This is a genomic window from Streptomyces sp. NPDC096311 (assembly GCF_044763085.1).
Taxonomy (GTDB): domain Bacteria; phylum Actinomycetota; class Actinomycetes; order Streptomycetales; family Streptomycetaceae; genus Streptomyces.
Genome location: NZ_JBIWFN010000037.1, coordinates 1 through 55717 on the forward strand (window position 1 = coordinate 1; position 55717 = coordinate 55717).

The 55717-nt window shown below is 69.3% G+C and carries 44 protein-coding genes and 2 pseudogenes; 27 read left to right on the forward strand and 19 right to left on the reverse strand.

The genetic code is table 11. The features are described 5' to 3' along the window. Window positions 1–327: 327 nt before the first annotated feature. The 6 genes from ACIRA5_RS50325 to ACIRA5_RS50350 all read left to right on the forward strand — a co-directional run bounded on the left by ACIRA5_RS50325 (window position 328) and on the right by ACIRA5_RS50350 (window position 9009). Window positions 328–1371 (forward strand): LacI family DNA-binding transcriptional regulator, encoded by a 1044-nt coding sequence (locus tag ACIRA5_RS50325; RefSeq protein ID WP_403704490.1) that lies wholly within the window; start codon window positions 328–330, stop codon window positions 1369–1371. A 366-nt stretch (window positions 1372–1737) separates the two neighbouring features. Beyond that, on the forward strand, window positions 1738–3135 hold the full coding sequence (locus ACIRA5_RS50330; protein ID WP_403704493.1) for an ABC transporter substrate-binding protein: 1398 nt from the start codon (window positions 1738–1740) through the stop codon (window positions 3133–3135). A 2-nt stretch (window positions 3136–3137) separates the two neighbouring features. Further along, window positions 3138–4073: a carbohydrate ABC transporter permease gene (locus ACIRA5_RS50335; protein WP_403704496.1), complete on the forward strand. Its 936-nt coding sequence runs from the start codon at window positions 3138–3140 to the stop codon at window positions 4071–4073. Continuing rightward, on the forward strand, window positions 4070–5005 hold the full coding sequence (locus ACIRA5_RS50340; RefSeq protein ID WP_403704499.1) for a carbohydrate ABC transporter permease: 936 nt from the start codon (window positions 4070–4072) through the stop codon (window positions 5003–5005). Before ACIRA5_RS50335 ends, ACIRA5_RS50340 begins: the two co-directional genes overlap by 4 nt. 36 nt (window positions 5006–5041) lie before the next feature. Continuing rightward, complete coding sequence (locus ACIRA5_RS50345) at window positions 5042–7189, forward strand: beta-galactosidase (protein ID WP_403704502.1); 2148 nt, start codon at window positions 5042–5044, stop codon at window positions 7187–7189. 80 nt (window positions 7190–7269) lie between these two features. After that, entirely contained in the window at window positions 7270–9009 is a 1740-nt protein-coding gene (locus ACIRA5_RS50350) for an RICIN domain-containing protein (protein WP_403704621.1), read from the forward strand. Window positions 9010–9198: 189 nt separating this feature from the next. Here ACIRA5_RS50350 and ACIRA5_RS50355 read toward each other — a convergent pair whose 3' ends face one another. The 4 genes from ACIRA5_RS50355 to tnpA all read right to left on the reverse strand — a co-directional run bounded on the left by ACIRA5_RS50355 (window position 9199) and on the right by tnpA (window position 13934). After that, window positions 9199–9918, reverse strand: a complete 720-nt coding sequence (locus ACIRA5_RS50355; protein WP_403704505.1) for an SDR family oxidoreductase — start codon at window positions 9916–9918, stop codon at window positions 9199–9201. A 3-nt stretch (window positions 9919–9921) separates the two neighbouring features. Continuing rightward, window positions 9922–10389, reverse strand: a complete 468-nt coding sequence (locus tag ACIRA5_RS50360; RefSeq protein WP_403704508.1) for a hypothetical protein — start codon at window positions 10387–10389, stop codon at window positions 9922–9924. Between the two features lie 114 nt (window positions 10390–10503). Next, entirely contained in the window at window positions 10504–12981 is a 2478-nt protein-coding gene (locus tag ACIRA5_RS50365; protein ID WP_403704511.1) for a SpoIIE family protein phosphatase, read from the reverse strand. A gap of 524 nt (window positions 12982–13505) precedes the next feature. Next, complete coding sequence (gene tnpA, locus ACIRA5_RS50370) at window positions 13506–13934, reverse strand: IS200/IS605 family transposase (protein WP_403704514.1); 429 nt, start codon at window positions 13932–13934, stop codon at window positions 13506–13508. Between the two features lie 26 nt (window positions 13935–13960). Here tnpA and ACIRA5_RS50375 point away from each other — a divergent pair, with 26 nt between their 5' ends. Continuing rightward, window positions 13961–15118, forward strand: a complete 1158-nt coding sequence (locus ACIRA5_RS50375; RefSeq protein WP_403704516.1) for an RNA-guided endonuclease InsQ/TnpB family protein — start codon at window positions 13961–13963, stop codon at window positions 15116–15118. A 195-nt stretch (window positions 15119–15313) separates the two neighbouring features. Here the strand turns inward: ACIRA5_RS50375 and ACIRA5_RS50380 are convergent, their stop codons facing one another. Both ACIRA5_RS50380 and ACIRA5_RS50385 read right to left on the reverse strand, forming a co-directional pair. Further along, on the reverse strand, window positions 15314–15643 hold the full coding sequence (locus ACIRA5_RS50380) for a hypothetical protein (RefSeq protein ID WP_403704519.1): 330 nt from the start codon (window positions 15641–15643) through the stop codon (window positions 15314–15316). Window positions 15644–15672: 29 nt separating this feature from the next. Next, window positions 15673–16305 (reverse strand): glyoxalase, encoded by a 633-nt coding sequence (locus ACIRA5_RS50385; protein ID WP_403704522.1) that lies wholly within the window; start codon window positions 16303–16305, stop codon window positions 15673–15675. Between the two features lie 525 nt (window positions 16306–16830). Here ACIRA5_RS50385 and ACIRA5_RS50390 point away from each other — a divergent pair. The 3 genes from ACIRA5_RS50390 to ACIRA5_RS50400 all read left to right on the forward strand — a co-directional run bounded on the left by ACIRA5_RS50390 (window position 16831) and on the right by ACIRA5_RS50400 (window position 20018). Continuing rightward, entirely contained in the window at window positions 16831–18333 is a 1503-nt protein-coding gene (locus ACIRA5_RS50390) for a metallophosphoesterase family protein (RefSeq protein WP_403704525.1), read from the forward strand. Window positions 18334–18888: 555 nt separating this feature from the next. After that, window positions 18889–19752: an oxaloacetate decarboxylase gene (locus ACIRA5_RS50395; protein ID WP_403704528.1), complete on the forward strand. Its 864-nt coding sequence runs from the start codon at window positions 18889–18891 to the stop codon at window positions 19750–19752. Then, window positions 19749–20018, forward strand: a complete 270-nt coding sequence (locus ACIRA5_RS50400) for a hypothetical protein (RefSeq protein WP_403704531.1) — start codon at window positions 19749–19751, stop codon at window positions 20016–20018. The genes ACIRA5_RS50395 and ACIRA5_RS50400 overlap by 4 nt, the downstream gene beginning before the upstream one ends. Window positions 20019–20803: 785 nt before the next feature. Here ACIRA5_RS50400 and ACIRA5_RS50405 read toward each other — a convergent pair. Then, window positions 20804–21997: an RNA-guided endonuclease InsQ/TnpB family protein gene (locus ACIRA5_RS50405; RefSeq protein WP_403704534.1), complete on the reverse strand. Its 1194-nt coding sequence runs from the start codon at window positions 21995–21997 to the stop codon at window positions 20804–20806. A 154-nt stretch (window positions 21998–22151) separates the two neighbouring features. Between ACIRA5_RS50405 and ACIRA5_RS50410 the strand changes: the two genes are divergently transcribed. Continuing rightward, the gene (locus ACIRA5_RS50410) at window positions 22152–24035 is read left to right on the forward strand and encodes a LamG-like jellyroll fold domain-containing protein (RefSeq protein WP_403704537.1); all 1884 of its coding nucleotides are present in this window, start codon (window positions 22152–22154) and stop codon (window positions 24033–24035) included. Window positions 24036–24240: 205 nt separating this feature from the next. Here ACIRA5_RS50410 and ACIRA5_RS50415 read toward each other — a convergent pair whose 3' ends face one another. The 3 genes from ACIRA5_RS50415 to ACIRA5_RS50425 form a co-directional block, all read right to left on the reverse strand. After that, window positions 24241–24792, reverse strand: a complete 552-nt coding sequence (locus tag ACIRA5_RS50415; RefSeq protein ID WP_403704539.1) for a transposase — start codon at window positions 24790–24792, stop codon at window positions 24241–24243. 487 nt (window positions 24793–25279) lie between these two features. After that, window positions 25280–26122, reverse strand: a complete 843-nt coding sequence (locus tag ACIRA5_RS50420; protein WP_403704542.1) for an NmrA family NAD(P)-binding protein — start codon at window positions 26120–26122, stop codon at window positions 25280–25282. 22 nt (window positions 26123–26144) lie between these two features. Further along, window positions 26145–26861 carry an SDR family NAD(P)-dependent oxidoreductase gene (locus ACIRA5_RS50425; RefSeq protein ID WP_403704545.1) on the reverse strand — a complete coding sequence of 239 codons (717 nt, stop codon included), beginning with the start codon at window positions 26859–26861 and terminating at the stop codon, window positions 26145–26147. A gap of 88 nt (window positions 26862–26949) precedes the next feature. On the opposite strand from ACIRA5_RS50425, the gene ACIRA5_RS50430 reads away from it, so the two are divergent. After that, on the forward strand, window positions 26950–27579 hold the full coding sequence (locus ACIRA5_RS50430) for a TetR/AcrR family transcriptional regulator (RefSeq protein ID WP_403704548.1): 630 nt from the start codon (window positions 26950–26952) through the stop codon (window positions 27577–27579). 429 nt (window positions 27580–28008) lie between these two features. Next, complete coding sequence (locus tag ACIRA5_RS50435) at window positions 28009–28449, forward strand: MarR family winged helix-turn-helix transcriptional regulator (protein ID WP_403704551.1); 441 nt, start codon at window positions 28009–28011, stop codon at window positions 28447–28449. Between the two features lie 253 nt (window positions 28450–28702). On the opposite strand, the gene ACIRA5_RS50440 is transcribed toward ACIRA5_RS50435, so the two are convergent. The 4 genes and pseudogenes from ACIRA5_RS50440 to ACIRA5_RS50455 form a co-directional block, all read right to left on the reverse strand. Then, entirely contained in the window at window positions 28703–29422 is a 720-nt protein-coding gene (locus ACIRA5_RS50440; RefSeq protein WP_403704554.1) for an alpha/beta fold hydrolase, read from the reverse strand. Window positions 29423–29573: 151 nt separating this feature from the next. Then, window positions 29574–30358 (reverse strand): annotated as a pseudogene (locus tag ACIRA5_RS50445) (NADP-dependent phosphogluconate dehydrogenase); the annotation flags it as partial. A gap of 168 nt (window positions 30359–30526) precedes the next feature. Beyond that, window positions 30527–31177, reverse strand: a complete 651-nt coding sequence (locus ACIRA5_RS50450) for a hemerythrin domain-containing protein (RefSeq protein WP_403704624.1) — start codon at window positions 31175–31177, stop codon at window positions 30527–30529. Window positions 31178–31179: 2 nt separating this feature from the next. Beyond that, window positions 31180–32061 (reverse strand): NAD(P)H-binding protein, encoded by an 882-nt coding sequence (locus tag ACIRA5_RS50455; protein WP_403704556.1) that lies wholly within the window; start codon window positions 32059–32061, stop codon window positions 31180–31182. 472 nt (window positions 32062–32533) lie between these two features. Between ACIRA5_RS50455 and ACIRA5_RS50460 the strand changes: the two genes are divergently transcribed. The 4 genes from ACIRA5_RS50460 (at window position 32534) to ACIRA5_RS50475 (ending at window position 34755) form a co-directional block, all read left to right on the forward strand. Beyond that, complete coding sequence (locus tag ACIRA5_RS50460; RefSeq protein WP_403704559.1) at window positions 32534–32674, forward strand: hypothetical protein; 141 nt, start codon at window positions 32534–32536, stop codon at window positions 32672–32674. 26 nt (window positions 32675–32700) lie between these two features. Beyond that, a complete protein-coding gene (locus ACIRA5_RS50465) occupies window positions 32701–33081 on the forward strand; it encodes a hypothetical protein (RefSeq protein WP_403704562.1) in 381 nt (126 codons plus the stop codon). Next, window positions 33078–33710: an NAD(P)-dependent oxidoreductase gene (locus ACIRA5_RS50470; RefSeq protein WP_403704565.1), complete on the forward strand. Its 633-nt coding sequence runs from the start codon at window positions 33078–33080 to the stop codon at window positions 33708–33710. The genes ACIRA5_RS50465 and ACIRA5_RS50470 overlap by 4 nt, the downstream gene beginning before the upstream one ends. Before the next feature lie 94 nt (window positions 33711–33804). Further along, entirely contained in the window at window positions 33805–34755 is a 951-nt protein-coding gene (locus tag ACIRA5_RS50475; protein ID WP_403704626.1) for an MsnO8 family LLM class oxidoreductase, read from the forward strand. A 194-nt stretch (window positions 34756–34949) separates the two neighbouring features. Here ACIRA5_RS50475 and ACIRA5_RS50480 read toward each other — a convergent pair whose 3' ends face one another. Further along, window positions 34950–35471, reverse strand: coding sequence for a hypothetical protein (locus ACIRA5_RS50480; protein WP_403704568.1), 522 nt, complete (start codon window positions 35469–35471; stop codon window positions 34950–34952). 178 nt (window positions 35472–35649) lie between these two features. Further along, window positions 35650–36132: an Imm21 family immunity protein gene (locus ACIRA5_RS50485; protein ID WP_403704571.1), complete on the reverse strand. Its 483-nt coding sequence runs from the start codon at window positions 36130–36132 to the stop codon at window positions 35650–35652. Between the two features lie 377 nt (window positions 36133–36509). Here ACIRA5_RS50485 and ACIRA5_RS50490 point away from each other — a divergent pair, with 377 nt between their 5' ends. After that, on the forward strand, window positions 36510–37361 hold the full coding sequence (locus ACIRA5_RS50490; protein ID WP_403704574.1) for a class I SAM-dependent methyltransferase: 852 nt from the start codon (window positions 36510–36512) through the stop codon (window positions 37359–37361). Between the two features lie 136 nt (window positions 37362–37497). Here the strand turns inward: ACIRA5_RS50490 and ACIRA5_RS50495 are convergent. Next, a pseudogene (locus ACIRA5_RS50495) lies at window positions 37498–37623 on the reverse strand (transcriptional regulator); the annotation flags it as partial. Window positions 37624–38473: 850 nt separating this feature from the next. Here ACIRA5_RS50495 and ACIRA5_RS50500 point away from each other — a divergent pair. The 5 genes from ACIRA5_RS50500 to ACIRA5_RS50520 all read left to right on the forward strand — a co-directional run bounded on the left by ACIRA5_RS50500 (window position 38474) and on the right by ACIRA5_RS50520 (window position 45627). After that, window positions 38474–39574, forward strand: coding sequence for a zinc ribbon domain-containing protein (locus ACIRA5_RS50500; protein WP_403704576.1), 1101 nt, complete (start codon window positions 38474–38476; stop codon window positions 39572–39574). A 397-nt stretch (window positions 39575–39971) separates the two neighbouring features. Beyond that, window positions 39972–40913, forward strand: a complete 942-nt coding sequence (locus ACIRA5_RS50505) for an ABC transporter ATP-binding protein (protein WP_403704579.1) — start codon at window positions 39972–39974, stop codon at window positions 40911–40913. Then, window positions 40910–42265, forward strand: coding sequence for an ABC transporter permease (locus ACIRA5_RS50510; protein ID WP_403704581.1), 1356 nt, complete (start codon window positions 40910–40912; stop codon window positions 42263–42265). The genes ACIRA5_RS50505 and ACIRA5_RS50510 overlap by 4 nt, the downstream gene beginning before the upstream one ends. Before the next feature lie 4 nt (window positions 42266–42269). Further along, the gene (locus ACIRA5_RS50515) at window positions 42270–45023 is read left to right on the forward strand and encodes a bifunctional YncE family protein/alkaline phosphatase family protein (RefSeq protein ID WP_403704584.1); all 2754 of its coding nucleotides are present in this window, start codon (window positions 42270–42272) and stop codon (window positions 45021–45023) included. A gap of 160 nt (window positions 45024–45183) precedes the next feature. After that, window positions 45184–45627 (forward strand): GtrA family protein, encoded by a 444-nt coding sequence (locus ACIRA5_RS50520; RefSeq protein ID WP_403704587.1) that lies wholly within the window; start codon window positions 45184–45186, stop codon window positions 45625–45627. A 31-nt stretch (window positions 45628–45658) separates the two neighbouring features. Here the strand turns inward: ACIRA5_RS50520 and ACIRA5_RS50525 are convergent, their stop codons facing one another. Then, a complete protein-coding gene (locus tag ACIRA5_RS50525; protein ID WP_403704591.1) occupies window positions 45659–46396 on the reverse strand; it encodes a flavodoxin family protein in 738 nt (245 codons plus the stop codon). Between the two features lie 163 nt (window positions 46397–46559). Here ACIRA5_RS50525 and ACIRA5_RS50530 point away from each other — a divergent pair, with 163 nt between their 5' ends. From ACIRA5_RS50530 to ACIRA5_RS50540, 3 genes are all read left to right on the forward strand, one after another. After that, window positions 46560–48251, forward strand: a complete 1692-nt coding sequence (locus tag ACIRA5_RS50530) for an acetolactate synthase large subunit (protein WP_403704593.1) — start codon at window positions 46560–46562, stop codon at window positions 48249–48251. A gap of 555 nt (window positions 48252–48806) precedes the next feature. Further along, complete coding sequence (locus ACIRA5_RS50535) at window positions 48807–49787, forward strand: ATP-binding cassette domain-containing protein (protein WP_403704596.1); 981 nt, start codon at window positions 48807–48809, stop codon at window positions 49785–49787. Next, entirely contained in the window at window positions 49784–50569 is a 786-nt protein-coding gene (locus ACIRA5_RS50540) for an ABC transporter permease (RefSeq protein ID WP_403704599.1), read from the forward strand. The genes ACIRA5_RS50535 and ACIRA5_RS50540 overlap by 4 nt, the downstream gene beginning before the upstream one ends. On the opposite strand, the gene ACIRA5_RS50545 is transcribed toward ACIRA5_RS50540, so the two are convergent. Continuing rightward, on the reverse strand, window positions 50550–53699 hold the full coding sequence (locus ACIRA5_RS50545; protein WP_403704602.1) for an ATP-binding protein: 3150 nt from the start codon (window positions 53697–53699) through the stop codon (window positions 50550–50552). The genes ACIRA5_RS50540 and ACIRA5_RS50545 overlap by 20 nt on opposite strands. Window positions 53700–54329: 630 nt before the next feature. On the opposite strand from ACIRA5_RS50545, the gene ACIRA5_RS50550 reads away from it, so the two are divergent. Beyond that, complete coding sequence (locus tag ACIRA5_RS50550) at window positions 54330–55568, forward strand: RNA-guided endonuclease InsQ/TnpB family protein (RefSeq protein ID WP_403704605.1); 1239 nt, start codon at window positions 54330–54332, stop codon at window positions 55566–55568. Window positions 55569–55717 lie beyond the last annotated feature (149 nt).

Here is a 55717-nt window from a genome sequence, read left to right on the forward strand (position 1 = left end):
ACTGCGCCCGAGCACGGTTCACTTCATGTGCGTCCACACACTCAGCATGCCGCTGAACACGGCCGACAGAAAGACCTAACGGAGTCCTACTAGGGCCGGGCTGGAGAACGTCGTCCCCGGCGGTGCGGGGCACGCGGTGGGAACCGCGTGCCCCGCACCGCCATGCCCGACACCGGCCGCACCGGCGCCCGGCTCCGGACGGCAGAGATGTTGCGCGAAGTCTTGACGCGCCCCGCCCCGTTGCGTAGATATGACTGCGCAGTCATGACAGCGCAGTCATACAGCGGACCGGGGCTAGGATGCGGCTGCCGAAGATCGGGAGACACCATGACACCAGGGGCAGGACGCGGCGCGGGAGCCGCGCCGCGCAGTGTGGATGTGGCGCGCCTGGCGGGTGTGTCGCAGAAGACGGTGTCCCGGGTCATGAACGACGAGCCGTACGTCTCGGCGGACGTGCGCCGCCGCGTCCTGGCGGCGGCCGAGGAACTCGGTTACCGCTCGAACAACGCGGCCCGCGCCCTGGCCTCCGGACGCACCCGGTCCATCGGTGTGGTGACGCTCGGCACCGCCCTGTACGGTCCGGCCTCGCTGCTCATGGGTGTCGAGCGTGCCGTGCGGGACACCGGCTACGCACTGCGTGTGGTCAACACCATGGAAGGCGAGAGGGCGGGCATCGCCGGGGCCGTGGACTCGCTCCTGGACCAGGGCGTGGACGGCATCGTCATCTCCGAGCCGATCGACGAGGCGGACGGCGCGGACCTGTCCGCACGGGTCGACGTGCCGGTCCTCGTCCTCGGCGCACCCCCGCCCTTCGCCGCCCCCCATGTGGTGACGGCCGGCATCGTCTCCAGCCAGATGGCGCGGGCGGCCACCGAGCACCTGCTGGAGCTGGGCCACACCACCGTCCACCACCTGGCGGGTCCACAGCGCTGGTACTCCGCCCGGGACCGCCTCGACGGATGGCGCGAGGCGCTCGCCGCGCACGGCCGGGCCGAGCCGCCGGTCGCCGAGGGCGACTGGTCGGCCGCCTCCGGCTACGCGGCCGGCCGTGGACTTCTCGCCGGCCCCGGTGTGACCGCGGTGTTCGCCGCCAACGACGACATGGCCATCGGCCTGATCCGCGCGCTGACGGAAGCCGGGCGGCGCGTGCCGGAGGACGTCAGCGTGGTCGGCTTCGACGACATCCCGGTCGCCGCCTACGTGACCCCGCCGCTGACCACGGTGCGTCAGCCGTTCGACGCCATGGCACAGGACGGCCTGAAGCTCCTCGTGCACGCCATCGACAACCCGCAGGCCGACCCGCTGCCGATGACCGACCCACCGGTCGAACTCGTCGTCCGCGCCTCGTCAGCACCCCCGCCGCCCCGCTAGACCCCGGGCCACCGCAGTCCCCCTCACCGACGGAGGTCCGCCCCCACCAGAGCCATCCACCGCCTCCACGCCTTCCACCGCTTCCGGTGTTGCCCCAAGCCGGCCCAGCCATCCCAGCCCAGCTCAGCCCAAGCCGGCTCAGCCCGGCCCGGTTCCTCAGCAGTACCCACCGCCGCTCCCCGGGCCTCGATCAGGCCCCGCACCGGCCGCCGTTTTTGCTTGCGCCCTCCCCGGCGCGACCTCTGACAGGCCCGCCCTCCCGGCCCCGCCCGTCACGCCACACCGCGCCTGACACCACCCGAATCCAGCGTCAGCACGCCGTCGCCCGGTGTGCCGGTCCCCAACACCCTTCAGCGGGAGTTCACCATGTCCGGACCCTTCCCCAGCCCCTCCTCCAGCCCGTCACCCCTCAGCCGCCGGGGCTTCCTCGCCGCCACGGGCGCGCTGTCGCTGGCCGCCACCCTGTCCGCCTGCGGCGGCGACGGCGGCTCCGCCGCCGGTTCCTCCGCCAAGCCGGTCGGCCAGGCCGACATCGACAAGGCCATGAAGACCCCGGCCCAACTGACGTTCTGGACCTGGGTCCCGAACATCGACAAGGAGGTCGCGCTCTTCGAGAAGAAGTACCCGGCCGTCAAGGTCAAGGTCGTCAACGCCGGTCAGGGCACACCCGAGTACACCAAACTGCGCACCGCGCTGAAGGCCGGCAGCGGCGCCCCGGACATGGTGCAGATCGAGTACCAGGCCATCCCGACGTTCACCCTCACCGACAGCCTGCTGGACCTGCGCCCGTACGGCGCCTCCGCGCTCAAGTCCGCCTTCGTCGACTGGACCTGGGGGCAGGTCTCCGGCAGCGGCGGCGAGATCTGGGCGATCCCCCAGGACACCGGCCCGATGGGCATGCTCTACCGCAAGGACATCTTCGACCGGCACGGCATCCAAGTCCCCACCACCTGGGACGAGTTCGCCGCCGCGGCCCGGGGGCTCCACAAGGCCGACCCCGACATCTACCTCACCAACCTCGCCGCCAACCAGGTCGCCGCCTGGCACGGCCTGCTCTGGCAGGCGGGCGCCAAGCCGTACGTGACCTCCGGCAAGAGCGACATCACCATCAGCGTCGACGACACGGTCTCCCGGAAACTCGGCCAGTACTGGGGCGCCCTCGCCAGGGAAGGCGTGATCGGCGTCGAGCCGGACTTCACCGACTCCTGGTACGCCGCCCTCAACAAGGGCAAGTACGCCACCTGGCTCACCGGCGCCTGGGGACCGGCCTTCCTGTCGGGCTCCGCCAAGGCCACCGCGGGCACATGGCGCGCGGCCCCGCTGCCGCAGTGGGACGCCGCCAAGCCCAGCGCGGGCAACTGGGGCGGCTCGACCACCGCGGTCATCCGCTCCACCAAGAACCCCATCCAGGCGGCGGTGTTCGCGCAGTTCCTCAACAGCGACCCCGCCAGCGCCAGGATGTTCGCCACCGAACAGTTCTTCTTCCCGGCGACCAAGACCCTGCTCGCGGACGCGAGTTTCCTCGGGGACACGCCCGCCTTCTACGGCGGCCAGAAGGTCAACCAGGTCTTCGCGGACATCAGCACCCAGGTCAACCCCTCCTTCCAGTGGCCGCCGTTCCTCGACCGGGTCGCCACCGACTGGACCGAGACCGTCGGCAAGTCCCTCGCCGACAAGTCCGACACCGTCCGCGCCCTCGGCTCGTGGCAGTCACGCATCACGACCTTCGCCAAGGGCCAGGGCTTCACGGTCGAGGGAGGCTGACGATGGCCACCACCACAGCGGCCACCACCACAGCGCCCGCCCGCACCAGCCGCACGAAGTCCCCGCCCCGCCCGCGCCACGGCACCGCAGGAGCCCTGTTCATCGCCCCGTTCATGGCGCTGTTCCTGCTCCTCTTCCTCGCCCCGCTCGGCTACGCCGCCTACCTGAGCCTCTTCCAGGAGAAACTCATCGGCGGCTCGACGTTCGTCGGCCTGGACAACTACGTCACCGCCCTCAAAGACCCCCTCCTCCTCAAGGGCATCGGCCGCGTCGCGCTGTTCTTCGCCATCCAGGTCCCCGTGATGCTGCTGCTGGCCCTGTTCTTCGCCCTCGCCCTGGACAGCGGCCTGCTGCGCCTCGCCCGGGTGATCCGCCTCGGCATCTTCGTCCCGTACGCCGTCCCCAGCGTGATCGCCACCCTCATGTGGGGCTACCTCTACGGCCCCGACTTCGGCCCCTTCGCCCAGATCAGCCGCCATCTCCACCTGCCGGCCCCGCACTTCCTCAGCGACAGCTGGATGCTCGGCAGCCTCGCGAACATCGTGACCTGGGAATTCGTCGGCTACAACATGATCATCCTGTACGCCGCCCTGCGCACCATCCCCGCCGAGCTCTACGAGGCGGCCGCCATGGACGGCGCAGGCGCCTGGCGCATCGCCTGGTCCATCAAACTCCCCGCGCTGCGCCCGGCGCTGACCCTCACCCTGCTGTTCTCGGTGATCGGCAGCTTCCAGCTGTTCAACGAACCGAGCCTGCTGATGAAGGTCGCACCGGACGTCATCGACAGCTCCTACACCGCCAACCTCTACGCCTACTCCGTCGCCTTCATCAGCCAGCAGACCAACTACGCGGCCACGGTGTCCTTCATCCTCGGCCTGGTCATCGTGATCGTGTCGTACGCCTTCCTGCTCACCGCGAACCGCAGGAGGACCGCATGACCACCGTGACGCCCACCGCCTCAACCACCGCGGCGGCGAAGCGAGTTCCCGCCGAGACCCGTCCGTCGCGCCGTTCGCCCGTGCACCGCCGCAGCACCCCGCTCACCATCGCCATGCTGGCCGTCCTGGCCTACTTCCTGCTCCCGCTGTTCTGGCTGCTCATCGCCTCCACCAAGAGCACCCAGGACCTGTTCAACAGCTTCGGCCTGTGGTTCTCCCACGCCCCGCAGCTGCTGTCGAACATCAAGGCCACCTTCACCCAGGACGACGGCGTCTTCGGGCGCTGGCTGCTCAACACGGTCCTGTACGCCGGGGCCAGCGCACTGGGCGCCGCGCTGCTCGCGGCGGCGGCCGGATACGGCTTCGCCAAGTACCGCTTCCGCGGCCACGGCGCCGCCTTCAACCTCGTCCTCGGCGCGATCATGATCCCGACCACCGCGCTGGCGATCCCCACCTACCTCCTCTTCGCCAAGGCAGGCCTGGTCAACACCCCCTGGGCCGTCATCCTGCCCTCCCTCATCAGCCCCTTCGGCCTCTACCTCATGCGGATCTACGCCGAGGACGCCGTCCCCGACAGCCTCATCGAGGCCGCCCGCATGGACGGCGCCGGAGAGCTCCGGATCTTCCTCACCATCGCGCTGCGGCTGCTGGCCCCCGGTCTGGTGACCGTCGTCCTCTTCACGCTCGTCGCCACCTGGAACAACTACTTCCTGCCGCTGATCATGCTCAACGACCCGGACCTGTACCCCATCACCGTCGGGCTGTCCCGGTGGGCCGACCAGGCGCAGAACGGCGGCGCCGGAGCCAGCAGCGACATGCTCGCGCTCGTCGTGACCGGCTCCCTCATCTCGATCGTCCCGCTCGTCCTGGCCTTCCTGATGCTCCAGCGGTACTGGCAGAGCGGCCTGGCCACCGGCGGCGTCAAGCAGTAGCACCCCCAACACCCCCTGCTCCCTGGAGGTTTGTCCATGGCGGACCTGCCCGCCCGCGTGCTGTTCGGCGCTGCCTACTACCACGAGTACCACCCCGCCTACGGCCCGGACCCGCGGCCCGACGAACAGCTCAAGACCGACCTCGACCTGATGGCCGACGCGCACTTCACCGTCATCCGGGTCGGCGAGTCGGTCTGGTCGACCTGGGAACCCGAGAACGGCCGTTTCGCACTCGACTGGCTCCAGCCGGTGCTGGACGGCGCCCACGAACGCGGCATCTCCGTCATCCTCGGCACCCCCACGTACGCCGTACCGCCGTGGCTGGCCCGCCAGTACCCGGAGATCACCGGCGAGCGGCGCACCGGCGAACGCATCGGCTGGGGCGCCCGCCAGGAAGCGGACTTCACCCACCCCGCCTTCCGCTTCCACGCCGAGCGGATCATCCGCAAGATCGTCGCCCGGTACGCCGGCCACCCGGCCGTCATCGGCTTCCAGGTCGACAACGAACCGGGCCTGGAGCTCTTCCACAACCACGGCGTCTTCCAGCGCTTCAGCGACCACCTGCGCGCCACGTACGGCGACGTCGAGACCCTCAACCGCGAATGGGGCCTGGTCTACTGGTCCCACCGCCTGTCCACCTGGGCCGACCTGTGGACGCCCGACGGCAACGTGCAGCCCCAGTACGACGTCGCCTGGCGGGAGTTTCAGGCCCGCCAGTGCACCGAGTTCATCGGCTGGCAGGCCGACCTCGTCCGCGAATACGCCCGCCCCGAGCAGTTCGTCACCACCTGCATCTCCTACACCCGCCCCGCCGTGGAGGACGACGAGCTCACCGACCGCCTCGACATCGCCACCGGAAACCCCTACTACGCCATGCAGGACGGCCTGCTCCTGCCCGACCCGACACCGGACGGCCACGAGCAGAAGTGGCAGAGCACCGGCGTCTGGTCGCTGTACCAGACCGCCGACTGGATGTTCTCCTCCCGGCAGGAACCGTTCCTGGTCACCGAGACCAACGCCTCCTCCATCGGCTACGCGTGGGACAACCGCCCCGCCTACGACGGCCAGTGGCGCCAGGCCGCCTGGGCCCTCGTCGGCCGCGGGGCCCGCATGATCGAGTACTGGCAGTGGCAGACCCTGCGCTTCGGCGCGGAAACCTACTGGGGCGGCGTCCTGCCGCACAGCGGCCGGCCGGGCCGCACCTACGCCGAACTGGCCCGGCTGGGGGAGGAGTTCGAGACCGCAGGACCGCTCGTCGCGGGCCTCGAACCCGACGCCGACATCACGATCGTCTACTCCACCCCCAGCAAGTGGCTGATGCAGAAGCACCCGCCCCTCGCGACCCCCGACGGCGCACCGGACCCGGCCGCCTACCACCGCATCCTCGACCCCTTCTACCGCGGCGCCTTCGACGCCGGCCGGCAGGTCCGCATCGTCCACGCCCGCCAGCTGCACGACCCGCGCGGCCGGCGCGACGGCATGGCCCCCGGCGAGGCCGCCCGCCGCCACCCCGTCCTCGTCGTCCCCGCCCTCTACCTCGCCGAGGACACCACCCTCGACTGGCTCGCCGCCTACGCCCACGCCGGCGGCCACCTGGTCCTGGGCCCCCGCACGGGCTACGCCGACCACGAGGCCCGGGCCCGGCACGAGGCGGCCCCCGCCCGCCTCACCGGCGCCGCGGGAGTGACGTACGACGAATTCAGCAACCTGACGTGTGCCATCCCGGTCCGGGCGGTGCCCGGGAGTGCGCTGACCCTGCCGGAGAACGCCACGGCGACCGCCTGGGCCGACGGCCTCACCGTCACCGACGCCGACGTCCTCGCCACCTACGAGCACCCGCACTTCGGCCGCTTTCCCGCCGTCACCACCCGCCGCCACGGCGAAGGCCGCGTCACCTGCGTCGGCACCGTGCCCGGCCGCGACCTCGCCCGGGCACTGGCCGCCTGGATGGCACCGGCCGCCCGCAGCGGCTGGGGCGAGCTGCCGCAGTCCGTCACGACGACCACCGGCACGGCGCCCGACGGCCGCCGCGTGCACATCGTCCACAACTGGAGCTGGCAGCCCGCGAGCGTTCACGCTCCGGTGAACCTCGCCGACGCCCTGAACGGCACGTCGATTCCCGCGGGCACCGTGCTGGACCTCAGCCCGTGGGACGTACGCGTCCTCGTCTCCCCGAAGGAGTAGCCGTGCAAGCTGTGCAGGCAAGACGAGCGGCAAAGGCACTGGGTACGTTCCTCGCGGCAGCCGCGATACTGGCGATCCCCATGACCACCGGTGCGCAGGCGTACAACCCGACGGGCGGGATCCTCTACCAGCTCGGCAGCGAACCGTGCCTGAAGGGGCGCGGCAACTGCGCCGTCTACCCGAAGTCGGCGCAACTGCCGAGCGGACGCCTGGTCGCGTCGTTCGAGAAGTCCACCGTCGTCCCGGCGACGGGCAGCGCCGACGGCCAGACCCTCCCGGTCTACAAGAGCGACGACCACGCAACCACCTGGCAGCCGCTGTCCGAGGTCAAGGCTCCCGCGTACCTCTCCAGCGACCCCCAGTACGCCAAGTACACGAGCAACTGGACGAATCCGTACCTCTACACGCTCCCGCAGGACGTCGGGAACCTGAAGCAGGGCACGCTCCTCCTGGCGAGTGTCGTGTCGGGCGACGACCAGTACTACCGCGAGCACAAAGCGGCCGACCCCCACTGGACGCCCTCCAACGACGGCGACCGCGGCGACCTCGCCATCGCGCTGTACTCCAGCACCGACGAGGGCGCGACGTGGAAGGTCGTCAACGTCATCGCGACCGGCGGCTGGCAGGGCGGCAGCGCGGGCGCGATCGGCCAGAACATCGCCACCGCCAACACACACCGGCAGGTGGACCCCGTCTGGGAGCCGTACCTGATGGTCTACCAGGGCCAACTCGTCTGCTACTACTCCGACGAGAACGACTACACCGGCTTCAACGCGACCACCGGCGTCCCGACCCCGCACCCCGCCGACACCACCGCCACCGACTCGCACGGCCAGATCCTCGCCCACAAGACCTGGGACGGGCGCAGTGCGCAGTGGAGCGCCCCCGTCGTCGACATCGCGGGCCTGACCCAGAGCACGGGAGGCGGCAGGACGGAGATCGGCGGCGGGCGGCCGGGCATGGCGAACGTCGTCCGCACCGCGGACGGCAAGTGGCTGCTCACCTTCGAGTACTGGGGCGGCGGAGCCGACACCAGGTACGTGATCGCCGACAACCCGCTGCAGTTCTACCGCGGTTCGCCGACCGGCGAAGCCGTCACCTCACTGCCGGTCGACACCGGCTCCCGGCCGCTCGCGACGGGCGGCAGCCCGGTCGTCATCAGGCTTCCCGGGGGACGCCTGGTCTACAACGCGGCCGGCAGCGGCAACGTGTGGGTCAACGAGAGCGGACGCAGCGACGGCGTCTGGAAGGAGTACCAGACGACCTCGAAGGCCGGCTACAGCCGCAGCCTGCAGTACGTCGACGGCACGGGCCGTATCGCGATCCTCAATAACCAGGGCACCTCGACGATCGCCTACGCCGAGGCCGACCTCGGTCGATCGGCCGGCGCCTACTACCAGTTGGTGAACCGCAGGACCGGCCAGGTGATCGGCACCGGGAACAAGACCAACGACGCGAACATCGGCAACGCGGACGTCCCCGACGTCGTCCTGGAGGACCCCGGCTCCGCGGCGAACCCGGACACCCAGTACTGGCATGTGATGACCGAGCCGAACGGCGGCGTGAGCCTGCTGAACAAGTCCGGCGGCCGCGCGGCGGCCGTCTGGACCGGCAACGCGACGGCCGGGCAGCGGATCGGCCAGTGGGTCGACAACAGCGCCACCGGCAGCTGGAACCTCGTCAAGACCACCGACGGGTTCTACCGGCTCCAGTCGGTCAGGAACACGGACCTGTACCTGACCGGCCCGTTCGACGGCGCGCCCCTCACCTTGCAGAACGCGCTCACGGACGGCTCGCAGGACTGGGAACTCGTCCGGTAGCCGCCTCACACAGGCCACCGAGAGGCTCCGCCGCCTGCCGGCGGAGCCTCAGAGGGTGTCCCAGGTGCGCAGCCGGCGGGCGATCCGGGCGTTCCGGGCGACGCCGATGGCGGCGGCATCGCGGACCAGGGCCACGGCGTCCTTCGTCCGCGGCAACAGCGCCGATCCGCCCCACCGTGTCAGCCGTTCTCAGGCGCTGTTGCGGCCGATGCTCGCACCGCCGTCGACGCGCAGGATCTGCCCGGTGATGAAACCCGCCTTCTCGGAGAGCAGGAAGGCGATGGCGGCCGCGAGCTCGTCCGGGCGCCCGAACCTGCCCATGGGAACAGCCGCCAGGTAGCCGGCGGCTCCGGCCGACCCGGGCGGGTTGCTCTCCCGGAACAACTCGGTCTCGGTGGGACCCGGGGCGACAGCGTTGACGGTGATCCCGTGTGCGGCAAGCTCTCCGGCCCAGCCTCGCGTCAAGAACTCCACGGCGGCCTTGGCCGCACCGTAGGACGTTCGATCGGGCCACCCCAGGGTGACCAGGCTGGTGACGTTCACCACGCGGCCCCAGGACCGTTCGAGCATGCCGGGCAAGACGGCCTGGACGATCTGGAGTGGGGTGCGCACGTTCATGTCGAGAACCGCGTCGAGGTCGGACAGCGCGACCTCCCCGACGGGCGCGGGCCGCACCATCCCCACATTGTTGACCACGGCGTCGACCGGTCCCGCGCCCGTCACTTCGGCCAGGACCTGATCGGTGGCCGCACGGTCGGCAAGGTCGGCTTCGTGGAACTCGCCGGGAAAGGACTGCGGCGCGCTGCGGGCGATGCCCACGGGGGTATGGCCTTCTTCTGCCAGCTGCTCGGCGAGGGCGCGGCCGATGCCTTTGGACGCGCCCGTGACGAGTACTCGTCTGCGGGTCATGATTCACTCCTTTGCTGCGCTGATCCGCGCGTCGCTCGTGTGGGCGAGCGCCCAGCCGAGGGCGTGATCGGCGATCTCCTGCCAGCCGTCCTGGGCGGGCATCAGGTGGGACCGGCCGGGGAACACCGTGACCTCGGCGGCGGTGCCGTCGGCCTTGTAGTCGAAACCGACGGCGCGGTGGCGGTCGGCCGGGTCCTTCAGCACCGGAACGGTGGACCGGACCTGGGACAGCGGTACGACAGCCACGCCCTCGGCGGGTGTGATCTTCTCCAGGGCGGAGAAGACGGCGGGGACGGTCACGGTCCCGATGGGGGGCGGGTCGGCGTTGAGGGCCTCGACCTCCACCTCGAAGCCGGGGCAGGGCGGGGCGATGACACGCAAGCCCTTGTTCTCGTAGTGGGCGATCCAGTTCTCCCAGGCCCGCGGCGTCACCCAAAAGCCGTGGACGAGGACGATGGTGTCGGGTTGCATCAGTGTGCTCCTCAGCGGGTGGACCGATGGCCGGTCGGACTGGGGACCGATAGAGGTCCGGAGGTGTGCCGGACGCCCCTGCGAAGCCCGCCTCGCGAGGCCCGCGGGTTCGCCTCAGGCAGCCGCGGACCGGGGGCCGGATGTGCGGGGGAGGTCTTGTTCGGCCCAGACGACCTTGCCCCCCGGTACCGGGCGGGAGCCCCATCTGCGGGACAGGTTGGTGACGAGGAAGAGGCCGCGGCCGTTCTCGTCCATGGTGCGTGCGCGGCGCGGACGCGGGGTGCAGGGGCCGGTGTCGGACACTTCGCAGGTCAGGACTTGGTGCCGGATGAGCCGTAGCTCGATCTGTCCGGTGCCGTGGCGGACGGCGTTGGTGACGAGTTCGCTGACGATCAGTTTCGTGGCGTCCTGAAGACCTCGCAGGCCCCATTCCGTCAGTTGTCGTGCCGCCAGGGTGCGGGCGCTGCTGACGGCGGACTGGTCACCGGGCAGCGTCCAGGAGGCAACCTGGGCCGGGCTGAGGCAGCGGGTGCGGACGAGGAGGAGTGTGACGTCGTCGCACGGTGCCTGGTCCGGAAGGGACCGCGTCGCGATGTCGCAGAGGTCTTCCAGAGACCGGCCCGGCTGTGCGAGGACAGTGCCCAGCCGGCGCATTCCCTCTTCGATGTCGTGGTCGCGGGTCTCGATCAGGCCGTCGGTGTACAGGGCGAGGACGCTTCCCTCGGCCAGTTCCAGTTCCACGGATTCGGGGGGGTCCCCCAGCCCGACACCCAGGGGGGCTCCCGGCGGGAGGTCGAGGTATGTGACCCGTCCCCGCGGGTCGATGACCGCGGGCGGGGGATGCCCGGCCCGCGCCATGGTGCACCGGCGGGTGGCCGGGTCGTAGACGGCGTACAGGCAGGTGGCGCCCACAACCGCGGGGGTCTGGTCCGGGGCGTCGGCGTCTTCCTCGCCCAGTCGTAGGACCGTGTCGTCGAGGTGGGCCAGCAGTTCGTCGGGGGGCAGTTCCATGGTGGCGAGGGTGTGGACGGCGGTGCGGAGCCTGCCCATGGTCGCGGCGGCGTGGAGGCCGTGTCCGATCACGTCGCCGACGACGAGCGCCACCCGTGCGCCGGACAGCGGGATCACGTCGAACCAGTCGCCGCCGACACCGTGGTCCAGGTCCGCGGGCAGGTAGCGCGACGCTGCCTCGACCGCTGTGCCGCCTGTCAACCGGCGGGGCAGCAGATGGCGTTGCAGCGTGAGGGCGGCGGTGTGTTTGCGAGCGTACTGACGGGCGTTGTTCAACGACTGCGCGGCGCGGCCGACGAGCTCTTCGGCCAGGAGGAGATCGACCTCCTGGAACGGCACGGGATCCTCTGTGCGGACGAACAGCGCCGCGCCCAGCAGGGAGCGCCGTGCACGGATGGGTACGATCATGATCGAGTGCACGCCGTGCTCGCGGACCCCGTGCGCCAGTTCCGGCACCTCGTCGACCCATGTGCTCGAGGCGGTGTCCAGGACCGGCTCCAGGAGGGACTTCCCGGTACGCAGGACGTCGGCCAAGGGGGAGACCGGCGGCACGAACACCGGCTCGCCGCGCCCCCATCGGGATTCCGGGACCCCCTGGAGGATCGAGGCCAGACCGGCACGTCGCAGACCGGGCAGGTGCTTGCCCGTCGCGCCGATGCGGACCGGGGGCCCCTCCCCGCACGAGATCGACTGCTCCAGGTCCACGGCGACGTGGTCGGCGAGCAACGGCACGGCCAGGTCGGCCAGTTCCTGGCTGGCCTGCGTCACATCCAGGGTGCTGCCCAGATGCGTACTGGCCTGGCTGAGGGCGGCGAGGTGCTCACGCGTCCGCCGGCTCGCGGTGACGTCAGCGCCGATGACGCACACCCCCAGCGCTTGGCCGTCGGCGCCCTGGAGGCACTGGAACGAGGCCGCGAACTGGTGCTCCGGGCCCTGGCTCGTCGGCAGCCACGTCCGGTACTCGTGGATCCTGGGCGCGCCGTTTTGGAGAACCTGCCGCATCACCGCCTCAATTGTTTCGGCATTGGCACCGGGCAGTACCTCGGTGAATCGGCGTCCGAGACGCCGGTCACGGGGAAGGCCGTCGTAGCTCTCAGCAACGTCGTTCACGTAGGTGGACCGCAGTTGCCGGTCACGAATGCCGACACCGATCGGCGCGCGGGCGAGAAGCGGTCCCCGCACCGATCGGTCTATCGCGTCCCCGGACTGCGGGAGGGCGTCGGTCACGGACGCGAGCCATCGCGCTGTCCCGTCCTGACCGTGCAACATCGTGAGCCGTACGCTGGCGTCGAGTGCGCGGCCGTCCCGGTGGCGCACTGCCGTCGCCCCTGACCACCCGTTTTCGGCACGGCACCGCTCGACGAACGCTGCCGTCGTCGTCGCTTCCTTGAAGGACGGCAGCACAAGTGCGGCGGACCGGCCCACGACGTCCCCGGCGCGGAATCCGACGAGCCGTTCGGCGGTGTGTGTCCATGCGGTGACCATCCCCTGCTCGTCGAGCAGCGCGATGGCGGTATCGGATACATCGGACACATTCAACTGCTTGCCGAGTGTCACTGCGTCGAGACTGATCGTGGTCATCGAGTGCTGCCCTCAGGGGTCTGGGAAGTCGGCGCTGCGGGGTTCCAGTGGAATGCCCCTTTTTTCATCGAATGACCGGATAGCGATCGGTTTTGTGACAGCGCTGCGGCCGTGACCGACACAGCCCCCGTCATCCAGGCCGTCGCAGGGCCGCCGGCCAGGCGGAACTCCAAGCCGCCGGCTGACCCGCCCGCCTCCGGCGACCTCTGCGCGCACCTCGAACGATTGCGCCGATCACCCATCGCAACCACTTTGACCTGCGGCGCAGCAGATCGGGTGACGGTGGCGGCACATACTGTGTCCACCGCGCCCCCGCCGGCCTGGTCTTTGAAACCTGTTCCTCAAGGCCGGACCGGACCAGTGGCGACATGCCGCAGCGGGTCGCCGGTCACCCCGGGCAAATCCGATGACACCGGCAGTCTTCAGCATGATCTAGCGCGGAACCCCGGGCGTTCACGCCCGGGAGGAAGCGCTTCTTAACACTGCTCTGACCCGCACGGGCGCACGGGTCTGCACTGTCTGCCTCAGCCGGGACGCTTCTGGTTCTCGATGTACTCCTTGATGATCGCCAGCGGTGCGCCGCCGCAGGACGCGGCGAAGTAGGACGGGGACCAGAAGTGGTCGCCCCACAGGTACTTGCGGATGTGGCCGGGGAACTCCTGGCGGAGCCTGCGGGCGGAGACGCCCTTGAGGGAGCCGACCAGCCGGGAGATGGCGACCTTGGGCGGGTAGTGCACGAGCAGGTGGACGTGATCGGCCTCGCCGTTGAACTCCACCAGCTCGGTTTCGAAGTCGGCGCACACGGCCCGCATGATCTCTTCGCAGCGCGTAAGGATCTCGTCGGTGAACGGGCCGCGCCGGTACTTGGGCGTGAAGACCAAGTGAGCGTGGAGGGTATAGACGACCGTGCGGCCCCTACGAATGTTGGGGTTTGACTCCCAGCGTGGTGACATAGATCAACTGTAGTACGATGCCCGGCATGAAGATCGCGACGCAGGTGAAGCTGATGCCGGAGGCCGACCAGGCCGCCGCTCTGTCGGCGCCCCTGGGCACGGTCAACGACCTGGCGTGCTGGGTCTCCGAGGTGGCGTTCGCCCATGGTGTGCCGCGTGAGTACGAGCTGCGTAAGCACACGTACCCGCGCCTCAAGGCCGAAGGGCTCGGGGCGCAGGCGTCGCAACACGTGATCAAAAAGGTGCGCGATGCGTACACGACGCTGCACGCCAACATCCGCGCCGGAAACCTCGGCAAGCCGAAGTCGAAGCGTCGGATCAAGGCCGGGTCGAAGCCGATCACGTTCCGTCCCGAGGCCGCGCAGCCATATGACGACCGGTGTTTGAGCTGGCAGTACGACGTACAGACCGTGTCCATCTGGACAACTGCCGGGCGCCTCAAGAACGTCCGCTTCGTCTGCTCCGCCGACGCGCTCAAGACGCTCCGCGAGTACCGCAAGGGCGAGGCAGACCTGATCGAGCGTGACGGGGTCTTCTACCTGATCGCCACCTGCGAGGTCCCCGAGGCCGAGACGTACGAACCGGACGGCTTCATCGGCGTGGACCTCGGCATCGTCAACATTGCCACCACGTCCACCGGCTACCAGGCCGCCGGGCGCGGTCTCAACCGCTACCGCAAGCGTCAGCTTGCCCTGCGGGCCAAGCTCCAGAAGAAGCGCACCAAGTCCGCCAAGCGCCGGTTGAAGGAGCGCTCCCGCCGCGAACAGCGGCACGTCAAGAACGCCAACCACATCATCGCCAAGACGATCGTGACCGAGGCTGAACGCACCTCGGCTGGGATCTCCCTGGAAGCACTCAAGGGAATCCGGCAGAGGGTACGGCTTCGCAAGCCCCAACGGGTCGCACTCCACTCCTGGGCCTTTGCCCAGCTCGGAGACTTCATCGTCTACAAGGCCAGGCGGGCAGGCGTGCCCCTGGTCTTCGTTGATCCCGCGTACACGTCGCAGACGTGCGCCGAGTGCGGCCACATCGACAAGCGCAACCGTGTCGACCAGGGGCTTTTCATCTGCCGGGGGTGCGGGGTCGTTGCCCACGCCGACCGGAATGCTTCCCGCAACATCGCCACCCGTGGCGAGACCGCGTGGAATGTGGGGCGTGAGTCACGCGTCCCTGCCACCCCATAGGGGTGTCTGGACGGAGGAGCCAACCCAGCAGCCAGTCGGGCGCTACCTCCAAGCCCGGTCCTTTAGGGCCGGGTCAAGTTGACTTCGCCCAGCACTGATCCCCGCCGATCGAGTGGCCGAGCCCGGCCCTGGCCCGGGCTCCGGACAAGGGTCGTCAAGCCGTGGTCCGCGCTGACCCATTGCTTTGTCCGGCGACTACGAGCCCTGCCCGGGTGAGGTCTTCGCACGTGTCGCCGACGCCGGGGGAGCGGAGGCCCGGACCGTGATCGAGGCCGCGGCGGAGGCCGAGAGCCGCAGCGGTCCGTCCCTGACGGTCAGTGAGTCGATCGTCAGCCGGACGGGAGCTTGGTGCCCACGGACCGTGAGCGATCCCTCCACCGTCCAGACGCCGTCGTCCCGCGGACTGCGGTCCTCCCAGGCGGTGCGCACATCGCGGCCGGGCATTGTGCGCAGGATCGGCCAATGCGCGATCAGTTGTGCGGCGTCGAGGTAGCAGGTGTAGTCCTCGCGTCTGCCGTTGAGCAAGACGATCCGGTAAACGGAGGTGACTCGGCTCAGGCGGTGGCGGTCAGGGGAGCGGTGGCTTCCCAGACGAACCCGTCCGGGTCGCTGAACGGACCGGCGGCGCCGGAGAGCACGAGCCGGTGCGATCCGGTGCCGTCGGCGGGGACACCCGCGTCCTTGGCGAGAGCGCGGCGCTTGTACAGAGCCAGTTTGACGGGGCCCGGCCCGGTGGCGAACTCGACGTACTTGCCGCCGAAGCTCTTACCCACGGTGAGGCCCTGCTCGACGTAGAACTGCTTGCTGGCCTTCACGTCCTCGACGCCCAGCAGGAGCACGAGCTCGTCGAAGTCCCGGGTGACCGGGCCCGTGTCCTTCTTCGTTGACGCCGCGATCTTCCAGATCGTGCCGTCCGGGGCCTGAACGACGCCGCCGTAGCCCCACAGCGACTTCGAGGTGGGCTTGAGGGCGGTGGCGCCGGCGTCGAGGGCCGAGCGGACGAGGGCGTCGACGTTGCCCGGCTGGGACACCACGAGCGACAAGGTGAAACCGCTGAAGCCGGTCGTGGGGGCTTCGCAGGCGCGCAGGCGCACGTGCGACGAGTCCAGTCCGAAGGCGGTGGAGTAGAAGCGTGCGGCGGCCGTGGTGTCGGCCACCTCGAGGGTGACGGAGCCGATGGAGTTCATGTCTTCGACGGTAGGGGCGGCCGGGCCGCCGGCGCTTCTCGAAAACTGCCCAGTCCGGCCACGGCCGGAGCCACGGCCGGAGCCACGGGCCTGAATGGCCCACCGCGCGCCGCCCGCCGCCCCGCCCCCCGGGCCGTGGTCGGCGTCGGGCAGCCGGGTTGGTGCGGCGCGCACCGGCCACGAGGAGGCTGCCCGCAAGGCGGCGCAGCTGGGGGCAGCCTGATCCGGGTAATGCCGGGAGGGCGGGAGCAGTCCCGATTCGCTCCGGGACCGGTGGAGTCCGCGGGCTGTCCCGAGCCGGGCGGACGCCTGGCTGTTTTGAGTCGGGGCGGACATCAGGCGACGACACGACGTCGCTGTCCGGCCGCGACGGGAAGCCGGAAAGGAGCGAGGCCGCCGAGCATGACCACGGCCCGATGCACAGGGACGAACTCGACGTCCACGCCCGCCCGGAGCACGTAGAGACGGCAGTGTCCCGACGCACCCTTCCCCGGCCCGTTCCTGGATCGTTGCTACGGTTCACCGGTGTCTGACTCTTCACGCGATACCGCCGAAGGCGCCGGCTGGGGCACCCCGGAACACGGCGAGTACAAGCACCTGATGCCGCACCAGGTCGACAAGCTCTCATGGCTCAACCCGAAGACCCTGTGGGCCGCACGCAACGGCGTACTGGCTTCCTGGTTCGGGGACCCCACGGGCCGCACCCGCAGCCGCTGGGTGGCACAGCGGACGGCCGCCGGAGCACCCGCCGCCAAGGTGATCCGGCGCGACGACCCGGACCACTTCTCCTTCATGGTCATCGGAGACACCGGCGAGGGCGACGAGCCCCAATACGCCGTCGTCCCCGGCTTCTTGAAGGCCAGTCAGGAAACGAAGTTCGCCGTCATCGCCAGCGACGTGATCTACCCCGTCGGCCGGACGGACGACTACGGCACGAAGTTCTTCCGCCCGTACCAGGACTACCAGGCACCCATATACGCGATACCCGGCAACCACGACTGGTACGAAGACCTCGGCGGCTTCATGCGCGTCTTCTGCGACGACGCCCCGCCACTCGCCCCACAGCCCGCGCCGCGCCCCCTCTCACGGGCCTGGCTGCGGTCGCTGCTGTGGCACCGGCCGCACCCGGCCGACGGACAACACCTCACCGAGGCACGCAAGTTGCGCTCCTCGCCGGCCCAACAGGCCGTTCAGCCGGGCCCGTACTGGGCCATCGACGCCGGTCCGGTGCGGATCATAGGCATCGACACGGGACTGCTGGGAACCATCGACGCCGAGCAGGGCGCATGGCTGCGCGAGGTGTCCAAGGGACCTCTCCCCAAGATCCTCGTCACCGGCTCGCCCCTGTACGTGGACGGCGAACACCACCCTTGCCCCATCGAAGGCGGCGGCACCGTCGACGACCTCGTCCGCGACCCCGCCCACCGCTACCTCGCGGCCATAGGCGGCGACATCCACAACTACCAGCGCTACCCGGTGCAGGTCGACGGCCGCACCATCCAGTACGTGGTGTCGGGCGGCGGCGGAGCCTTCATGCACGCCACCCACACCATCCCCCGCGTCCGCGTCGCGAACGTCACAGAGCAGGAGTTCCGCTGCTACCCGCTGCGCGGCGACTCCCTCGCCTTCTACAGCAGGCTCTACGGGCACCGGCTCCGCCTGCGCCGCCTGTTCACCCTCACCGAGGCCGAGGCGGCAGCCGTCGTCGCCGAGCGCCTCGGTATCCCGCCGACCCGTACCCAGGGCCCGCCCGCCCGCGTCACCCGGCGCACCCGTCTGATCGCGAACCTGCTGGGCGCGGGCGGCCGCCCCGAGCGCACCTCGCGCTTCCGCCTGCCCGTGCGGAAGATCTACACCCAGCTCTTCTCGCCGAGCTCGGCGACCTACAGCCCGCCGTTCTTCAAGTGTTTCCTGCGCCTGGACGTCACCCCGGAGTCGGTCCGGCTGCGCTGCTTCGCAGCCACCGGAAACCGCGCGCAGGAAATCGACCCGCCGGTCGAGGACGAAGTCACCATTCCGCTGGCCTGAACACCCGAGGACCTGGACACCCGAGGACCTGGACACCCGAGTGACCTGAACACCCGGGGAATCGGACGCTGCCCCGCACGACAGCCGGTCCGGTTCCTGCGCCGCCGCGTGATCCGGGACGCCGGGACTGCGCTATCATTGATCTTGAGCGAGCCGCCCGAACTTCCGGCGGTCAGCCGCGCGTTGGTGGTCCAAGGAAAGATGCCCCGCTTCCTGCGGGGAGATGCAGGTGCAAGGCCTGCCCGGCGCTCCGCACAGCCCCGCCTCCGGTATCCCGGAAGCGGGGCTGCTTTTTTGAATGCCCTCGGCCACGCCCCGGCCGCCTGCGCGGACCGGGCTTCCGCGCCCGTCCGCGCGGCGGGATCAACCGGTCGGCCCGGCCGGAGGGCCAGTGACGTTTCTCCGGTGAACCGCTTGCGCCATTGAGGTGAGTAAAGCCCTTCCAAGGGGAGAGTCCGCTGTCGCTATAGGGATCCTCTTGTTCTGGCAAAGGGCGGTCGTGTTGCGACGGCCCTCTCCGCGCGACGTGTTCAACCCCACGAGAGGAACCGGACGTTGACCTACGGGAAGAAGCTGAGGGAACAGATCGCCGGGCCGGAGACCACTCCGCTGATCGGCGTGTATGACATGTACTCGGCGTCGATCGCGGCCGAGCACTATGACGGGATGTTCGTCTCCGGCTTCGGCTTCGCGGCCTCGTACTACGGGCTGCCGGACATCGGCTTCATCGCCTGGCCGGACATGATGGCGTTCGTCCAGCGGCTGCGGGGCGCGTTCCCGCGCCACCATCTGCTGGTGGACATCGATGACGGATACGTCGACCCCGAGGTCGCCTGTCATGTCGTGGAGGGACTGGAGCGGATCGGGGCGTCGGGAGTGATCCTGGAGGACCAGAAGCGCCCGCGCCGGTGCGGGCACGCCGACGGCAAGCAGGTGCTGCCGCTGTCGGAGTACCTCACCAAACTGGAGATGGTACTGGCGACCCGGCAGGACCTGGTGGTGGTGGCCCGCACGGACGCCACCGACGAGAACGACATCCTGCACCGGGCCGAGAAACTGGCCGCGACCGACGCGGACGTGGTCCTGGTCGACGGAGTACGCAGCGTGGAATGGATCCGGCGGATCCGCAAGGTGGTCGGCGACAAACCCCTGCTGTTCAACCAGATCGCGGGCGGCAAGTCCCCCCGGCTCTCACTGACCGAACTGTCCGAACTCGGCGTGGACGTCGCCATCTACAGCACACCGTGTCTGTTCGCCGCCCACCAGGCCATGCACGCTGCGCTCGCCGACCTCAAAACGGCGGACGGCCGGCTCCCCGTGGTGAACGCGGCGGACGGCGTCGGCGTCAAGACCGCCACCCAGCTGCTGGAGCGCAACATCGCCCGGCTGCGGCCCGAACCCCAGGGCGTGAGCGCGTGACACCGGCACGCGTCCCACTACCGCGACTGCGCACGGCCGCCGTGCTGGCGGTAGCCCTGCTGGGCGCCGCGGCAACACCGGCGGCCGCGGGCGACAGCCTGATCACCGTCCTCGACAACTCGCACGCCGACTCGATCCTCGAGGTCGACCGGACCGCGAACATCCAGCAGGGCAGCGGAACGGCCGGCAGCGACCACGAGGGCAGCGCCGTCGACATGATCGAGGCCCTGGTCGCGGCGCACCAGCGCGAGGAGGACCACGACTGACATCCCGCTGACCCGCTGATCGGTCGGCCGACCGGGCCGACGACGGGACGCCGAGGGCCTGCCGCTCGGGGGCAGGCCGCAGGAAAGGTGACGGGGCCTGCCCGGCCCGGGTGAGCGGGGTCGGGCAGGAGGCCCTGTGCGAGCCGGGCAGACGGCCGGGCACAACTGCCGGCTCTGGAGGGGCAGCCCGTGCGAGGGGCAGTCCGTACGAGGGGCGGCCGCTTCACGCTGTACGGCCACGACCCTCTTGCCTACGGCTGCTCCCGCCCCCGGGCCGCGCCCCCGTCGACATGGCGGGCCGGACCGGGGCGGGAGCAGCCGATTCCCCGCAGACGGCAGCGATACGCGTGTTCGCCGGCCTCGCCGAACGGCTCCGGGCATCTCCGGCCGCGGGGTCGGCGCAGAAGGTCCGTTCGGCGTCGTGCGATCGCAGGAGTACGGCGTCGTGCACAGCCCCGTTCGGGCCTGGGACGAGAGGCCTCCGGCCGCCGTCGGCGGCCGGATCGGCCACGCAGGAGCCCAGGGGAGGGAAGGACCCCGGCGAAGGACTCCGGGAGAGGAGGGGCAGCGGGCGAGCGGGCCGGGACGGCGCACGCGAGCTGTTCTTCCCACAGCGCACCCCGCCTCGCACCGCGGCGACGGAAGCCAAACGTGCGGCGAACAGAATTCGGCGTTCAGCTACCTGTCACCACGTGGCCACGGCCGCTCAGGACTGTGCCTTGCGAGCCCAACGTTTCTCATCTGGAGGGCACTTGACTTCTCCCCCTCCTGAAGGAGGGGGATTCTTACGGCTCGCGCCGTGAGGGTTTCTGCTTCGTTGCCGACTGCCTGTCCGGAGTACTCCGTTGAGGTCTTACGCCAGCTCCACAGACTGTCACCGCCAGCCCGGCGGCCAGAAGGTTGTGCGCCGCGTTCACGTCGCGGTCGTGGGTCATGCCGCAGTCGCACGTCCACGTGCGCACGTTCAGCGGCATCGTGTCCTGCACGGTGCCGCAGGCGGAGCACAGCCTGGAGGAGGGCCACCACCGGTCCACCGCGATCACCTCGCGCCCGTACCACTGGGCTTTGTACTCCAGCATGCTCCTGAACTCGCTCCACGCCGCGTCACTGATGGCGCGGGCAAGCCGGCGGTTCTTGACCATGTTGCGCACGGTCAGGTCCTCGATCACGATCGTTTGGTTTTCACGAACGAGCCGAGTGGTCAGCTTGTGCAACGTGTCGCGGCGCCGGTCAGCGATCCGCGCGTGGATCTTCGCGACCTTCAGCCGGGCCTTCCTGCGGTTGGCGCCGTCGCCCCTGGCCTTGCGGGCAAGGTTGCGCTGAGCCTTGGCGAGGCGGGTGCGGTCCCGGCGCTCGTGCCGGGGGTTGGCGATCTTCTCCCCGGTGGAGAGGGTCAGCAGGTGGTCCAGGCCGACATCGACACCGACGGCCTGACCGGTGGCCGGGAGCGGCTTGACGGACGGGTCCTCGCACAGCAGGGACACGAACCAGCGTCCCGCGCTGTCCTGCGAGAGGGTCACGGTGGACGGCTTCGCTCCCTCGGGCAGCGGGCGCGACCACACGAGGGCCAGCGGCTCGGTCATCTTCGCCAGTGTCAGCGCTCCGTCACGGAAGCGGAATGCGCTGGTGGTGTACTCCGCACTCCTGCGCGACTTCTTCCGCGACTTGAAACGCGGGTACTCCGCCCGCTTGCCGAAGAAGTGGGTGAACGCCGTCTGCAAATGCCGCAGACACTGCTGGAGCGGAACCGAGGACACCTCGTTCAGGTAGGCCAGCTCCCCGGTCTTCTTCCACGCCGTCAGCATGGCCGAGGTCTGGTGGTAGTTGACCCGTTCCTGCCGCGTCCATGCCTCGGTCCGGGCGGCGAGCGCCAGGTTGTAGACCTTCCGCACGCACCCGAACGTGCGCGACAGCTCGGCTGCCTGCGCATCCGTCGGATGGAAGCGGTACCGATACGCCCGCTTCACGTGAGTGCCCACAACTCACAATTGTCGCATCAACTTGCGACCACCTGCGGGTAGTTGGTCGCGAACGACGATCCGCCCTGGCGGCGGATCGTCCTTCCCTGCCCTGCTCCGCAGGAGTCCGTTTTCCTCTCCGCCCTGAAGGGCGGAGTATCCATGGAGGGATCAGATGAGCACAGCAGGGCACCACAACCGGCTGGACAGACGCGCACTGCTGCAGGCCGCGGTCGCCATACCCGCGGTCGGCGCGGTGGCGACCGTATTCGAGGCGACCCCGGCACACGCCGACCCGGCAGCCCACAGCGGCGGCCGGTCCCCCTTCGACACCGAGAGCCCCCGCTTCGCGCTGGCCGTCCTGCCCGACACGCAATACCTCTTCGACGCCGACAGCTCCGACCCGGCACCCCTGCGCGCCACGTTCCGCTACCTCGCCGCGGAGCGGGAGGAGGTGAACATCGCCTTCATGACGCACCTCGGTGACGTCACGGAACACGGCACCGAGCAGGAGATCGCACTCGCCGCCGACACCTTCAGGACCATCCACGGCAAGGTGCCCTACAGCGTCCTGGCGGGGAACCACGACATTCGCTCCTCCACGGACGACCAGCGCGGCGACTCTGCCTACCTCGCGGCGTTCGGGCCCCAGCGCTACGCCTCGATGCCGACCTTCCGTGGTGCCTCTCCCGACGGCTACAACAGCTACCACGTACTGCGTGCGGCGGGCCGGGAATGGCTGGTCCTCGCACTCGACTGGCGGGTGTCGGACAACGGACTGCGCTGGGCGCAGGGGGTGCTCGACGCGCACCCCACGCTGCCCGCCGTCCTCACCACGCACGACCTCGCCTGGTCGGACGACGACGGCGCGGCGCAGCTGTCGGACCACGGGAGGCGGCTGTGGGACGGTCTCATCCGTGGCAACGACCAGATCTTCCTCGCGCTGGGAGGCCACTACTGGCCGCCCGGGCGCACTGTGTTGACCAACGACGCCGACAACGATGTCCACGTCCACATCACCAACTACCAGGACCGCTACTACGGCGGCGCCGGGATGATCCGCCTGTACGGCTTCGACCTGGTCCGCAAGGTCATCGACGTCGAGACCTTCTCGCCGTGGTTCCTCGCCCGCGACCCGCACAAGCGGGCGCCGTTGGAGGCGGAGACGATCGAACTGACCGGCCCCACCGACCGGTTCAGCCTGAGTGTCGACTTCGACGAGCGTTTCAAGGGCTTCGCCCCGGCCGCCCCGCCGAAGCCGCGTCCGGCATCCGCCGTGATGCCCCGCGGCACGGTCGCGTACTGGCGCTTCGACGCCTCCGGGACGGCTGCGGCCGGATCGCCGGGCGCCACCGTGGCCGACGGAGCGGTCGTGCGCGACCTCACGGGCAACGGCAACCATCTGACCGTGAGCCGTCTGCACTCCAGCGGACCCGATGCGCTCACCTGGTCGGCGGATCACCACCTGGGCCAGCCGGCGCACGCCAGCCTCCGCTTCGACGGCGGCAAGAGCCCGGACCGCGGTGCCGTGCTGACGACCGCCGCGGGCGCCGCCCTCAACAGTGAGAAGTTCACCGGCGGCTACACCATCGAGACGTACCTCATGCTGCCCGAGCCGTTCGAGGGCGACCACAGCTGGATGGGCATCCTCAGCTGGGAGGGCCGCAACGGAGACGCGGGCAAGACCACGGGCTGGTCCCCGCTGGAGCCCACCTGCAGCCTCAACCTGTCGCCCGAGAGGTTCCTCCAGTTCGTCGTCTATCCCTACAAGCAGGACGCGGACCCCACGTCGTGGAGCCACGCCGTGCCCGTCGGCCGGTGGATGCACATCGCACTCGTCAACGACGGCCGCCGGACGGTGATGTACGTGGACGGCTCGAAGATCGCCCGTAATCCGTCGCAGCCGTCGACCGGCATCACCACGCTCGGCAAGCCCTTCATCATCGGCGCCACACAGTTCGACGAGCAGTTCGGGCAGGGCTTCTACGGATGGATCGGCGACACCCGCATCGTGAACAGGGCCCTGGCCACCCGGGACTTCCTGACCCCCTTCGAGTGAGCGGCGCACTTCCGCACAGGTGACGGCGCGGGGACCTGAACAAGCGGCTTGCGCACCCGGCGCCCGCGGGTCCACCGCGGCGCCGGACGGGCCTGCCGGGATGACTTCCGCCGGATGAGCGCAGATGCCACACATACTGATCGGGGCATGACTGCGGCCTTGGCTGCCGTCGAGCCGGCGGGGAAGAGCTTGCCGTGAACTTTGATCAGCACCCCAGTTGTCCGTGTGCTGGACGTCCGTCCGGTTGTTCCGTGCTCAGCTCCTGCTTGGGGCGCCACAGCCGGGCCATCACCGGCAGGCACACCGGCCGGGCCACGAAGGGCAGGTCGACGACGAGGCCGAGCACCACGAAGCAGGTCCCGCGCCCGACACCCCGGGGTCCGGTGGCCGCGCCGTCGTGCTGCCACGCCGCACCGAACACTTTCTTCCCGCGCCGCTTGAACAGTGTGTCGTCCACCGCCACCGTCAACACCGCGCCTGCGGGCAGGAGTTGACACACGACCAGGTGGGACAGGGAGATGCCCAGCAGGTCAGGGTTCCAGCTCGCGCGGGAGAAGAAGGCGTGGGCACGGTCGTGGGACCAGGTGCGGTTCAACCCCGCGCCAGTGAGCATGCCGGTCACCGTGCACCGGCCGGTCTGCGCGATCAGGCCCGTGACCAGCGCGGCGAAGGTAGTGAAAGTCGGCGTGGTGAAACAGCCCCGCAGGAACGTCAGCACCGCCAGCAGCGAAGCGGGTACGGTCGTGTCCGGAAGCATCGGCGGGTCCCTCACAGCAGGCGACATAAGCACCGCCGATGCTTCTCTGGTGCCCCACCCCGCGCCGCCAGATCAGGCCCCCAGCACCCACCCGAGCGACCCCACGACGATCAACGAAAACTTTGAAAGTCGAGAGAGGCTTGTTGGGAGTCCGCATGTGGGGGACTTGCATGTTCTTTGCGAGCTTGACGCTCGTGCGGATGAACGGGAATGCGCTCGGCGCAAGACGGCGCGCTGTGGCGACGGCGTCGTGGTCGAAAGCGAGTCGAGAAACTCGGCTGGATCCAGCAGCCACCGCCGGGCATCTGCCGCGGCATGCTGCCCGGGCTCGGTACCATGACGTGCTGATGGCGCGATTGGCCACTGCTCATGGTGACCGGCTTCATCAAGCGTTGGTCACTATCTGCCTTGCTCTCATCCGTTGGCGGCGACCCCGCGGCGGTCCCCACATGAACGCGTGCCTGAAGACGGCCGATAGAGGCTGGTGTCAACGTTCAGTGAATGCTGCGATGTGGTCGGTGATGAAGGTGCGCAGCGAGCGCGGCGCGGCGCCGGTGATCGCTGCGACCTCGTCTGACAGCCATGCTGCGTCGCCCTCGGCGATCAGTCCAAAGGCCTGGGCGTTGGAGGTCGCGATTGTTTCCGGTACGCCGGCCCGGACCATCGCCGCGAGGTGTTCGGTGGGCGTGCTCTGGCGATATTCGACTGTGTACCCGAGCGCGTCGGATAGTTCCTTGGCGACGTCGTTGTAGGTGATCAGCTCCGGGCCGGTCAGCCAGTACGCGCGGTCGGCGTGCACCGTCGGCTCGGTGGCCACCTTTGCGGCGGTGGCGGCGACGTCGCGGGCGTCGATCATGCCGACTTGGCCGTCGCCGGCGGACATCAGGAATCCACGCGACTGTTTGATCGTCGGCGCCAGGGCCAGGAGATTTTGCATGTAGGCGTTCGACCGCAGCAGTGTGTAGGAGAGCCCGGAGGCCTCCAGATACGCCTCGATCTGCGCCTGTCCGCGACGGCGCTCGACCGGGGAATCGGCAGACGCCTTGCTCGTGATCTTGACGATGTGCCGTACGCCCTGCCGCACAGCGCTGGCGATGACCGCGATTTCCTGGGCGGGCACGGCCGGGCTGGCCAGGATGACGGTCGCGATGCCGCGCATGGCCGCATCCAGCGTGTCCGGGCGGTCGAAGTCACCGATGGCGATCTCGACGTCGGCGCGCGGCGCGCGGGATGCATCGCGCACCAGCGCCCTGATGGGCTGGCGCTGCGCGCCGAGCAGGCGGGTAGCTTCGGAACCGACCTTCCCGGACGCGCCGGTTACTAGAATCATGATGTTCTCCCTCGTTATAGATTCAGAGTGCGGAGACGCGTCCGGCGTCGACGGCGAGGACCGCGCCGGTGATCGGTCGAGCTTGCTCGCCGGCGAGGTAGGCGATCACGTGGGCGACCTCGTCCGGCTCGTTCGCCCGCCCCAGGGGGCTGGCGGCAGCGAGGGTGTCGAGCATCTCGCCCATGGACTTGGTGACCTCGGTGCGGCTCGGCCCGAGCGCGACGGCGTTGACGCGCACACCGGCCGGACCGTATTCGGTCGCCCACGACCGGGTCAGCGCCTCGAGGGCTGCCTTGCTCGCTCCGTATGCGGCCATGCCCGCAGCGCCGCGGGCGGCGACCATCGTCGAGACGTTCACGATCGCCCCGTGCCCGCGTGCGGCCATCTTCGGAGCGAGTGCGGCGGTGAGGAAGAACGGTCCGCGGAAATTGACCGCGACCATCGCCTCGAAGCCCGCCTCGGTGGTCTGCGCGCTCGGACCCAACTCCCAGTAGCCAGCGTTGTTGACCAGCACGTCCACGTCGCCGGCCTCGGCGGCTAGGCGCTGCACGTCTCTGAGCGAGGCCAGGTCGGCGCGGATGAATAGGCCCTTGGTCTTGGCCGCGACCTTTCGGCCGCGCTCCTCGTCACGGCCAGTGATGATCACGTGCGCGCCTTGGCGGGCGAACAGTTGCGCCGCCGCTCGGCCAATACCCGAGGTTCCGCCGGTGATCAGGACGGTTGTGGGTTCGGAAGTCATGGCTGCCCTCCGCTTAGATTGATTGGATTGTTCGATCCAATCTAGGGGGCTAAAATTGGATCGTCAAATCCAGTTTCAGGGGTGAGCGATGGCAACACAGATGGCGCGGCAGGACGCGCCGAGTACCAAGAAGGGCCGCGCGACCCGCGACCGGATCATCGCGGCGGCAGCAGATCTCATGTATCAGCACGGAGCGGCCGGCATGAGCACCCCGGCACTACGGGATGCTGCCGGAGTCAGCTCCTCGCAGATCTACCACTACTTCGCCGACAAGGACGATCTCACCCGAGCTGTCATCGCGTTCCAGACGGAGGCGATCCTCGCGAATCAGGCCCCGTTGCTGGCCCGGCTCGACAGCATCGATGCCCTGCGGGCATGGCGTGACGTCGTCGTCGACGTCGCACGGCAGCAGCACGGCGCCGGCGGCTGCCCGCTGGGCAGCCTGTCCAGCGAACTGTCCGACCACCACACCTGGGCCCGCGACGCCCTGGCCTCGAGTTTTACCGCGTGGGCTGCGGTGATTCGCGAGGGGCTGCTCGGCATGCTCGCTAAAGGTGCCTTGCGCCCGCAGGCCGACGCCGACCGGCTCGCCCTCGCACTCTTGGCGGCCGTCCAGGGCGGACTTCTCCTCGCCCAGGCCCAGCGCACCACCGACGCGTTGGAGGCCGCCATCGACACCGTGATCGCCCAGATCCCCAATCAAGCAGCGCCGCGCTAGACGAATCCCGCAATGCTGTCCCCTTTTGTCGGGAGTTCAAGTCTGCGACTGCAGCCCGTCCATGATCTGTCGAACCCGGACCAGGGCAGCGGCGGCAGAAGGCCGCTGGCGCGGCTACGTTCGTTCAGCGGGCAGTCGCCTTTGCGCTCGGCAATGTTGATCGGGGCCGGACCGTCCCCTGTTCGGACGCGACTTCGAGGCCGGCGTGCCGAAGGTGAAGTGGTGCGGCGGTATCGCAAACCGACCGGCGAATCAGGGTTCATGGCTATGTGCTATCGACGCTGCCCTATACGTACTATAGTAATGATGCCTGACTAGTTTGCGTGATGCGTGATGGCCCGACGTCCGTGCGGGATCAGAGGCCGACGGCGGCGTTGCCATAGGGTGTGAAGCTGGTGTTACTGGGCGAGCGACGGAGCCAAGGGCGGCATGGACGACGGGCAACAGGTTGATCTAGGGGTGTCGTTGTTCATCTCGTACCGGTACACCGAGGACCGGCTCTTCCGGGCCCTGCAGGATGCCGGGTTCGACGACTGGACGCTCGCCCAGTGCCGAGTCTTCCAGCGCATCGCGCCGAACGGCTCGCGCCTCAAAGACCTCGCCGACCAGGCGCAAATAACCAAGCAAAGTGCCAGCGTGATGGTCGACCAGCTCGAACACCTGGGCTACGTCCGCCGGATCCCCGACCCCACGGACGGCCGTGCCCGGCTGATTGTGATCGAGGAACGCGGCCGGCGTGCGGTCGAGGTGGCCATGGCCACGCTCGATGAGATCTACGCGGAGTGGAAGACCTACCTCGGCACCCGCAACTTCACGTTGCTGCACCAGATTCTCGATCAACTCCGCGAGATCACCGACCCCTACGCTTGATGGCCCAGACCCCGCGCAGCCCCAGCCGCCGTGGCCGACGCCGGCAGGCCGGAACTCTTCTGCCATAGTCGGATCTGTTGACTCATTTCATCAATGATCCTGACGATACTCCGGCGTGGACGGGTGATTGCCACAATCCACGGTGCTGGACGAGCCGCACCTGCCACCACGCGGCAAGCGCGGCCACGACCTGGACCTGACCCACGAATACCACCGCGTCGCCTGACCGGCATTGATGGACTTCGTGGCCTCTTCATGCCGAGAGCAGCGCCTCAGCCACCGTGTCCGGTGTGGTCAGCATGGTCATGTGAGTGCCCGGTATCACCAGCGGGTCGACGCCGAGCCGCGCCGCGAACTCGGTGCCGGGCCGGGCCAGGGCGCTGTCGTCGGCGCATAGCACGTATGCCGCGTCCACTCCGATCTCCGTGACTCGCGGCAGGTCGAGGCTGCCGGTCATATAGCCGCCCGGCTGTGGCAGCAGCAGTCGGCTCACGAGTTCCTGGAGTGGCGCGGGGTCTCCCGGCATGAGCACAGTTTGAACCGCGTCGAGGTCGAGTGGGACGGTGGCATCGGGGGTGGCCTTGATGGCCTGCCGGATCATCTCGCCGTATTGCTCGTTCTCGTCGAGCATCGACGTGCCCCGCCCGGGAACCACCGCGCTGAAGTAGATCACCTTCGTGACGCGGCCCACCAGCTGGTGGGCGGCTCCGGTGGCCGGGTATCCGCCCCAGCTGTGGCAGGCCAGGACCACATCGGACAGGTTGCGGCGCTCGACCTCACTCACCACGTAGTCCACAGCGTCGGCCAGTTCGAGCCCTGGTGGCGAGCCGTCGTACGACAGTCCGGGCAGGGTCAGCGCCAGAGCCCGATGACCGCGCTCGATCAGCGCGCGGGCCACCGGCTGCCAACTCCAGCCTCCCAGCCATGCCCCGGGAATCAGGACGAACGTCTGCACGCGCTTGCCGTCGGTCATGTCAGATCTCTTCTCTTCTGGTCAAAGACGTGAGCTGGGTGGTGTGGGAAGTGGTGGAGGATCTGTATCTCGCGCGCCATGCCGTGGCAGGGAGTTCGGGACCGGTCGCAGTCCCGGCCGATGCCCTTCATCAGGGGATCGTGCCCGGTCGTTATGCGGTGTGCTGCTTGCGGTCCCCGGACCAGGAGACATGGAAGGCGCCGGGCCGGTCGGTGCGCTGGTAGGTGTGCGCGCCGAAGTTGTCGCGCTGTCCCTGGATGGGCGCTGCTGGCAGTCGCTCGGCGCGCAGCGCGTCATAGTAGGCGAGTGATGAGGAGAACGCCGGGGTCGGCACGCCCGCCTGGACGGCGGCCGACACCACCCGCCGCCACGCTGCCCCCCCGCCCTTGATCGCGTCGGCGAGTAGGGTGCCACCAGGAGCGAGGGCAGTTCGGGGTCGGCATCGTATGCCTGGTGCACGCAGTCGAGGAACCGGGCGCGGATGATGCACCCGCCGCGCCAGATGCTCGCCATCGCCCCGCGGTCCACGTTCCATCCGAAGGCCTCGGAGCCGGCTTTGATCTGGTCGAAGCCTTGCGCGTAGGCGACGACCTTCGAGGAGTAGAGCGCCTTGCGGACGTCTTCCACGAATGCGTCGCGATCGCCCATGTTCAACTCGCCGATGCCGGTGCCGAACACCGCGCGGGCCGGGCCGCGCTGCTCGGCGTGGCCGAGGAGCGAACGCGCGAAGGTGGCCTTGGCGATGCCGGTGATCGGAACGCCGAGATCGAGCGCGCTCTGCACCGTCCAACGGCCGGTGCCCTTCTGCTCTGCCTGGTCGAGTACGACGTCGACGAAGTCCTTGCCGCTGTCCGGATCGATGTGGGCGAGCACGTCGGCAGTGGTCTTGACGAGGAACGATTCCAGATCACCCTTGTTCCAAGTTGGCCATGTTTCCGTCTCAGTTCTCGTAGTGCCGCTCGATCAGAGGCGGCGGGAAATGCTTTGCCGCGAGCAGGTTCCGCGGTGCCCGCGTCGCGTTCCGCACGACGCGACGCGGCTTCGACTCCGCCGCACCGGCCTTGGCCCGTCGCCCGTGGGTGTGGTGTTCGGGTCGCGGGTCGGTCAGCCGCGGATCGCGGTGGTTTCGCGGGTGAACTGGCGGTGGCCGATCAGCTTGTAGGCCAGACGGGCTGGGGCCGGAATGACCTGCATGAACTTCTGCCGTTCGGCGTCACTGGCCTCCTCGGTGATGTGGCCGAGGATGACCAGCCGCCGCGTGAGCGGAATCGCGCTCATGCCGTGCTTGGCGAGCGCGTCCCATTCGCTTTGCGTCACAGTGACGGAGACGATCGGGAGCAGCTTCTCCTCCTCCTCAGCCAGGTGGGCGATCAATGTCGGCATCGTGGTTTCGACGCGGGTCGCCATCCGCTCGCCGGCGGCGGCGTCAGCGCTCGCGGTCCACGCCGGCAGTTCCGCGTCGAGAGCTTTGACTGTGTCGTCGACCTGCATGTGCTGCGCATCCATCCGGTCCATCAGCTCCGGGTCGAGCGTGGCTCGCTCGCGCAGCAGGGGAAAGAGCAGTTCGTCCTCGCCGGTGTGGTGCGTGTGGAGGAAGTCCAACATCTCGCGGGCGTGCGCGCCGATGATCTTGGACCGGGTCCGGTCATCGGCCGCGGAGCGGAACAGCCGGGGCAGCTGACCGAACTCGCGCCGGAGGACGCGGTGGATCAGAACCATCTCGTGGGTGTCGACGGGGGTTCCGGAGGCGCTCATCGTCACTCCTCGATGGTTGTGGCGTCGTGGACGGCCTCGGGCGTGGGGAACTCGGCGCGGTGGGCCTTGGCCCAGTCGGTGAAGCTGTGTGCCGGGCGGCCGGTGACTGCGGTGACATCGCCTGTCGGCTCGGAGTTGTACGGCTCCATGGTGGAGCGGAACAGCTCGGTGACGGCCTGCGCCTGCTCCTCGGGCATGCCGTAGGACACCATCTGCGCGACCATGCCGGCCGGGTCGGCTTCGACGTAGCGCAGGTCGCGCCACAGCACCTCGCCGAGGAGTGCCACCTGGTCGGCGGGGCTGAGCGGTTCGGGGCCGGTGAGCTCGTAGACACGGTGGTTGTGGCCGTCCTGGGTGAGGCAGACCGCGGCGACCGCTGCGATGTCCGCCGGGTCGACGACAGCGGCCCGGCCAGCGGCGAACGGGGCGTACACGTCCTGACCGGCTGCGATCATCCCCGCCCAGTTGAGCGCGTTGGACATGAACGCGGTGGGACGCAGGAACGTCCACCCGATGCCGCTGTCGCGGATCGCTTCCTCGCCGGCCCGGTGCAAGGTGGTGATCGGGTCGGCGCCGTCGTGTCCGACGTTGCGCACGGAAAGCTTGACGATCCGCTCCACGCCCGCTCGCTGTGCCGCAGCCACGAGCCGGCGATCGTGTGCGGCGATGTTGAGCCCGTGGGTTATCGAGAAGACCGCGTGCACACCGTCCAGCACGGGTGCCAGCTCGCTGTCGCCGAGATCGGCGACGACCTTCTGGGCGCCGTCGGGGAAGACCGCGCCAGGATCGCGGGTGAGGACCCGCAGGTTACCGGCCTGGGCGGGGAGCAACGCTTTGATGGCTTCCGAACCGACAGTGCCGGTGGCGCCGGTGATCAAAATCATGAGTTCTGGTCCTTTTCTCTCAGTCCTCTGGATGTGAGCAGTCTTTGGATCGCACCGCCCGCCCATTCATCGGGGCATTCATCCAACTAGTCAGCTTTCATGACTACAATAGTCATACATCCGAACTGATGGCAACAGCGGCGGGTGCGAGGTCACCGAGGAGCAGGTGGCGCGTGCGGGACGCAGGGTGCGCGGCGCCCCGCACGCGCCCCGCGGTCGAGTCGGCGGCGTTGGCGCGGTGTGTGGACCCCGAGGGAATCAGGCGGGCAGTGGAACTGGCGGCGGTATGGACGGCCAACAGTCGAGTCCATCCAGGGGTGTCGCTGTTCATCCCATGCCGGTCCGTTGAGGACTGGATTGTCCGGGCCTGCAGAAGGCTGGGCTCGATGACTGGACCGTCGCCCAGTGCCGGGTGTTCCAACGCATCGCCTCGGACCGTTCGCGCCTCACAGATCTCGCTGACCAGGTGCGAATGGCCAAACAGGACGCGGGCGTACTGGCCGATCAACTTGATCGCCTGAGGCATGTGCACAGGGTTCCCAGCCCCACGGATGGCAGCGCCCAGATGATCGTGATCGCGCAAAACGGCCGCCGCGTGGTCGAGGTGGCCTAGGCGGCACTCGACGCGATCCTCTCCGAATGGAACACCTGCCGGGCTACCTGCAACGTCACGTCGAGATCACCGACCCCTACGTGTGCCAGACCTGGCCCACCCAACCGCCGCACCCGCTTCCTGCTGGCACGGAGCACCAGAGCGACAGGCACTGGCAGGCTTTCGACTCCGGTTTGACATCGTCAGCTAAGCTGACTACATTCGTAAATGATCCTGACGATATTCCGGCGATGGCCGGGCGGCTGCAGCGATGTGCAGGCCCCATGCGCCGGACCGTTGCTGCACAGGCCGCCGCCAGCAGAGACAAGGCTGGCTCCGACAAAGCATGGGCGGGAACTGGGCCCCTGCCGCTCGGCCGCAACACCGGCACACCCATTCGTCCTTCATTAGAGAGGGAAGTACCGTGAAGTTTCTTGTCCTTGGAGCAACCGGGCGCACCGGGGTCCTCTTCGTCAAGAAGGCGCTCGACGAGGGACACCAGGTCACTGCCCTCGTCAGGCGGGCCGGTTCCTCCGTCGACCCACGCGCTCAAATCGTCACCGGTGACGTCACCGACGCCGCCGTGATCGCGAAGGCGGCCCAGGGCCACGACGCGATCATTAGCACGCTCGGGGTGAAGAAGGCCAGCGAGACCCCGACGCTGATCACCGACATGGTCCGTGCGGTCATCGCGTCCGCGAAGACCTCTGGCGTCGACCGTTTCGTCGTGCTGTCCGCGTTCGGAGTCGGCGATTCCCTTGCCAAGGCCTCGTTCCTCGTGGGCCCTCTCTTCCGAACCGTGCTCCGGAAAACCTACGCAGACAAGGCTGCCTCGGAAGTGCTCTTGAAGGCCAGCGGTCTGAAGTGGACCCTCGAATATCCCGGTGCGCTGAACAACGGTGACAGCACGCGCTACAGCACCGCTGTGCTCGAGGACGTCAAGAAGACGCCGATCTTCCCCTCGACCTCTCGCACAAACGTCGCCGACTTCCTCCTCCGCTGTGCCGTCGGAAACACCTTCATCCGTCAGATCGCAGTAGTCCTCGACGCCAAGTAGGTCACCGATGCAGGCCCAAGAAACCCTGATCGCCGGCGCCGCCGCTCGGGCCGATCGCGAGGGCGAAATACCGCTTTCGGCACTGGAATTGGCGATGATCCAGGCGGGCGGTCGGCCCGCGGATGCCCTGCGCGAGACCGTAGATTTCGCACAGGAGCTGGAGGGGCTGGGTTACCGCCGGATCTGGTATGCCGAGCATCATCACTCGCTCTCGGTCGGCGCGTTCCCTCCGGCCGTGCTGACAGCTCACTCCGCGCCTTCCACTTCGGCCATCCGTCTCGGTTCCGGTGGGGTGCTGGCTCCGAACCATGCGCCGATCTCGCTGGCCGAGCACTTCGGGACGCTGGCCGCGCTGCACCCGGGCCGGATCGACATGGGGATCGGCCGTGGGCCCGGCACATTCGACGAGGCCACCGCAAGGGCCCTGCGTCGCGGAGCCGGCCCGGCGACGGATGCGGAATACCGGCAAGACGTGGCAGCGATCCTGTCTTCGCTGGTCGATGAGATCGTCGGGGACGCCCTGCCGGAGCCCTGGTTGCTGGCGTCCAGCGCTGCAGGCGCAGCTCTCGCTGCGGAGCTCGGCCTGCCGATCGCCTTCGCACACCACATCCGGCCGCAGAACACTGCCGAGGCGCTGAAGCGGTACCGGGCGGCGTTCATCCCTTCCCGCTGGTGTGAGCGGCCCCGGGTTCTGGTGTCCGTGTTGGCCGTGTGCGCCGAGACGGAAGAAGAATCCGCGTGGCAAGCCGGCCCGCTCATGGTGTTCATGGACGCTGTCTTCAAGGGAACCGCGGACGCTCATCCCTTTTGCACTCCTGCCGACGCGGCCGCCCATCCGTTCACCGAGGAGGAGCGAGATGTCCTGGCCGATTTTCGGACACGGCAGGCTGTCGGAGCTCCCGAGAACGTCGCGCGGCGCCTTGCGCAGCTGGCCACCGAGAGTGGAGCGGACGAACTGATGCTGTGGACTCCGATCCACGACCTCGGCGCCCGCGTTCGCTCTTACGAACTCATCAAGAAGCGCTTCACCGCCACGAGCGCCTGACTCTTTCCCGCCCGGGGGGCGAACGCGATCGTTCGCCCGCCCAATGCCGCTGCCCGCACCGGTAGCCGAGCCCGGCAAAGGTCGTGATCGCTATCTGAGATCAGTTATCCACGTGACGGTCAACGACCCGCTCACCGCTTGCTCGACGTTGTGAACGGTCCGCTGCGACCAGCGCCTCTTCGCTGTCGCCATCGCTAGTTCGTCGACGGCGAGATCGTGGGCAAGCTGTACCAGCCGCTGGCAGCGGTCGGTCTCTTCCTCGGCCGCGTCGTCAAGTTTGTCGCCCCTTTTCGCCTCGCCGTCACGATGCGGCCGTCGACGATGGCCCACAGGTCGATCTCGAGATCGGTCTCGCCTTGCCGGCGCACGATGACCTCGGGCATGTGCGGCAGCGAACGGGCGGGCGTGGCCAGGCTGTTCAGGGCGAGGATGGGGACGTGGATGTTGTTGTCGAGCCCGAGGTACACGATCTCGTCCAGGCTGTAGAACCCTTCGGGCTCGTGTGCGTTGCTGGTCCAGGCGTCTGCGGTGATCGTGTTGTGCTGTCGGCAGCGTGTACACCGGTAGCCGGGGCCAGTGTCGGCGAGGTGGTAGAAGGAGGAGTCGGCACACAGCCTGCACCGCAGAACTACCCCGCGGTGAGCGATCCCGCGGTCCAGGAAGCGATCAAGCAGCTCGCGTATCTGCGGCACCTCCATGCCGGTGAGCTGTGTCAACGGCCTTGAAGTGCTCCCCACCTGCAGACCTCGAACGCCGCACGGTTCACCACAACGCTCCTACGCCCACTAGCTCAGACAGGCCCACGGATCAGGAATCCGAGCCGTCCAGCAGGCATGGGCCGCAGCCAGCGCAGCCTGATCACCCAAACCTGCCAGAACGCCGAAAGTCGAGGGGTCAGGCCAGCTCGACAAATCGGTGGACGCGAAAGGACGTCAGCTGGTCGGGTTCGATGCTTGCCGAGTCCACCCGGTAGCGGCCAGCGGCGAGTTCGAGAGCGGTGCTGTCCGTGAGTGTCCCGACCTCGGTGCCGAAGTAGGCGGCATCGAACATCACGAGCTCGCCAGTGGTGCTCAGTACAGGTCCTTCCTCCCACTCGGCGGTGGGAAGCCCAGCCCGGATGAAGTCGGCGACACCATCCTCGCTCTCCGCGTAGCACCAGCGGACGAGGACTCGATACTCAGGAAGGTAGGCGGTGGAGAGAGGTTCGTCCCCAAGGACCAGCGCCTCAACTCCGTCAGGCAGTGCGAGGACTCCAACGAAATCCATCACCTCGCAAGCCCGGTCGTAGTCGCCCTCCGTTCCCGACCAGTGCGCCAGCGCGGTGCGTGGAACCACGATGAACGGGCCGCCCTCCGTCTTCAGCCACGTCAAAGACATGCCGCCTCCACCTTCAGGATCTCAGTTCCGTCGCGACAGCGTATGTGCCAGGTCGGACAGGGCTCATGCCTGTGGTGGTTGAGGTGCGCGGTGACGGGCCCAGGGTCGTGACCATCCCCTGCATTCGAACGCCACCGTCACCCTCCGCGACCGCTCCCCAAGAGCTGTGCCAGAACCGAGTCCTGACACCGGTTGTCGATCGGCGGCGACACCGCCCGTTGTTGGCCGGAGCCGCATTTGTTGGCCGTCAAGGGGAAGGCGCCTGTTCTTGACCGTCATGACCAGTGCGGCGAGTGTGCGCGCATGACCAGCTGGCCGCGCATGAACCTGGCTCCACTCATCAGCTCCCCTTGGAATCGATCATCTAGGCTGGCGCGGTGACTGATGAGCAGGAGCGGGTGCAGCCGTCGGGAGTGTGGGCCACGGCGGTGGGGGTGGCCAGGGTGCGGGCGCTGGAGACCGAGCGGGAGAACGCGCTGTTCCGCGACCCACTGGCACAGTCCTTCGCCACCGTCGGCGGCCTGGGGCCCTCCTCGCCGCCGCTGCCCGATGACGAGGCCGCGCGCCGCCGCCGGGTGGCCGTGTCGTTCTCCATCGTCATCAGGACGAAGTTCCTCGACGACCTGTTGCAGCAGGCCGCCGCGTCCGGGGTCCGGCAGGTCGTGCTGCTCGGCGCCGGCATGGACAGCCGGGCCTTCCGGATGGACTGGCCCGAGGGCACCCGGCTCTTCGAGGTCGACACCGCCGCCCCACTGGACTTCAAGGCTTCGGTGCTGCGCCAGGAGCGGGCCGTCGCACGCTGCGAGCGGCTCACCGTCGCGGTGGATCTGCGTGAGGACTGGCCAGGCGCGCTGGCCGCCGCAGGGCACGACCCGGCGGTGCCGACCGTGTGGATCGCCGAAGGACTGCTGATCTATCTGCCCGAGGACGCGGTGGAACTGCTGCTGGCCCGGATCAGCGCGCAGTCGGCGGCAGGCAGTTGGATGGGGCTGACGTTGGGCTCGCGCGGAGTGATCGAGCGCTTCGGCGCGGACGCCGTGCCAGGATCGGCGGCGTCCATGTGGGTCTCGGAGATGCCCGACGACCCGGTGGGCTGGCTGGCCGGGCACGGCTGGGAGGCCAGCAGCCACACCCTGCGCGAGCGCGCTGCCGCCTACGGCCGCCCGATCAGCACCCCGCCGCAGCGCGAGGAGCGGCCCGGCGGACTGATCTCGGCGGTCCGCCGGTAGAGCACCTCCCGGTTCCCCACCGAGGACGTAAGCACCTGACCGGTGTCAGTTCTCATCGACATTTTCCGGCCCTGTGATCATCAAGTGCTGCCCGGACTCGGTGATAAACGGTGTCGCACGACAGTTACGAAGCCACCCGCAGTTCGACCGGGCGCCTGGGACCCTCGCGCAGTGCCCAAAGCACCACGGCGTTCCAGGTGTTGGAGAGCAGGTCGAAGGCGAGGCGGGCACGGCAGTCGGCGAGGAAGGCGTCGGTCGTCACGCGCGTCGGCTGCGTGCCCGGGCCCGCGCAGGCGATGCACGCCGTGGTCTTCAGGCCGGAGCGGCCGCTGTGGCCGCCCTCGTCGTGGTGGCCGTGGTCGGTGACGACGTTTGACCCTGCTTCTTGAGCGCAAGCCCGGGCGTTCACGCCCGGGTTAGCTCATCCGTGCGTCGGAGCCGCGCAGCGGCGGAGTTCGCTTCGCCGCTTCCGCTCGACGGCCGGTTGTCAGTGGTGTGTCGTAGCCTTCAACTTGCTTGCCTGGTGGGCAGTTCGCAGCCTCGTGGTGTCGGTTGCGGCGTCTGCCGTTGCCGGGACTGTGGGCGTGGGAAATCGATGAGGGGGTGTGGCAGTGTCTGAGAGCGAAGAGGCGGAGAAGAAGGTTCCTCCGGCGGTTGCCGCACGCCTCGCGTCGATGAAAGCTCGGAAGGAATCAGGTCTCGTCGGCCGCACTGCGATCGTCCCTGTCTGGCTGAACCGCGCAGACCATCTGCGCGCCCATGACGCGTGCCATACGGCGGCCTGTCTGTGGAATCGGTCGGTGGCTTGGCTGCGAGGGCAGTGGGAGGCGGGCGAAACCCCGGGCAAGGAGGACGTCCGCCGGTTCGTCACCTCACTTCCTGCCGAGGACCGTCCTTTCCACGCTCACACCGCACAAGCGGTCGCGTACGACCTGTGGGATGCGGTTGCCACGTCGCGGGCGAACCGTACTCGCGGGACCAAAGCACGGGCGCCGTGGCGGGAGAAGAAGTACCGGCCGCTGTCGTTCACAGCGAAGTTCGGTTGGCGGGTCACTCCCGAGGGACGGCTTGCCCTGTCCCTCGGCCGTGGCCGCGGGCGGATTGTGCTGCCAATGCCGGAGGTCATGCTTCGCAACGGCCAATCGGTTCCCCCGAAGGACTGGGGTGAGATACGCCTGTGCTGGGACCGCAACGCCAGGTCGTGGTTCCTGCACATTTCCTACGCCGCCCCAGCTGAGGTCCTGCCCGGGCCGGCTGAAGGCCGGCCGACGGTCACCGTCGCGATCGACGAGGGCATCATCAACCCGATGACGCTCGCCGCGAAGATGCCTGACGACAGCAACAGCATGAAGGTCCTCGTCCTCAACGGACGCCAGGGACGTTCCGCGAAGCGGTACCGCAACAAAGTCGTGGCCCGGCTGACCTCCCGCATGTCCCGGTGCAAGAACGGCTCCCGCAAGCACCGGCGCCTGATGGCGGCGAAGAAGAAGGTCGAGGCGAAGACCGAACGCAGGCTGCACGACTTCGACCACCAGGTCTCCGCGAAGGCCGAGAAGTTCACCCGCGAAGTCCACGAGACGTGGACCGAACACCACCGGGAGAAGTCCGGGACGGACACCGTCGTCGGTGTCCGCCTGGTCGCGGGGGACGTCCGCGGCATCGAGAAGAACACCAACAAGAAAAGGCGGGCCTCACGTTCGACGCGGCAGCAGCTGTCGCAGTGGTCCCGCGGCCGGCAGGAAAACTACCTGCAGTACAAGACCGGCCTGAAACTCGAGCACATCAACGAGGCACATTCCTCGCAGACGTGCCCGAAGTGCAGCACGCGGACGAAAGTCCGCGGCCGCGAGTACGTCTGCAAGCACAAGAGCTGCGGGTTCCGGTGCCACCGGGATGCCGTGGGCGGCGTAAACATTCAGACGCTTGCCGACAACGACGGGACCTTCGTCCCGGACCCAGACCTCCAGGTGGAGGTCACGTATCGCCGGTCCCAGGCCGGCTGGAGCCCGCTCCAGCGGTCACTGCACGCCTACCACCAGGACGTCCTCGGACGCGCTGGCACGGGGGCGTACAGGGAAGAACGGCGTAGCGCCCAGAACCGGGCCACTCACGCAGGCACCACCGTGTCGGGTGTAGCTGTCGACCGCGCTGTCATTTCAGACGACACCACCACCCGTCCGGGTGCTGGCAGGGCATCCGCCCACGCCGCCTGAAGCGCATAAGACAGAAGCCCCGGCCTTCAGGCCGGGGAGGTTCACCGTCCAGTCCTCCTGCGGGTACGTGCCCCGGTCGCGAACCGCCGCGAGCAGGCGGCCGGGGCGGCCGTCGGGGCGTAGGGCCGCGCGTCCCAGCGCTCTGCACCGCACCCCAGGACCTGGCCGCTCTCGTCGGCCTCGCCGGCAGCCGGGCACGCACCGAAGTGCGGGCGACGGTCCTTCGCATGGACCCGGTGCCTTCCGGGGTTGCCCAACTCTGGCTCGATGCTGGCCATTTTGTGCACCCGGACTTGCCGACGCCTTGACGATCCGTTTCCTGCACGTTCAGCCGGCCGTCTGTGCCTGCGTTGTGTGCCGTCCCTAAGGTCCCTGAGTGTTTCGGAAGAAGGGGCTCATGGACACACCTCTCGCAGTCCAGGCTCGCGGGATCACCAAGTGTTTCGGTGACGTCGTGGCACTCGACGGCGTCGATCTGGACGTGGCGCAGGGCCAGATCCACGGCCTGGTCGGACCGAACGGCGCCGGCAAGACGACACTGCTCGGTCTCCTGCTGGGCCTGGCCGTCGCCGACAGCGGCCACCTCGAGATCCTGGGCACGCCGCTCAGGCGCGCGCTCGCCGCTCCCGACGGAGTCGCCGGCTTCGTGGACGGGCCCGGCCTCTACCCCTCGCTCACCGCCCGGCAGAACCTCGCCGCGCTGGCCGCTCTGCGAGGCCACGACGCGCGGACAGCGGGCGTCGACGACGTGCTCGACCAGGTCGGGCTCACCGATGTCGCCGACGACCAGGCCCGCGGCTTCTCCCTCGGCATGCGCCAGCGGCTCGGACTCGCCGCCGCCCTGCTCACCAAACCCCGGCTGCTCGTGCTCGACGAACCCTCCAACGGCCTTGACCCGGCCGGCAAAAAGCACGTACACGGTGTCCTCACCCGGCTCGCCGCGGACGGAACCAGCGTCGTGCTCTCCAGCCACCGCATGGACGACCTCCAGGCGCTGTGCTCCGAGGCCACCATCGTCGCCACCGGACGGGTCGTCTTCTCCGGCCCGCTGAGCAAGCTGGCCGCCGAGAGCCGTGAACTCGACTACCGGCTGCTCACCTCCGACCCCCAGGCCGCCCGCCGGCTGGCCCTCGACACGGCCGCAATCCGCGTCGTCGACGACACCGGGACACGCCACGACACCGAGGCGCTCGTCGTGCGCGCGCCGGTGCCCGTCCTCGACGAACTGGTGGTGCGGCTCGTACAGGCGGGCATCGCGCTGCGCGAGTTCGCCCCCCTGGTGTCGCCGCTCGAAGCCGCGTTCCTCGCCCTCACCGAGCAGAAGGAGACCGGCCGGTGACCGCGACCCTCACCCACGACAGCGCTGCTGAAGTCCGCCGCGTCTCCGTTCCGCGCGCCTACCGCTTCGAGCTGGTCAAACTGGTCTCGCAATGGCGGATCCGCCTGCTGGTCCTCGCCTGCTGGATCGCACCCGCCCTCTTCGTCGCCGCGGTCAGCCAGCAGAGCACACTCCCCTCCGACACCCTCTTCGGCCGCTGGATGCACGCCACCGGGTGGGCCGGAACGCTGGTGATGCTCGGCTTCGCGGGCACCTGGGCGCTCCCGCTGCTGACCTCGGTGGTCGCCGGCGACGTGTTCGCCTCCGAGGACCGGCTCGGCACCTGGCGCCACCTGCTGGTGGCGGTCCGCTCACCCAGGCGGATCTTCGCCGCGAAGGCACTGGCCAGCCTCACCGTCATCCTGCTGCTCGTGGCCGGACTGGCCACATCCAGCACGGCCGGCGGGATCGCCGCGGTCGGCAACCAGCCGCTGGCAGGCCTCGACGGCCACCTGCTGAGCCCGGCGGACGCCGCCGGCAAGGTCCTGCTCGCCTGGATCTGCGTACTCGCACCCACCCTGGCCCTCGCCGCGATCGGACTGCTCGGGTCCGTCACGCTGGGGCGCTCCCCGATGGGGCTGCTGCTGCCCGCGCTCGTGGCGCTCGCGATGCAGCTCGCCCAGATGATGCCGCTGCCCGTCGCGGTACGCCTCGCCCTGCCCAGCTACGCCTTCATCGCCTGGAACGGTCTGTTCACCAGCCCCCTGCAGCTCGGCCCGCTCCTGATCGGCATCGTGGTCAGCCTGCTGTGGGCCGTGACCGCGACCGTGCTGGCCTACGTGCTGTTCCTGCGGCGCGACTTCACCAACCCGACCTACGACGGCTCGGGGCGCCGCGCGGTCACCGCCGCGGGCCTGCCGCTCGCCGGGCTGGTCGCTGTGACGGTCGCGGTGCTCGCCTCGGCGAGCGGGGCCTCGGGCTCCGGGATCGAGCAGGACAAAGTGCAGCGCTCCCTCGCCACGGCGTTCGCCCACCTCTATCGCCTGCAGACCGAGCAGCTCAACCGCCCCGCCGTCACAGAAGCGCAGTTGAAGGCCACGGCGACGTGCGACAAGGGCAGCGTCAAGGTCGCCGCCGAGGGGCCGGGCAACGACTGGCGCTGCGTCGTGTCCTGGCATCTGCCCGGCATCGAGGTCGCGGGGACGGCGATCTACCAGCTCGACCTCACACCTGACGGTCGTTTCATGGCCGACGGCGACGGACCGAAGGAAGTCAACGGCTACTTCCTGGTCCGCACCCCGACCGGGGACGCACCCAACCCGCTGTGGCAGTTCGACGGCAACGTCGACCTGCTCGCCACCCCGAAGGGATGACTTCATGCAGGTAGCACGGCAGCGTCGGAGTAACGAGAAGGAACAGATCAACCTTTTGGGCAGACGCGTCGGCCGCCGGAGCACTCTGGTGGCGGCGGGCATCGCTGTGGCCCTCGCCGTCACGGGCACCGCCGTCGCCTCGACGAGCCAGTTCGCCACCCAGCAGGTCGGCCAGGTCACCGCCAACGGCCAGGTCATCTCGAGCGACCAGTACATCGCCCCGTACGGCAGCCGCACCGTCATCAACAACGGCAAGATCATGTCGTCCTCGGTCAGCCCGGACGGGAGCCATCTCGCGGCCTCGGTCACCGACGGCGATGCGTCGCTGGTCGTCATGGACCTCAAGACCGGGCAGGTGAAGCAGCGCGTCGGCACCGCCGCGACGGACGACCTGCGCATCACGAGCGGCGCCGTCGGCCAGGAGGGCCCGACGTACTCGCCCGACGGTTCGCAGCTGTGGCTGGGCCAGAGCGACGGCTACACCAAGTTCACCGTGAACGCGGACGGCACCCTCTCCAGCCCGACGGCCATCTCGATCCCGGCCGACGGCTCCAAGCACGCACTGGTGGGTGCCGCGGTGTTCTCGGCCGACGGCTCCACCGTGTACTGCGCGGTCAACGGCCAGAACCGGGTGGCCGCCATCGACGCGGCGACCGGGACCATCAAGCAGAGCTGGGCCGTTGGCAACGCACCCCGTGGCATCGCCCTGGCCGGCAACAAGCTCTACGTCAGCAACGAGGGGGGCCGTCCGGCCAAGGCCGGCGACACCACGATCAACTCCTACGGCACCCAGGTTCCGGCCAACCCGCGGACCGGTGCCACCACCACCGGTACGGTCAGTGTCATCGACCTGGCGGACCCGGCCGCGGCCGTCGGGAGCATCGACGTCGGTCTGCACCCGACGGCCCTGTACGCCAAGAACGGGGCGGTGTTCGTCACCAACACCGCCGACAACAATGTGTCGGTCATCGACACCCGCAAGAACAGGGTCGTGCAGACCATCGCCACCCAGCCGTGGCCGGAGGCGTCGGTGGGCTACGAGCCCAACGCGGTGACGCTCACCGACGACGGCCGTCTGCTGGTGACGCTGGGCCGCGCCAACGCCGTCGCCGTCTACCGGTACAAGTCCCCGCAGGAGCCCGCCAGTTACGTCGGCCTGCTCCCGACGGACTACTTCCCCGCGGAGATCACCACCGTGGGCAAGAAGGTGATCGTCTCCAACACCCGTGGTATCGACGCCCGCCGGCCCACCGGCAAGGCCGGGCACGGCACCCACGACACGACGTCGAGCCTGACGCAGTTCACGCTGCCGGACGACAGCGTCATCAGGTCCCAGACGGGCAAGGTCTTCCGGCAGAACGGCTGGACGCGCGGCTCGGTCTCGCTGGCCCATGGCAAGGGCAACCAGAGGCCGGTGCCGGTCCCGGCGCGGCTCGGCGCTCCCTCGACGATCAAGCACGTCTTCATGATCGTCAAGGAGAACCGGACCTACGACCAGGTCTTCGGTGACATGCCGCAGGGCAACGGCGACCCGTCGGTGACGCAGTTCGGCGAGAACGTGACGCCGAACCAGCACGCGCTGGCGTCGCAGTTCGGGCTGTACGACAACACGTACGACATCGGCACGAACTCCGCCGAGGGCCACAACTGGCTGATGCAGGCCGATGACCCGGAGTACACCGAGTCCTCGGCCGGTGAGTACACGCGCAGCTACGACACCGAGGACGACGCTCTGGGCCACCAGAAGTCCGGCTTCATCTGGACCGGCGCGCAGGCGGCCGGCAAGTCCGTCAAGGACTTCGGCGAGTTCCAGTCGTTCGAGAGCAAGCCGGCCGGCGCGTCCTGGCAGAACCTGTACTGCGACACCAAGAACATGGAGACGACCGGGCAGGACACCGCCTACCCCATTCAGACGGGCTCGGCGATCCCGTCGCTCAACAAGGTGTCGGTGCCCGGCTTCCCGCTGTTCGACACCAGCGTCCCGGACATCTACAAGGAACAGATCTGGAAGCAGGACTTCGAGAAGAACGGTCCCGCGAACCTGAACATGTTCTGGCTCTCCAACGACCACACCGGTGGTCCGGCGAACGCGGCCGCCCAGGTCGCGGACAACGACCTCGCGGTCGGCCGGATGGTCGACGAGATCTCGCACAGCAAGTACTGGAAGGACTCGGCGATCTTCGTCGTCGAGGACGACTCCCAGGCAGGCCTCGACCACGTCGACGGCCACCGTGCCCCCATCCAGATCATCAGCCCCTGGGCCCAGCACGCCACCGTCGACAGCCACTACTACTCGCAGATCACGATGATCCGGACCATCGAGCAGATCCTCGGGATCCACCCGATGAACCAGAAGGACAGCGCGGCCAGCCCGATGCGCGGGGCGTTCACCCGCCACCCCGACGTCACGCCGTTCAAGGCGCTGCCCAACCGGACCTCGCTGACCGACGGCCTGAAGACCCCGCCCGCCTGCGGCCCGGACACCCCGGCGCCGCAGGACCCCAGCGCAGCGGCCGTGCCCTCGGCCAAGGTACCGGCGGACAAGCGGGCACTCGCGGCGACGTGGGAGGAGTGGAAGACGCACCAGCGGCTGACCGGGCCGGGCGCCATTCCCGACTTCGCCAACCCCGCACAGATGAACCACTTCACCTGGTACCAGACCCACGGGTGGACCAAGCCCTACCCCGGCGAGAGCAAGATCTTCGCGCCCAAGGACGTCCCGGGCGCCTACATCCCCTCGTCGGAGTCCGACGGCTGACGCGGACTCATCACGCCAAGGGGCCCCCGGCCGGCGTCACCGTCGGCCGGGGGCCCTTTCCGTCCCCTGTGCGGCACATACGGGATGTCCACAGCCGAACGGTCGAGCCGCTGCCCCGGTGATCCCGCAAGCCCTCGTACCCGTGCCTCATGATGGAGGCGTGCGACGCCTCAGCGCACGGCACAGCGCCTCCGCCCGGCCCGGCCGCACCACGCTGACCAGACAAGTCGGCTGGTTCGCCGTCATCGGCATCGCCTCGACAGCGGGTCAGACCCTGCTGTACTGGGCGCTGCGCCACTGGGCCCCTCCGCCGGTGGCCAATCTCGCCTCCCTTCTCGCCGTCACCGTCCTCAACACCGAAGCGAACCGGCGGCTGACCTTCCGCAGCTCTCCGGTCCGCGCTGTCCAGGCCCATCTGGCGGCGGGCGTCCTGTTCGTTCTGGCCTACGTGGTCACCACCGGGTCGGTCCTGCTCTTCCGTCACTACCGGCCCACCGCGTCACCTGCGGCGGAGACCCTGGTGCTGGTACCCAGCTTCGCCCTGGTGACCGTGTTGCGCTTCACCTTGCTGAGGCGGGTCGTCTTCGGACGCCATCGCCCCTGAAACCCGGCATCAAGGCAACCGGACGAGGTCCCTAGCGGTGCTCGGGGTTTTCGTAGTCGCGGCGGCAGCCGGCATCCCACGCGGTGCGCTGGTTGCCGTATGCGGGGATGCCACCGAGATCCTTCAACGCCCGGGCCAGGTGCAGCAGGTTCCAGGTCATGAAGGTGGTGTTGCGGTTGGTGAAGTCGTTCTCGGGGCCGCCCGAGCCGGGGTCGAGGTACGAGGGGCCGGGGCCCGCCTCGCCGATCCATCCGGCGTCCGCCTGGGGAGGGATGGTGTAGCCCAGGTGCTGCAGGCTGTAGAGGACGTTCATGGCGCAGTGCTTGACGCCGTCCTCGTTGCCGGTGATCAGGCAGCCGCCGACGCGGCCGTAATAGGCGTACTGTCCGGCCTCGTTGAGCAGGCTGGAGCAGGAGTAGAGACGCTCGATCACCTGTTTCATCACGGAACTGTTGTCGCCCAGCCAGATGGGGCCGGCCAGCACGAGGATGTCGGCCGCCAGGACCTGCCGGTAGAGGTCCGGCCAGGCGTCCGTCTCCCAGCCGTGCTCCGTCATGTCGGGCCACACACCGGTGGCGATGTCGTGGTCCGCTGCCCGGACGACATCGACCCGCACTCCCTGCGCGTCCATGACGGCGATGCTGCGGTCGATCAGTCCCTGGGTGTTGCTCGGCTCCGGTGAGCGTTTGAGGGTGCAGTTGATCACCAGAGCGCGCAGGTCCTCGTATCGGGCCGGCGGTGCGTCGGTGGCGGGCGATGCAGCAGTCACACGGTCCTCCCGGAGCCCTGAGCCGCACGGGGCACGGCGGCGCGTCCACAACTGGGTCCAGCGTGCGGGCCGGACCGCGGCAGGCGCCATCACAACGCCTCCGAATGGCCCCGCCGACGGCTGAGGAGTGGCCGGGGCAGGCGGGCGTGCCTACGTTCGTCTCATGGGCACCGAAAACGCGACCGGGTCGCGGAACACGGCAGCGGTGGAGGACGTCGCGCACTTGTTGGTGCGTTGTCTGCGGGCCGAGGGCGTGGAGTACGTCTTCGGGATTCCCGGCGAGGAGAACATCCGCTTCGTCGACGCCCTGAACGGCTCCGGGATCCGGTACGTCCTGGTGCGCCACGAGCAGGCCGCCTCGTTCATGGCGGAGATCTACGGGCGGCTGACCGGCCGGGCCGGGGTGTGCTCGGCCACGCTGGGGCCCGGCGCGATCAATCTGCTGCTCGGCACCGCCGACGCCATGACCAACAGCGCGCCGCTGGTGGCCCTGGCCGCGCAGGGGGCGCTGCGCCGTACCCACAAGGAGTCGCACCAGGTCATCGACCTGGTGTCGATGTTCGCCCCCGTCACCCAGTGGGCGGCCCAGATCACGTGTCCGGACGCGGTGCCGGAGATGACACGCAAGGCGTTCAAGACCGCGCAGAGCGAGCGCCCCGGCGCCGTGTTCCTGGCGGTGCCCGAGGACATCGAAGCAGAGCGTCCGGCCGAGCCGCTGGCACCCTTGCAGATCGACGCGGTGCGCGCCGACGCGCCGTCCTCCTCCCAGATCGCGCGGGCCGTCGAGGTGCTCACCGCGGCACGCAACCCCGTCGTGCTGGCGGGCCACGGTGCCGCCAGAGCCGGGGCCTCGGCCGCCCTGGTGCGGTTCGCCGAGCGGCTGAACATCCCGGTCGCGACCACGTTCCATGGCAAGGGCGTCTTCCCCGACGATCACCCGAACGCTCTCGGCGCGATCGGCTTCATGCGCCACGACTACGGCAACTTCGGCTTCGACGCGGCCGACGTACTGATCTGCGTGGGCTACGAGATCCAGGAGTTCGACCCGGTCAAGATCAACCCGAACGGCGACAAGCGGATCCTTCACGTACACCGCTTCCCCGCCGAGGTGGACGCCCACTACCCGGTGGCAGTGGGCGTCAAAGGGGACCCCTCACAGGCGCTGGACGCACTGGCGGCAGCACTGCCCGACGGGCTCACCTACGACTCGGGAAGCAGCGAGAAGATCCGTACGCTGCTCGACGAAGAACTCAAGTACGGACGCGACAGTGACGCCTTCCCCCTGGTGCCGCAGCGCGTGGTCACCGATGTCCGCACCGCGCTGGACCGCCACGACATCGTGCTCGCCGACACCGGAGCCGGAAAGATGTGGATGGCCCGCCTCTACCCCGCCTACGAACCGGACACCTGTCTGGTCTCCAACGGCCTGTCCACCATGGGGTTCTCACTGCCGGGCGCGATCGCCGCCAAGCTCGCCCGGCCGGACCGACGAGTCCTGGCAATGATGGGCGACGGCTCGTTCCTGATGAACTCCCAGGAACTGGAAACCGCCGTCCGCGAACGAATCCCGCTGGCCGTCCTCGTCCTGGTGGACGAGGAATACGGCCTGATCACCTGGAAGATGGAACTCGAACTCGGCCGCCACAGCCATACCCGGTTCACCAACCCGAACCTGGTCGCCTACGCCGAAAGCTTCGGCGCACGCGGCTACGCGATCGAGTCCGCCGGCCAGCTCCTGCCCGTGCTGCGCCGCGCCCTCGACGACGACACGGTCTCCGTGATCGCCTGCCCCGTCGACTACTCCGAGAACCTGCGTCTGACCGACAGACTCGGCAGCCTCCAGGGCCCGTTCTGACCTGACAGCCAGGTCTCGAAGTGGTGCGGATCGCCAGGGCCACCCGGCGCGCACCGCCTGGCAGCAACGGGATCACCGTGGCCCGCCGCTTGCTCGGGCAGGCTCCCTTTGAGGCCGGTGCCGACCAGTTCGTCGGGGTTCCGCTCCGGTGGGCAGGACGGCAGGACGTGCCGAGGGTCTCGGCGGAGACCATGAAGAACGGCGGCGCCGCGCGGTCAGACCGTCGATCTGCTCGACGGACGTTCTGCGGGAGCAGTTCCTGCGGCCGCAGGGGTACCGCCGCACCCGGAACCGGACGACGACCCGCCGGTACCCAATAGCGGCCCGTCCAGGCCGCGTTGGTACGAACCGTGCACACCTCCCGCCCCCCACCCGGCAGCCGGGCACGGGCCCGGCCCACCGGGGCGCGGCGGCAGCCGCGCTGGGGCCGCAACGGCAGGGAGGCAACAAGACACGGCAGGGAGGCAACAAGACATCGCCCTGCGCCGCCCGGTTCCAGGGCATTGAAACCATCGTGAAACCGTGCTGAATGCGCCCTGCCGCAACCTCCTCGGCATGACGACAACGACCTCGCACTCACTCGCCATCGCGGCCAAGGGGCTGCGCAAGGCCTACGGCGACAAGACGGTCCTCGACGGCATCGATCTGGCGGTGCCGGCCGGCACGGTCTTCTCCCTGCTCGGCCCGAACGGCGCCGGCAAGACCACCGCCGTGAAGATCCTCTCCACCCTCATCACCGCCGACGCCGGCGAGCTGCGGGTCGCCGGTCACGACCTCGCCGCCGCCCCCCAGGCCGTGCGGGCCGCGATCGGCGTCACCGGACAGTTCTCCGCTGTCGACGGCCTGATCACCGGCGAGGAGAACATGCTCCTCATGGCGGACCTGCACCACCTGTCCAGGCAGGAGGGGCGCCGCGCCGCCGCCGAACTCCTTGAGCGCTTCGATCTCACCGAGGCCGCGAAGAAGCCCGCCTCCACCTACTCCGGCGGTATGAAGCGCCGCCTCGACCTCGCCATGACGCTGGTCGGCGACCCGCGGATCATCTTCCTCGACGAGCCGACCACCGGCCTCGACCCGCGCAGCCGCCACAACATGTGGCAGATCATCCGCGAGCTGGTCTCCGACGGCGTCACCGTCTTCCTCACCACCCAGTACCTGGACGAGGCCGACGAACTCGCCGACCGCATCGCGGTGTTGAACGACGGCAAGCTCGCCGCCGAAGGCAGTGCCGACGAGCTGAAGCGGCTCGTCCCCGGCGGCCACGTCCGGCTCCGCTTCACCGACCCCGACGCCTACCGGTCCGCCGCCGTAGCCCTGCGCGAGGTCACCCGCGACGACGAGGCGCTGGCGCTGCAGATCCCCAGCGGCGGCAGCCAGCGCGAACTGCGCGCCATCCTCGACTGGCTGGACTCGGCCGGCATCGAGGCGGACGAGCTGACCGTGCACACCCCCGACCTCGACGACGTGTTCTTCGCCCTGACCGGCCCCACCACCATCCCCACCCAGCCCAGCCAGCCCAAGGAGAACGTCCGATGAGCGCCCTCTCCCTCGCCGTCCGCGACTCGCACACGATGCTGCGCCGCAACCTCCTGCACGCGCGCCGCTACCCGTCCCTCACCCTGAACCTGCTGCTCACCCCGATCATGCTGCTGCTGCTCTTCGTCTACATCTTCGGCGACGTGATGAGCACGGGCATCGGCGGCGCCGACCGCTCCGACTACATCGCCTATATCGTCCCGGGCATCCTGATGATGACCATCGGCGGCACCGTCATCGGGACCGCGGTGTCCGTCGCCACCGACATGAACGAGGGCATCATCGCCCGCTTCCGCACGATGGCGATCCACCGCGGCTCCGTGCTCGTCGGGCACGTCGTCGGCAGCGTGCTGCAGTGCATCGCCAGCGTGGTCCTCGTCGGCGCCGTCGCCGTGGCCATCGGCTTCCGGTCCACCAACGCCACCGCCCTGGAATGGCTGGCGGCGTTCGGCCTGCTCGCACTGTTCGCCCTGGCACTCACCTGGATCGCCGTCGGGATGGGCATGGCCAGCCCGAACGCCGAGGCGGCCAGCAACAGCGCACAGCCGCTGATCCTCCTGCCGCTCATCTCCAGCGCCTTCATCCCGGCCGACACGATGCCGGGCTGGTTCCAGCCGATCGCCGAGTACCAGCCGTTCACCCCGGCCATCGAGACCCTGCGCGGCCTGCTGCTCGGCACCGGGATCGGCAACAACGGGTGGATCGCGATCGCCTGGTGCGTCGGCCTGACCGTGCTCGGCTACCGCTGGTCGACGGCGTCCTTCAACCGCGACCCGAAGTAACCGCCATGACAGCGCGGGCTGCCTCCCGCAACTCGTCCCGCTCCAGGGCGGCGTACTCCGACACCGCGTCGGCGAACGCCGCCCCGGCAGCGTCTCCGGCGGCCGCGGCCGCCTTGCGGGCGCGGTCCGCCGACATCGTCGGCTGGAACTCGCGCATCACCCCCAGCCGTTCGGCCAGCGCGATCATCCGTACGGCACCGGTGTCGCCGGACGCGAGCCCCGTCATACCGAGGGCGTGCAACACCGTGCCGAACAAGGGGAGTTCGGAGGGCGAGCCGACCGGATCGCACAGCAGCGTCCGCAACCGCTGCCGCAGCCGGTCGACCAGCTCCGCGACCAGCCCGAGCCGGCCGGCGTGCGCGTGCGCCGTCACCGCCACCGACTGGATCAGGATCGCCCACGGGTCGAGCCGGGCGTCACCGCCGCGCAGCGAGCCGGCCGCGAGCATCCGCTCCACGACGCCGCGCCACAGGCCGAGCCCGACCTCCGTCAGTCCGCGGGCGAGCGCGATCTCGGCGCGCCCGCAGAGGTCGGGCCGGTAGAAGTCGTCCTGCTGCGGGGTGTTGTCGCTCTCCGCCTGCCGCAGCCAGTCCTCGGCCTCGTCGGTCTCGCCGCGCTGCAGGCAGGCGAAGACGAGGAGCGAGCGGATGCTGATGTAGTCGTGCCCGTCCCCGAGCCGCGGCAGCACCGCGAGCGCCGCCTTGAGATGCTCGTACGCCTCCTCGCCCCGCCCCGTGCGCAGGCACAGCTCGCTCAGCCGGGAATGCACCATGAGCTGCACGGACGGATTGTCGACCGGCGCCAGTCCGGCGACCGACCGGCGGGCCGAGACGAGCGCGCGGTCGATGTCGTGCTCGAACTCCCAGACGTAGCAGGCGACGCACTCGGCGATGCCGGAGAGCAGCGGCTGCTCGCCGCCGCCCTCGCCCTCGCAGAGCTTCCGCAGCACGTCGTAGCCGGGAGGCCGTATCTCGGGGATCGCGCTCAGTACGACCGCGGTGGCACGCATCAGCGTGTCCGGTGGGGCCGGGGGCAGCCGCCGGAGGGTGACGAGCTGGCGTACGGCGCGCGGGCCGGGGCCCATGAACACGGTCGCCGTGCCCAACACCGCGGCGGTGCGCGCGACTTCGACGTACTCGGGCCCGGGGCGGTAGTGCGACAGCGGCGGGCCGGTGTCCGCGGCGAGGGCGGCGAGGCGGGGAAAGCTGGTGCCGGTGGACCACAGACTGGCAAGGACGGCGGTGACGGCGGCGGTGGCGGGGTTGTCCGTACGGGCCAGGGCATGCCGCAGGGCCAGCACGAGGTTGTCCTGCTCGGCCTTGATCCGCTCCCAGGCGGCCTGCGCGTCCGAGCCGAAGAGCGCGTCGTGGTACGCGACCCCGAAGTCCCGCGCCCAGGCGAGGAACCGGACCACAGCCTCCTCGTCCCCGCCCGCCTCCGCACGCCGGGCCGCGCTGAACTCCCGTACGGTCTCCAGCATCCGAAACCGCACCCCGGCCGGGGTCTCGGCGACGGTGAGCAGCGACTGACCGGCCAACTGCTCGAGAAGCAACAGCGCATCCTCGCCGAGGACCCGTTCCGCCGCTTCACCGCCAAAACCGCCGGGGAACACGGACAGCGTGCGCAGCGCCGCCCGGGCGTCCTGCGCGAGCAGGTTCCAGCTCCACTCCACGACCGCATGCAGCGTGCGGTGACGCTCCGGCACACCCCGCACCCCACCGCGCAGCAGCGCGAACCGGTCACCGAGGCGGCGCGCGATCTCCGGCACCGACAGCACCCGCACCCGCGCCGCGGCCAGCTCCACGGCGAGCGGCAGCCCGTCGAGGTGACGGCACAGCCCGGCCACCGCGTCCGGCGGCAGCTCCACACCGGGCCGGGCCGCCCGGGCCCGCTGCGTGAACAGCTCGACGCAGATGTCCAGACCCAGCTCCGGCAGCGCGTACACCGCCTCCGACGTCAGGCCCAGCGGGGCCCGGCTGGTGGCCAGCACCCGCAGGTCCTTCGAGGACGAGACCAGCGCCTGTACGAGGCCGGCGGCACCGGCGATGACCTGCTCGCAGTTGTCGAGGACCAGCAGCGCGGACCCGGAGCCGAGCACACCGAGGATGCCGGACACCGGGTCGTGACCGCGCACAGCGCCGGGCCGCCCCTCGCCCGCGCCGAGCGCGGAGGCCACCTCCGCGGCCACGTCCTCGTCCGCCGTGACACCGGCGAGCGGCACGAAATACACCACGCGCTGCTCGGCCCGGCGGCTGACGGCGTGCGCGAGCCGGGTCTTGCCGAGGCCGCCGGGGCCCACGACGGTGACGGCGCGGGTGGCGCACAGCAGCCGCTCCACCGCCACGACGTCCTCGTCCCGGCCCAGCAGCGGGTTCGGCTCGTGCGGCACACCGCGCCGGACCACCGGCGACTCGCCGCGCAGCAGCTCCTGCTGTACGGCCTTGAGCCCGGCGCCCGGATCCGTGCCGAGCGTCTCGCGCAGCTCACGCCGGTACGCCTCGTAGCGCATCAGCGCGGCGGACGGACCCGCCGTCGCCGCCTCACCGCGCAGCAGCTCGGCGAGCACTTCCTCGTCGCGCGGATGCTCCGCGGCGGCCACGGCCAGCGGCCCGGCCGCCTCCGCATGCCGCCCCAGCCGGGCGAGCGCGAGCGCCCGCGCGCGTACGAGCGCGCCGCGGATGGGGGCGCGCTCGGCGCGCAACGCGGCCACGGGGTCGTCGGCGCTGCCGGCCCCGTCAGGAGTGCCCTCCCACAGCGCGAGCCCGGCCTCGGCCGCGGCCAGCGATCCCGCATGGTCCCCGGCCCTGGCCCGGTCCGCGCCGGCGGCGGCGTGCAGCAGCAGGGCGGAGCTGTCGACCTGGTCGTCGGCGAGCGCGAGCCGGTATCCGGCCGGCGTGCTCGCGAGGACGTCGGCGCCCAGCTGCGCCCGCGCCCTGGACACGAGGACCTGCACCGCCTTTCCCGGCCGCTCCGGCAGCTCGTCCGGCCACAGCCCTGCCACCAGCCGCTCGGTGCTGCAGCCCGTGCGCAAGTCGCCCGCGAGCAGCGCGAGGAGACCGCGGAGCCGGGGCGCGGTGACTTCCTGCCCGCGATAGGCGACACGTGGCAGCAGGGTCAGGTCGGTGGTCACCCGTGCAGATTAGCCAAGGCGCCGGCCGCCGGAACTCCCGCCGCAGGCCGAACTCCCGCTGCCCGTGCGGCCCTGTACCCCGCGCGCCCACCGATCCCGCCGGCGTGCCCGCCGTCCGTGCCGCCGCGCGTCGGACAACTCCGCCGGTAAGAGCACGTATGTGGTCCCGGGGTTGCCGTCGCCGGAAGGTCGGCCCGTGCGGTGGGCAGCCCGCCCGACCCCGTACGGCCACGACCCCCTCACCCCCGGCCAGTCCCGCCCCGGTCCGAACCAACCCCTTGCTCGGCGAGGCGGGCCCGGGCCGGCGAAGCCGGGCAACGCCTCCTCCTGCGTTCGGCCTGTTCCGCTCCCCGGTTCAAGAGGGGTATCGACCGTTCATACGTTCCCTCTGGTGGTGGGCGCTCGTTCGTACGATCACCGCATGCAGCTTCGGTACGCCTTCAGCGTGCTCTTGCGAGGAACCCCGGGGGTTCACCCCCGGGAGGAATCGCATCCGGTGATGGCGATGCGGAGCATCGCCGCGGCAACACGGGCGCGGAGCGCCCGCAAAAAAGACCGGGCCGGAGTGCCGGGTGAGGGATGTGCGCTGTTCGAATGCCGGCATGTCGGGCGGCAGGTAACGTCACGGTCGTGAAGTTGACCGTGCAGGTGAAACTTCTGCCGACGCCCGTGCAGGCGGCGGCACTTGAGGAAACCCTGCATGCCTGCAACGAGGCCGCGACCTGGGTGTCGTCCGTGGCGTTCGAAAGAGACGTGAAACGCAACTTCGCCCTGCGCGAGCACACCTACGGCCAGGTCAAGGACCGGTGGCGGCTCGGAGCTCAGGCCGCCCAGCACGTCATCAAGAAGACCTGCGACGCGTACACCACGCTCAAGGCGAACCTGACGGCAGGGAATCTCGGCAAGCCCTCCTCCAAGCGCTACCGGCGGGCCACCGAAAAGCCGATCGCCTTCCGGCCGGAGGGTGCGCAGCCGTATGACGACCGGATGCTGTCCTGGCAGTACACGCAGCGCACGGTGTCGATCTGGACCCTGTCGGGCCGGATGAAGGAAGTGGCGTTCACCGCGTCGCCCGAGCATTTGGCCCGCCTGGCTCTGTGTCGCAAGGGCGAGTCCGATCTGCTGTACCGCGACGGCATGTGGTTCCTGACCGCCACCTGCGAGGTCCCCGAAGCCGAAGTCAGCACCAGCGTCACGGAGTTCCTCGGGATCGATCTGGGGATCGTGAACATCGCGACCACCTCGGACGGTCAGATCATGGCCGGACGTCAGCTGAATCGCGGGCGCCTGCGCGAGCGAACCCTGCGTACGAAACTCCAGCGTAAGAACACCCCGTCCGCCAAACGGCGCCTGAAAAGGCGGCGCCGTAAGGAGGCGCGGCGGGTGAAGGACATCAACCACAAGATCGCGAAACATGTGGTGGCCGAGGCAGAACGCACCGGTCGCGGAATCGCCCTGGAAGACCTCACCGGCATCCGCGCACGGGTACGGCTTCGCAAGCCCCAACGGACCACCCACTCCTCCTGGGCTTTCGCCCAGCTCGGAGCGTTCATCGCGTACAAGGCCCGCAAGGCGGGGGTACCGGTGGTGCACGTCGATCCGGCGTATACCTCCCGCACCTGCGCCGAATGCGGGCACATCGACAAGGCGAACCGGGCCAGTCAGGCCCGTTTCGTATGCCGGTCCTGCGGTGTCGTTGCACACGCGGACTGGAACGGCTCCCGCAACATCCGCCACCGTGCGGAAGAGTTGTGGCGACGCGGGGCGCAGTCAACCGCCCCAGACCCACCCCCGAACACCGGGCGTGGGACAGGACGCAAACGCAGCACCACAGCCAGTGGCGCCCGTTGTGCAAGCCCGGGACTTTAGTCCCGGGTCGTTGACCCCGAGGAGCAAGTCAATTGTGCGACTCGGTAGTACAAGTACAAGTACAAGTACAAGTACAAGTACAAGTACAAGTACAAGTACAAGTACAAGTACAAGTACAAGTACAAGTACAAGTACAAGTACAAGTACAA

Bases quoted from the DNA above. Each gene is read 5' to 3' on its own strand.
- ACIRA5_RS50410 (WP_403704537.1), top strand. From the start codon at position 22,152: ATGAGCACAGCAGGGCACCACAACCGGCTGGACAGACGCGCACTGCTG.
- ACIRA5_RS50475 (WP_403704626.1), top strand. From the start codon at position 33,805: ATGATCCAGGCGGGCGGTCGGCCCGCGGATGCCCTGCGCGAGACCGTA.
- ACIRA5_RS50345 (WP_403704502.1), top strand. From the start codon at position 5,042: ATGGCGGACCTGCCCGCCCGCGTGCTGTTCGGCGCTGCCTACTACCAC.
- ACIRA5_RS50440 (WP_403704554.1), bottom strand. From the start codon at position 29,422: ATGACCGACGGCAAGCGCGTGCAGACGTTCGTCCTGATTCCCGGGGCA.
- tnpA (WP_403704514.1), bottom strand. From the start codon at position 13,934: ATGTCACCACGCTGGGAGTCAAACCCCAACATTCGTAGGGGCCGCACG.
- ACIRA5_RS50355 (WP_403704505.1), bottom strand. From the start codon at position 9,918: ATGACCCGCAGACGAGTACTCGTCACGGGCGCGTCCAAAGGCATCGGC.
- ACIRA5_RS50325 (WP_403704490.1), top strand. From the start codon at position 328: ATGACACCAGGGGCAGGACGCGGCGCGGGAGCCGCGCCGCGCAGTGTG.
- ACIRA5_RS50335 (WP_403704496.1), top strand. From the start codon at position 3,138: ATGGCCACCACCACAGCGGCCACCACCACAGCGCCCGCCCGCACCAGC.
- ACIRA5_RS50430 (WP_403704548.1), top strand. From the start codon at position 26,950: ATGGCAACACAGATGGCGCGGCAGGACGCGCCGAGTACCAAGAAGGGC.
- ACIRA5_RS50435 (WP_403704551.1), top strand. From the start codon at position 28,009: ATGGACGACGGGCAACAGGTTGATCTAGGGGTGTCGTTGTTCATCTCG.
- ACIRA5_RS50515 (WP_403704584.1), top strand. From the start codon at position 42,270: ATGCAGGTAGCACGGCAGCGTCGGAGTAACGAGAAGGAACAGATCAAC.
- ACIRA5_RS50425 (WP_403704545.1), bottom strand. From the start codon at position 26,861: ATGACTTCCGAACCCACAACCGTCCTGATCACCGGCGGAACCTCGGGT.
- ACIRA5_RS50535 (WP_403704596.1), top strand. From the start codon at position 48,807: ATGACGACAACGACCTCGCACTCACTCGCCATCGCGGCCAAGGGGCTG.
- ACIRA5_RS50340 (WP_403704499.1), top strand. From the start codon at position 4,070: ATGACCACCGTGACGCCCACCGCCTCAACCACCGCGGCGGCGAAGCGA.
- ACIRA5_RS50505 (WP_403704579.1), top strand. From the start codon at position 39,972: ATGGACACACCTCTCGCAGTCCAGGCTCGCGGGATCACCAAGTGTTTC.
- ACIRA5_RS50530 (WP_403704593.1), top strand. From the start codon at position 46,560: ATGGGCACCGAAAACGCGACCGGGTCGCGGAACACGGCAGCGGTGGAG.
- ACIRA5_RS50450 (WP_403704624.1), bottom strand. From the start codon at position 31,177: ATGAGCGCCTCCGGAACCCCCGTCGACACCCACGAGATGGTTCTGATC.
- ACIRA5_RS50330 (WP_403704493.1), top strand. From the start codon at position 1,738: ATGTCCGGACCCTTCCCCAGCCCCTCCTCCAGCCCGTCACCCCTCAGC.
- ACIRA5_RS50350 (WP_403704621.1), top strand. From the start codon at position 7,270: ATGACCACCGGTGCGCAGGCGTACAACCCGACGGGCGGGATCCTCTAC.
- ACIRA5_RS50365 (WP_403704511.1), bottom strand. From the start codon at position 12,981: ATGACCACGATCAGTCTCGACGCAGTGACACTCGGCAAGCAGTTGAAT.
- ACIRA5_RS50455 (WP_403704556.1), bottom strand. From the start codon at position 32,061: ATGATTTTGATCACCGGCGCCACCGGCACTGTCGGTTCGGAAGCCATC.
- ACIRA5_RS50485 (WP_403704571.1), bottom strand. From the start codon at position 36,132: ATGTCTTTGACGTGGCTGAAGACGGAGGGCGGCCCGTTCATCGTGGTT.
- ACIRA5_RS50500 (WP_403704576.1), top strand. From the start codon at position 38,474: ATGCCGGAGGTCATGCTTCGCAACGGCCAATCGGTTCCCCCGAAGGAC.
- ACIRA5_RS50375 (WP_403704516.1), top strand. From the start codon at position 13,961: ATGAAGATCGCGACGCAGGTGAAGCTGATGCCGGAGGCCGACCAGGCC.
- ACIRA5_RS50385 (WP_403704522.1), bottom strand. From the start codon at position 16,305: ATGAACTCCATCGGCTCCGTCACCCTCGAGGTGGCCGACACCACGGCC.
- ACIRA5_RS50360 (WP_403704508.1), bottom strand. From the start codon at position 10,389: ATGCAACCCGACACCATCGTCCTCGTCCACGGCTTTTGGGTGACGCCG.
- ACIRA5_RS50540 (WP_403704599.1), top strand. From the start codon at position 49,784: ATGAGCGCCCTCTCCCTCGCCGTCCGCGACTCGCACACGATGCTGCGC.
- ACIRA5_RS50465 (WP_403704562.1), top strand. From the start codon at position 32,701: ATGGAACACCTGCCGGGCTACCTGCAACGTCACGTCGAGATCACCGAC.
- ACIRA5_RS50415 (WP_403704539.1), bottom strand. From the start codon at position 24,792: ATGCTTCCGGACACGACCGTACCCGCTTCGCTGCTGGCGGTGCTGACG.
- ACIRA5_RS50420 (WP_403704542.1), bottom strand. From the start codon at position 26,122: ATGATTCTAGTAACCGGCGCGTCCGGGAAGGTCGGTTCCGAAGCTACC.
- ACIRA5_RS50460 (WP_403704559.1), top strand. From the start codon at position 32,534: ATGGCCAAACAGGACGCGGGCGTACTGGCCGATCAACTTGATCGCCTG.